Annotated in this window: 48 protein-coding genes, 2 tRNA genes, 3 rRNA genes, 2 pseudogenes and 1 riboswitch (2 of these 56 cut by a window edge); of the genes and pseudogenes, 29 read left to right on the forward strand and 26 right to left on the reverse strand. The window is 37.5% G+C overall.

Translation table 11 applies throughout. From position 1 onward, the window contains the following. The 4 genes in view from FG27_RS01575 to FG27_RS01590 are tightly spaced (at most 8 nt apart) and all read left to right on the forward strand, a layout consistent with a single transcriptional unit that may run on beyond the window. A protein-coding gene (locus FG27_RS01575; protein ID WP_037314602.1) for a serine hydrolase crosses the window boundary here: on the forward strand, positions 1 to 656 show its 3' portion. Its footprint begins 487 nt before the window's first position; only the last 656 of its 1143 coding nucleotides appear in the window; its start codon lies off the left edge, out of view; it ends in the stop codon at positions 654 to 656. Between the two features lie 4 nt (positions 657 to 660). Further along, positions 661 to 1029 carry a hypothetical protein gene (locus FG27_RS01580; protein ID WP_037314605.1) on the forward strand — a complete coding sequence of 123 codons (369 nt, stop codon included), beginning with the start codon at positions 661 to 663 and terminating at the stop codon, positions 1027 to 1029. A 3-nt stretch (positions 1030 to 1032) separates the two neighbouring features. Further along, positions 1033 to 1575, forward strand: a complete 543-nt coding sequence (locus FG27_RS01585; RefSeq protein ID WP_037314607.1) for an acyl-CoA thioesterase — start codon at positions 1033 to 1035, stop codon at positions 1573 to 1575. 8 nt (positions 1576 to 1583) lie between these two features. After that, positions 1584 to 2558 (forward strand): bile acid:sodium symporter family protein, encoded by a 975-nt coding sequence (locus FG27_RS01590; RefSeq protein WP_037314611.1) that lies wholly within the window; start codon positions 1584 to 1586, stop codon positions 2556 to 2558. Here FG27_RS01590 and FG27_RS01595 read toward each other — a convergent pair. From FG27_RS01595 to rpmH, 3 genes are all read right to left on the reverse strand, one after another. Beyond that, a complete protein-coding gene (locus FG27_RS01595) occupies positions 2553 to 2945 on the reverse strand; it encodes a DUF423 domain-containing protein (protein WP_037314614.1) in 393 nt (130 codons plus the stop codon). The genes FG27_RS01590 and FG27_RS01595 overlap by 6 nt on opposite strands. 182 nt (positions 2946 to 3127) lie before the next feature. Then, positions 3128 to 5980, reverse strand: a complete 2853-nt coding sequence (carB, locus tag FG27_RS01600; RefSeq protein ID WP_037314616.1) for a carbamoyl-phosphate synthase large subunit — start codon at positions 5978 to 5980, stop codon at positions 3128 to 3130. A gap of 110 nt (positions 5981 to 6090) precedes the next feature. Beyond that, positions 6091 to 6249 carry a 50S ribosomal protein L34 gene (gene rpmH, locus FG27_RS18860; protein WP_075327124.1) on the reverse strand — a complete coding sequence of 53 codons (159 nt, stop codon included), beginning with the start codon at positions 6247 to 6249 and terminating at the stop codon, positions 6091 to 6093. A gap of 153 nt (positions 6250 to 6402) precedes the next feature. Here rpmH and FG27_RS01605 point away from each other — a divergent pair, with 153 nt between their 5' ends. Then, positions 6403 to 6918, forward strand: coding sequence for a membrane protein (locus FG27_RS01605; RefSeq protein ID WP_037314619.1), 516 nt, complete (start codon positions 6403 to 6405; stop codon positions 6916 to 6918). Between the two features lie 141 nt (positions 6919 to 7059). After that, positions 7060 to 7776, forward strand: coding sequence for a TlpA disulfide reductase family protein (locus FG27_RS01610; RefSeq protein ID WP_037314622.1), 717 nt, complete (start codon positions 7060 to 7062; stop codon positions 7774 to 7776). 39 nt (positions 7777 to 7815) lie between these two features. On the opposite strand, the gene cls is transcribed toward FG27_RS01610, so the two are convergent. The 3 genes from cls to FG27_RS01625 all read right to left on the reverse strand — a co-directional run bounded on the left by cls (position 7816) and on the right by FG27_RS01625 (position 10997). After that, positions 7816 to 9279, reverse strand: coding sequence for a cardiolipin synthase (cls, locus tag FG27_RS01615; RefSeq protein ID WP_037314624.1), 1464 nt, complete (start codon positions 9277 to 9279; stop codon positions 7816 to 7818). Next, positions 9280 to 10230: a lytic transglycosylase domain-containing protein gene (locus tag FG27_RS01620; protein ID WP_037314626.1), complete on the reverse strand. Its 951-nt coding sequence runs from the start codon at positions 10228 to 10230 to the stop codon at positions 9280 to 9282. Positions 10231 to 10301: 71 nt separating this feature from the next. Continuing rightward, a complete protein-coding gene (locus FG27_RS01625; RefSeq protein ID WP_037314628.1) occupies positions 10302 to 10997 on the reverse strand; it encodes an alpha/beta fold hydrolase in 696 nt (231 codons plus the stop codon). Between the two features lie 376 nt (positions 10998 to 11373). On the opposite strand from FG27_RS01625, the gene FG27_RS01630 reads away from it, so the two are divergent. Continuing rightward, entirely contained in the window at positions 11374 to 11676 is a 303-nt protein-coding gene (locus tag FG27_RS01630) for an N-acetyltransferase (RefSeq protein WP_037314632.1), read from the forward strand. Here the strand turns inward: FG27_RS01630 and mtaB are convergent. The 3 genes from mtaB to FG27_RS01645 all read right to left on the reverse strand — a co-directional run bounded on the left by mtaB (position 11673) and on the right by FG27_RS01645 (position 15210). Then, positions 11673 to 13004 carry a tRNA (N(6)-L-threonylcarbamoyladenosine(37)-C(2))-methylthiotransferase MtaB gene (mtaB, locus tag FG27_RS01635; RefSeq protein ID WP_037314635.1) on the reverse strand — a complete coding sequence of 444 codons (1332 nt, stop codon included), beginning with the start codon at positions 13002 to 13004 and terminating at the stop codon, positions 11673 to 11675. The genes FG27_RS01630 and mtaB overlap by 4 nt on opposite strands. Before the next feature lie 510 nt (positions 13005 to 13514). Beyond that, positions 13515 to 13964 (reverse strand): OsmC family protein, encoded by a 450-nt coding sequence (locus FG27_RS01640; RefSeq protein ID WP_037314638.1) that lies wholly within the window; start codon positions 13962 to 13964, stop codon positions 13515 to 13517. A gap of 97 nt (positions 13965 to 14061) precedes the next feature. Beyond that, positions 14062 to 15210: a cysteine desulfurase family protein gene (locus tag FG27_RS01645; protein ID WP_037314641.1), complete on the reverse strand. Its 1149-nt coding sequence runs from the start codon at positions 15208 to 15210 to the stop codon at positions 14062 to 14064. A gap of 100 nt (positions 15211 to 15310) precedes the next feature. On the opposite strand from FG27_RS01645, the gene FG27_RS01650 reads away from it, so the two are divergent. Continuing rightward, on the forward strand, positions 15311 to 16357 hold the full coding sequence (locus FG27_RS01650; RefSeq protein ID WP_037314644.1) for a hypothetical protein: 1047 nt from the start codon (positions 15311 to 15313) through the stop codon (positions 16355 to 16357). Here the strand turns inward: FG27_RS01650 and FG27_RS01655 are convergent. Then, positions 16354 to 16899, reverse strand: coding sequence for a Smr/MutS family protein (locus tag FG27_RS01655; protein ID WP_037314646.1), 546 nt, complete (start codon positions 16897 to 16899; stop codon positions 16354 to 16356). The two genes, FG27_RS01650 and FG27_RS01655, sit on opposite strands and share 4 nt — an antisense overlap. Further along, a complete protein-coding gene (locus FG27_RS01660) occupies positions 16899 to 17096 on the reverse strand; it encodes a hypothetical protein (protein WP_037314648.1) in 198 nt (65 codons plus the stop codon). Before FG27_RS01660 ends, FG27_RS01655 begins: the two co-directional genes overlap by 1 nt. Before the next feature lie 76 nt (positions 17097 to 17172). Here FG27_RS01660 and FG27_RS18585 point away from each other — a divergent pair, with 76 nt between their 5' ends. From FG27_RS18585 to FG27_RS01675, 3 genes are read left to right on the forward strand one after another with little or no spacing between them, the layout of a single operon-like run. Then, positions 17173 to 18915 (forward strand): T9SS type A sorting domain-containing protein, encoded by a 1743-nt coding sequence (locus FG27_RS18585; protein WP_051935728.1) that lies wholly within the window; start codon positions 17173 to 17175, stop codon positions 18913 to 18915. A gap of 2 nt (positions 18916 to 18917) precedes the next feature. Then, on the forward strand, positions 18918 to 19211 hold the full coding sequence (locus FG27_RS01670; protein WP_037314651.1) for a DUF2752 domain-containing protein: 294 nt from the start codon (positions 18918 to 18920) through the stop codon (positions 19209 to 19211). A 10-nt stretch (positions 19212 to 19221) separates the two neighbouring features. After that, positions 19222 to 19554 (forward strand): CCC motif membrane protein, encoded by a 333-nt coding sequence (locus FG27_RS01675; protein ID WP_037314653.1) that lies wholly within the window; start codon positions 19222 to 19224, stop codon positions 19552 to 19554. 191 nt (positions 19555 to 19745) lie between these two features. Here FG27_RS01675 and rocD read toward each other — a convergent pair whose 3' ends face one another. Beyond that, the gene (gene rocD / locus FG27_RS01680) at positions 19746 to 21026 is read right to left on the reverse strand and encodes an ornithine--oxo-acid transaminase (RefSeq protein WP_037314657.1); all 1281 of its coding nucleotides are present in this window, start codon (positions 21024 to 21026) and stop codon (positions 19746 to 19748) included. Positions 21027 to 21209: 183 nt separating this feature from the next. Between rocD and rlmD the strand changes: the two genes are divergently transcribed. From rlmD to FG27_RS01695, 3 genes are read left to right on the forward strand one after another with little or no spacing between them, the layout of a single operon-like run. Next, entirely contained in the window at positions 21210 to 22619 is a 1410-nt protein-coding gene (gene rlmD / locus FG27_RS01685) for a 23S rRNA (uracil(1939)-C(5))-methyltransferase RlmD (RefSeq protein WP_037321898.1), read from the forward strand. 53 nt (positions 22620 to 22672) lie between these two features. Beyond that, positions 22673 to 23194: a DUF6452 family protein gene (locus FG27_RS01690; RefSeq protein WP_037314660.1), complete on the forward strand. Its 522-nt coding sequence runs from the start codon at positions 22673 to 22675 to the stop codon at positions 23192 to 23194. After that, positions 23160 to 23864, forward strand: a complete 705-nt coding sequence (locus FG27_RS01695) for a DUF6048 family protein (RefSeq protein ID WP_037314661.1) — start codon at positions 23160 to 23162, stop codon at positions 23862 to 23864. The genes FG27_RS01690 and FG27_RS01695 overlap by 35 nt, the downstream gene beginning before the upstream one ends. A gap of 66 nt (positions 23865 to 23930) precedes the next feature. On the opposite strand, the gene FG27_RS01700 is transcribed toward FG27_RS01695, so the two are convergent. Next, the gene (locus tag FG27_RS01700; protein WP_037314665.1) at positions 23931 to 25088 is read right to left on the reverse strand and encodes a class I SAM-dependent RNA methyltransferase; all 1158 of its coding nucleotides are present in this window, start codon (positions 25086 to 25088) and stop codon (positions 23931 to 23933) included. Positions 25089 to 25306: 218 nt separating this feature from the next. Here FG27_RS01700 and FG27_RS01710 point away from each other — a divergent pair, with 218 nt between their 5' ends. The 5 genes from FG27_RS01710 (at position 25307) to FG27_RS01730 (ending at position 28586) form a co-directional block, all read left to right on the forward strand. After that, entirely contained in the window at positions 25307 to 25975 is a 669-nt protein-coding gene (locus FG27_RS01710; protein ID WP_037314670.1) for a ZIP family metal transporter, read from the forward strand. A gap of 1 nt (position 25976) precedes the next feature. After that, positions 25977 to 26402 carry a DUF4268 domain-containing protein gene (locus FG27_RS01715; protein ID WP_037314672.1) on the forward strand — a complete coding sequence of 142 codons (426 nt, stop codon included), beginning with the start codon at positions 25977 to 25979 and terminating at the stop codon, positions 26400 to 26402. Between the two features lie 66 nt (positions 26403 to 26468). Beyond that, positions 26469 to 27647: a site-specific tyrosine recombinase/integron integrase gene (gene xerA, locus FG27_RS01720; protein ID WP_037314675.1), complete on the forward strand. Its 1179-nt coding sequence runs from the start codon at positions 26469 to 26471 to the stop codon at positions 27645 to 27647. Positions 27648 to 27705: 58 nt separating this feature from the next. Beyond that, positions 27706 to 28233, forward strand: coding sequence for a hypothetical protein (locus tag FG27_RS01725; RefSeq protein WP_037314679.1), 528 nt, complete (start codon positions 27706 to 27708; stop codon positions 28231 to 28233). Between the two features lie 20 nt (positions 28234 to 28253). Next, a complete protein-coding gene (locus tag FG27_RS01730; RefSeq protein WP_037314682.1) occupies positions 28254 to 28586 on the forward strand; it encodes a hypothetical protein in 333 nt (110 codons plus the stop codon). A gap of 108 nt (positions 28587 to 28694) precedes the next feature. Here the strand turns inward: FG27_RS01730 and ltrA are convergent. Continuing rightward, a pseudogene (gene ltrA, locus FG27_RS01735) lies at positions 28695 to 29957 on the reverse strand (group II intron reverse transcriptase/maturase). A gap of 1251 nt (positions 29958 to 31208) precedes the next feature. Here ltrA and FG27_RS01740 point away from each other — a divergent pair. Next, a pseudogene (locus FG27_RS01740) lies at positions 31209 to 32475 on the forward strand (IS256 family transposase). Positions 32476 to 32495: 20 nt separating this feature from the next. Here FG27_RS01740 and FG27_RS01745 read toward each other — a convergent pair. The 8 genes from FG27_RS01745 to FG27_RS01785 form a co-directional block, all read right to left on the reverse strand. Next, entirely contained in the window at positions 32496 to 33683 is a 1188-nt protein-coding gene (locus FG27_RS01745) for an acetate/propionate family kinase (protein WP_037321899.1), read from the reverse strand. Positions 33684 to 33689: 6 nt separating this feature from the next. Next, positions 33690 to 35783: a phosphate acetyltransferase gene (gene pta, locus FG27_RS01750; protein WP_037314685.1), complete on the reverse strand. Its 2094-nt coding sequence runs from the start codon at positions 35781 to 35783 to the stop codon at positions 33690 to 33692. Positions 35784 to 36020: 237 nt separating this feature from the next. Next, positions 36021 to 36129, reverse strand: a 5S ribosomal RNA gene (gene rrf, locus FG27_RS01755). 137 nt (positions 36130 to 36266) lie between these two features. Then, positions 36267 to 39100 (reverse strand): 23S ribosomal RNA (locus FG27_RS01760). A 239-nt stretch (positions 39101 to 39339) separates the two neighbouring features. Beyond that, positions 39340 to 39413 (reverse strand) — tRNA-Ala (locus FG27_RS01765). A 175-nt stretch (positions 39414 to 39588) separates the two neighbouring features. Beyond that, positions 39589 to 39662, reverse strand: a tRNA-Ile gene (locus FG27_RS01770). Between the two features lie 194 nt (positions 39663 to 39856). Beyond that, positions 39857 to 41386 (reverse strand): 16S ribosomal RNA (locus FG27_RS01775). Together the 16S, 23S and 5S rRNA genes with 2 tRNA genes alongside form the textbook arrangement of a ribosomal RNA operon. Positions 41387 to 42075: 689 nt before the next feature. Further along, positions 42076 to 42759 carry a DUF4294 domain-containing protein gene (locus FG27_RS01785; RefSeq protein WP_037314691.1) on the reverse strand — a complete coding sequence of 228 codons (684 nt, stop codon included), beginning with the start codon at positions 42757 to 42759 and terminating at the stop codon, positions 42076 to 42078. A gap of 105 nt (positions 42760 to 42864) precedes the next feature. On the opposite strand from FG27_RS01785, the gene FG27_RS01790 reads away from it, so the two are divergent. The 4 genes from FG27_RS01790 to FG27_RS01805 all read left to right on the forward strand — a co-directional run bounded on the left by FG27_RS01790 (position 42865) and on the right by FG27_RS01805 (position 47799). Next, positions 42865 to 43953: a M42 family metallopeptidase gene (locus tag FG27_RS01790; RefSeq protein WP_197051654.1), complete on the forward strand. Its 1089-nt coding sequence runs from the start codon at positions 42865 to 42867 to the stop codon at positions 43951 to 43953. 133 nt (positions 43954 to 44086) lie between these two features. Then, the gene (locus tag FG27_RS01795; RefSeq protein ID WP_037314694.1) at positions 44087 to 45163 is read left to right on the forward strand and encodes a DNA topoisomerase IB; all 1077 of its coding nucleotides are present in this window, start codon (positions 44087 to 44089) and stop codon (positions 45161 to 45163) included. Positions 45164 to 45208: 45 nt separating this feature from the next. Next, a complete protein-coding gene (locus FG27_RS01800; protein ID WP_037314697.1) occupies positions 45209 to 47137 on the forward strand; it encodes a DUF294 nucleotidyltransferase-like domain-containing protein in 1929 nt (642 codons plus the stop codon). After that, entirely contained in the window at positions 47137 to 47799 is a 663-nt protein-coding gene (locus tag FG27_RS01805; RefSeq protein WP_037314699.1) for a PolC-type DNA polymerase III, read from the forward strand. Before FG27_RS01800 ends, FG27_RS01805 begins: the two co-directional genes overlap by 1 nt. A gap of 82 nt (positions 47800 to 47881) precedes the next feature. Here FG27_RS01805 and acs read toward each other — a convergent pair whose 3' ends face one another. After that, the gene (acs, locus tag FG27_RS01810; RefSeq protein WP_037314701.1) at positions 47882 to 49789 is read right to left on the reverse strand and encodes an acetate--CoA ligase; all 1908 of its coding nucleotides are present in this window, start codon (positions 49787 to 49789) and stop codon (positions 47882 to 47884) included. Positions 49790 to 50017: 228 nt separating this feature from the next. After that, entirely contained in the window at positions 50018 to 50242 is a 225-nt protein-coding gene (locus FG27_RS01815) for a hypothetical protein (protein WP_037314703.1), read from the reverse strand. Between the two features lie 164 nt (positions 50243 to 50406). Then, a riboswitch (cobalamin riboswitch) is annotated at positions 50407 to 50540 on the forward strand. Positions 50541 to 50658: 118 nt separating this feature from the next. Between FG27_RS01815 and FG27_RS01820 the strand changes: the two genes are divergently transcribed. Together FG27_RS01820 and FG27_RS01825 are read left to right on the forward strand one after the other, a co-directional pair. Continuing rightward, the gene (locus FG27_RS01820) at positions 50659 to 51633 is read left to right on the forward strand and encodes a ribonucleotide-diphosphate reductase subunit beta (RefSeq protein ID WP_037314705.1); all 975 of its coding nucleotides are present in this window, start codon (positions 50659 to 50661) and stop codon (positions 51631 to 51633) included. 41 nt (positions 51634 to 51674) lie between these two features. Then, a complete protein-coding gene (locus FG27_RS01825; protein ID WP_037314708.1) occupies positions 51675 to 53351 on the forward strand; it encodes a ribonucleoside-diphosphate reductase subunit alpha in 1677 nt (558 codons plus the stop codon). 177 nt (positions 53352 to 53528) lie between these two features. On the opposite strand, the gene FG27_RS01830 is transcribed toward FG27_RS01825, so the two are convergent. Next, positions 53529 to 54374: a DUF2911 domain-containing protein gene (locus FG27_RS01830; RefSeq protein WP_037314711.1), complete on the reverse strand. Its 846-nt coding sequence runs from the start codon at positions 54372 to 54374 to the stop codon at positions 53529 to 53531. Positions 54375 to 54588: 214 nt separating this feature from the next. Between FG27_RS01830 and FG27_RS01835 the strand changes: the two genes are divergently transcribed. The 3 genes from FG27_RS01835 to FG27_RS01845 are packed head-to-tail and all read left to right on the forward strand — an operon-like array spanning position 54589 to position 57116. After that, positions 54589 to 55098, forward strand: coding sequence for an SRPBCC family protein (locus FG27_RS01835; RefSeq protein ID WP_037314715.1), 510 nt, complete (start codon positions 54589 to 54591; stop codon positions 55096 to 55098). A 17-nt stretch (positions 55099 to 55115) separates the two neighbouring features. After that, complete coding sequence (locus FG27_RS01840) at positions 55116 to 55811, forward strand: SDR family NAD(P)-dependent oxidoreductase (protein ID WP_037314717.1); 696 nt, start codon at positions 55116 to 55118, stop codon at positions 55809 to 55811. Further along, the gene (locus tag FG27_RS01845; RefSeq protein WP_037314720.1) at positions 55812 to 57116 is read left to right on the forward strand and encodes a deoxyribodipyrimidine photo-lyase; all 1305 of its coding nucleotides are present in this window, start codon (positions 55812 to 55814) and stop codon (positions 57114 to 57116) included. It begins immediately after the preceding gene. Here the strand turns inward: FG27_RS01845 and kdsB are convergent. After that, positions 57113 to 57671: the 3' portion of a 3-deoxy-manno-octulosonate cytidylyltransferase gene (kdsB, locus tag FG27_RS01850; RefSeq protein WP_037314723.1), read on the reverse strand. The gene runs 185 nt beyond the window's last position; only the last 559 of its 744 coding nucleotides appear in the window; the start codon falls outside the window, past its right edge; it ends in the stop codon at positions 57113 to 57115. The two genes, FG27_RS01845 and kdsB, sit on opposite strands and share 4 nt — an antisense overlap.

A 57671-nucleotide genomic window follows, 5' to 3' on the forward strand; every position in this document is an offset into this window, starting at 1 on the left:
TATTGGAGCAAAATTCAGATTGGAGCGGGGAACTTTGGGGTTCTTATGATTGGGCAGACAGGCCTTCTCAAGATACAGCAATAGACGATTGGAGAAACCGGAAACTCAACGAACCCGGAACGTATTTTAAGTACAACGATGTTCGGGTTAATGTGCTCGCCTATTCTTTACTCAATGTTTTTAGAAAACCACTTCCCACGGTTTTAAAAGAAGAAATTATGGATCCTATAAACGCTTCTTCGAGCTGGCGTTGGTTTGGGTATGAGAATTCCTGGACTACCATAGATGGTTTCAAAATGCAATCGGTTAGTGGTGGCGGGCATTCCGGCGGCGGAATGTTTATCAATACTGAGGATATGGCGCGTTTCGGTTTACTGTTTATGAATAATGGCAACTGGAATGGAGAACAATTAATTTCAGAAGATCTTATTGAAGAAGCTATTCAGCCATCAGCTACAAACTCAAACTACGGATATATGTGGTGGTTAAATGCCGATGGGCCGAGACAATGGAAAAATATTGATAAAGACGTTTTTTATGCGGCTGGTTTCGGCGGAAATTTTATTATTGTAGACCGTAAAGAAAACCTGGTAATTGTGACCCGTTGGCTGGAACCTTCAAAAATTGAAGAATTCGTACAGAAAATTTATAACTAGAATTATGAAAAAAACACTTTTTGGCATTTTAGGAGGTATTTTGCTTCTTTTTATAGCCTGGTTTGCATTTATCTACTTCGTGCCTTATAGCGAAGGTACAAGAAGCGGGGAACTTATAAAATTCAGTAAAAAAGGTGTGATTTCTAAAACCTGGGAAGGGGAAATTAGCCAGGGAATTAGTGGTGCGCAAATCTTTCAATTTTCAGTATTAGACAATAACCAGAAAGCTATAGAAGCGCTGCAGGAGAACGAAGGTAATTACGTTAGACTCAAATATGTTGAGCGTTACGCCACTTTTTTCTTTTGGGGCGATACCAAATATTTTATAACCGAAGTACAAAAAGGCGAATCCCCTCATTTTAGAGATAGATAATTTATGACTCAGTTTAAACACGTAAAAGACTCACAGGTAGATATTTCAGAATTAATGCTGCCTTCTCATTCAAATTTCAACGGAAAAATTCACGGAGGCTATGTGCTCTCACTTATGGATCGCATCGCTTTCGCCTGTGCCTCCAAACACTCTGGAGCTTATTGTGTAACCGCCAGTGTAGATACCGTAGATTTCCTTAAACCCATAGAAATTGGTGAACTGGTAACTATGAAAGCTTCTGTGAATTACGTGGGCAATAGTTCTATGGTAATAGGAATTCGCGTGGAAGCCGAAAATATTAGAACCGGAGATATAAAACACTGTAATTCCTCTTATTTCACAATGGTGGCAAAAGATGAGAACGGAAAATCACTTCAGGTTCCGGGACTTATTCTAATCAATGATCACGATATTAGGCGTTTTGCGAAAAGTATAAAACGTAATAAAATGAAGCTAAATCGTAAAAAGGAGTTTAGTGAAACCGATTTTTCTTCGGAAGAATATGTGCATTTACTGGAAAAATATAAGGCAAAAATCGAAAAATAAACTATCCTTTGAAGTTTAACGGATTTATAGCAGCGATTTTTTTAGCGATTATCATCGCTTATTTCTTGCCGCAGGGAAATGATATTCTACCACTAAAAACCATCACCGACGTTGGAATTGGTTTTATTTTCTTTTTCTACGGATTGAAATTATCGCCGGCAGAATTTAAATTAGGCTTTTTAAATTATAAAGCCCATATCATTATCCAGTTAACCACTTTTGTGGTTTTTCCGTTATTGGCCCTATTGTGCCTCCCGCTTTTTGATACGGGTACCACTTCAGATCTATGGATTGCACTATTTTTCTTTGCTACGCTTCCTTCTACTGTTTCCTCTTCAATTGTGATGGTTTCACTGGCAAATGGCAATTTACCAACCGCGATTTTTAATGCCAGTCTTTCGGGACTTATTGGGATTTTTGCTACGCCAATTTGGCTTAGTTTTTTTCTAAGTGGAAGTGCCGATTTCGAATTTCTTGATGTGCTTATAAAACTTTGCTGGCAAATAGTTATGCCGTTAATTCTCGGGTTAATTCTGCAAAAATTTCTGGGAGATTTTGCAAGAAAACATAGTAAAAAATTGAGTTTATTAGACAAAGCCACTATTATACTAATTGTTTACTCCAGCTTTAGTAACTCATTCACTTCCAATATATTTAGTAGCGTAAAAACAGACGATTTATTAAAACTAACCGGAATTGTGGTTTTGTTGTTTTTTATTGTGTATTTCGGGCTGGGATTAGCCTGTAATTTATTAGGCTTCAATTTAAAAGATAAGATTACCGCGCAATTCTGCGGAACTAAAAAATCCCTGGTTCACGGTTCTGTAATGGTGAAAGTAATCTTTGGAAATTCAGCCAATACCGGCCTTCTACTGCTCCCCATTATGATCTATCACTCCCTGCAATTAATACTAATCGCTTTTTATGCAGAAAAATATAGAAAAAAGGTATTATGCGCTAAGACTTCAGAAGAAACCCTATAAATAAAGCGCAATTTCGGCAATATTGATCGTAAAAAAGATCCAACCAAGAATAAGTAAAAGTCCGCCAAGAGGCGTAATAGGTCCCAGAATCTTGATCTTTTTTCCTGCAGAATCACTTAGCGTAAGCCCATAAATACTAAAAGAAAATAAGAATATTCCAATTATAAAAAACCAGGCAATGAGTTGCTGAGAAGTGCCAATAAAAGGAAATACGATTCCTGAAATAATCAGCATGATCGCGTGGTACATTTGATATTTTACACCGGTCTCAAAACTTTTTAGCTGATCTTCAGAAAAACGTTTCTTTAAAGCGTGCGCTCCAAAGGCTCCGAAAACCACGGCCAGTGTGCCGTAGAATCCCCCGATTATGAGAACTAATTCCTTCATATATTTTTATATAAATTCTGTAAGATTAAATGCCAAATTAAAAAGCCTACAAGTATTAAAACCTTGCAGGCCTTTTAGTTTATTAGGTTGACTAAAAAGAACTGGTTTCGTCAAGCTGAACTTGTTTCAGCTTGACGATTATTTCATCCTTTCAGACAGCCTCACTTTTCTAAATTCAATTCTTATTTACTCAAATACATCTTCCTCCTACTGTAAAGATCGTAAAAGGCATCATCCCTTAAGCTATCAATAAATAAGATGCTTTCTCCTGTACTTTTCATTTCAGGACCTAGTTGCTTGTTCACTTTGTGAAATTTGTTGAAAGAAAATACCGGTTGTTTTATCGCGTATCCTTCCAATTGAGGGTTAAAATTGAAATCTTTTACTTTTTTATGACCCAGCATTACTTTGGTCGCATAATTCACATAAGGTTCTTTATAAGCTTTCGCGATAAACGGAACCGTTCTGGATGCCCTTGGATTGGCTTCAATGATATAAACCATATCATCTTTAATAGCGAACTGGATATTTATTAACCCAACTGTATTAAGCGCTAAAGCGATCTTACGGGTGTGGTCTTTAATTTGCTCCATCACCAGGTCTCCAAGGTTAAAAGGAGGTAACAAGGCATTAGAATCCCCAGAGTGAATTCCGCAAGGTTCAATATGCTCCATAATTCCTATGATGTGCACATCTTCTCCATCACAAATTGCATCAGCTTCAGCTTCTATAGCGCCATCTAAATAATGATCCAGTAACAATTTATTGTTCGGAATTTTTCTTAAAAGATCTACCACTGTTTCTTCCAGCTCATCTTTGTTGATCACGATCTTCATTCCCTGGCCACCCAATACATAAGAAGGTCTCACCAGAATTGGGAAATCAAGTTCATCTGCTAAAGCCAGGGCTTCATCTGCAGTTTCTGCAGTTCCAAATTCAGGATATGGAATATTATTTTCCTGAAGTAGTTTGGAAAAGCTTCCGCGATCTTCGGCAAGATCTAAAGCTTCAAAGCTAGTACCCATAATTTTAATCCCGTAGCGATCTAATTTTTCGGCTAATTTTAAAGCGGTTTGCCCTCCTAACTGAACGATTACTCCTTCAGGTTTTTCGTGGCGAATTATATCATAAATATGTTCCCAGAAAACCGGTTCGAAATAAAGTTTATCAGCAATATCAAAATCGGTTGAAACTGTTTCAGGATTACAGTTAATCATAATGGTTTCATAACCGCATTCTGAAGCAGCCAATACACCGTGAACACAGCTATAGTCGAACTCAATTCCCTGCCCAATTCGGTTAGGCCCGGAACCAAGTACTACAATTTTCTTCTTCTCACTCACTTTGCTTTCGTTATCTACATAACGTTTTCCATCGGGAGTTTCAATTTCGGCTTCAAAAGTTGAATAATAATAAGGCGTTTCCGCTTTAAATTCTGCGGCACAGGTATCTACCAGTTTATATACTCGGTTTATTCCCTGTTCTACACGTTTATTGTAAACCTCGCTCTCTAAACAATCCAGCATATGCGCAATTTGCCTGTCGGCAAAACCTTTTTGTTTAGCTTCAAGTAGTAGATCTTTTGGAAGGCTTTCTTTATCAAATTTAGAGATCTCTGTATCTAAGGCATAAAGTTCTTCGTATTGACGTAAGAACCACATATCTATTTTGGTAATCTCGTGAATGCGGCTAAGCGGAATTCCCGCCTGAATTGCATCATAGATCACAAATACTCGATCCCAGCTTGGGTAAGTAAGTTTTTCTATAATTTCGTCATACTTGGTGTAGCTCTTTCCGTCGGCTCCAAGTCCGTTTCTTTTAATTTCAAGTGATTGTGTGGCTTTGTGAAGCGCCTCCTGGAATGAACGTCCAATTCCCATTACTTCCCCCACAGATTTCATTTGGAGACCTAAAGTGCGATCGGCGCCTTCAAATTTATCGAAATTCCATCGTGGTATTTTTACGATCACATAATCTAAAGTTGGCTCAAATAAAGCTGAAGTAGATTTAGTAATCTGGTTTTCAAGCTCATCTAAATTATAGCCAATAGCAAGTTTAGTAGCAATTTTCGCAATAGGATAACCCGTTGCCTTAGAAGCCAAAGCTGAAGATCTTGAAACCCTTGGGTTTATTTCAATAGCAATAATATCTTCTTTTTCGTCTGGACTCACGGCAAATTGTACATTACAACCCCCGGCGAAATCCCCAATGCTGCGCATCATCTTTATGGCCATATCGCGCATACGCTGGTAAGTTGTATCGCTTAAAGTCATAGCCGGTGCTACGGTAATCGAATCGCCGGTATGAATTCCCATAGGATCCATATTTTCTATGGAACAAATAATTACCACATTATCGTTCTTGTCTCTTAGCAGTTCTAATTCATATTCCTTCCAACCTAAAAGCGCTTTATCTATTAACACCTCGTGAATTGGAGAAGCTTCCAGGCCGTGGGTAAGTTTTTCGTCAAATTCATCGGGACCGTGTACAAACGAAGCTCCACTTCCACCTAAAGTAAAAGAAGCACGAATTACTAAAGGAAAACCAAATTCCTGGGCAACTTCTTTTCCCTGAAGGTAAGATGTCACCGTTTTAGCAGGAGCTACGGGAATCCCTATTCTTCCCATAAGTTGTTTAAACTTCTCGCGATCTTCAGTAATATTGATCGCGTCTATATCAACTCCAATCAATTTGATTCCAAAATCTTCCCAAATTCCCTTTTCATCGGCTTCAATACAGAGGTTTAGCGCTGTTTGTCCACCCATTGTTGGTAAAACGGCATCTATATTGGGATGTGCTTTAAGAATTTCTACAATAGACTTTGTGGTTAAAGGTTTCAGGTATACGTGATCTGCCATTGACGGATCTGTCATTATGGTCGCCGGATTTGAATTAAGCAGGATGGTTCCTATTCCATCTTCACGTAAAGATCGCAAAGACTGGGTTCCAGCATAATCAAATTCGCAGGCCTGGCCAATAATAATAGGGCCAGAACCAATAATAAGGATACTTTTAAGGTTGTTGTTTTTTGGCATTTTTATGAGGATTGTAGCATATTAAACATAAAAGTAAGGAAGCGATTGGATATAAAAAAAGGCGTTACTAAGAAAGTAACACCTTTAAATATTTTAAAACCTAATTCTCATTAGTGCTTATGTCTGTTTTCAGAAGATACCGATATTTTCTTTCTTCCTTTAGCCCTTCTTCTGGCGAGGACCTTTCTTCCGTTTGCACTAGCCATTCTTTCTCGAAAACCGTGCTTGTTCTTTCTTTTTCTCTTAGATGGTTGAAACGTTCTTTTCATTTTAAATATCTTTAAATCTTCTGAATAATCGTTTTTATAGCTCTCTGTAAAACTGCGTGCAAATATACAAAGCTTTTTAACTATTACAAGAGCTAATTTAAATTATTTTTAATTGTTTTTCATACCTTTGCCGCTTCCAAAATAGAAGCATTTATGTTTAATAAGAATATCAAATTAGTTTTAGCAGGAGCTGTTCTTGGTCTTGCCATCTGGCAGTTTATAGAAGGAAACATTGGTAATGGTATTATGTTCATTCTACTTTCCTTAATCTTTATATTCCTGTATTTTAAAAATGAAATGATATTGCTTGCCTTTTTAAGACTTAGAAAGCAGGATTTTCCAGGAGCAAAAAAATGGTTAGACCGAATTAAAAATCCGGAAGCAGCACTTACACAAAAACAGCAAGGCTATTACTGGTATCTACACGGGTTAATGGTTTCTCAAACCAATATTACACAGGCAGAAAAATTCTTTAAACGCGCTATTAAATTGGGGCTTGCAATGGATCAGGATCTGGCTATGGCTAAACTTAACCTGGCGGGAATTGCGATGACTAAGCGTCGAAAAAGAGAAGCGACCAACCTACTTGCCGAGGCTAAAAAGCTAGATAAACACGGGATGCTAAAAGACCAGATCAAGATGATGAAGCAGCAAATGAAGAAGATCTAAACTTTAAGATAATTTTCGTTAATTTCTGTTTTCGTTGGTAAATCAAAAGCTTTTAGCCGAAATATTGGTCCTTTACCGATAATGTTTTAACGATTGTTTTATCGGAAGTATCTTTGTTCTAACTCTATTTGAACAAAGTGCATGAAGAGAATTTTACTCCTCTTATTTTTCATAGTTTTCGGTTTGAATCTTCAAGCCCAAACAGAGAAAAGCGATAAGCTTTACTTCTCTGAGGCACTCAATATGCATCTTTCTAAATATAATTCTAAAGCCGAAGCTGCTTACAAATACCGGAAGTTCGAAAAAGCTGAAAAACTATTTGATACCCTCATAGACACAAAACTTAAAAGCACTTACATAGATAATTTTAAATTTCTTACTATTAAACGTAAAGAAATTGCCTTATACGATTTTAAAAAACCGGTTTATCTATTAACCTATGCCTCGTGGTGTATTCCTGGCAAGGGCGAAATACCAGCATTAAATGAGCTCGCCAAAAAATATCAGGATAAAATAGATTTTGTGATTTTATTTTGGGATAAGCGAGAGACAGTGAAAGAACTTTCCAAACAATTTGATTCACATATTAATGTATTATATGTAGATGAAACGAAGAACAATCATTCTTATGTGGTTAAAAATCTAAAACACTCCCTGGGATTGCCTACCTGTTATTTAATTTCTGGTAACAAACAGATTATGGATATTCAAAGAAGTGTATTTCATCCTTTCAATATTTCTAAAGAAGAATCTTTTAAACTTAATTATGAATCGATGAATTCTTCTATCACCAATAATCTTATTGGAAATCCATTGGAACCGGAATCTATAAAATTAAGTGCGGTTCCTCCAAAATAAATTAGTCGTGAAGCATATCTATTTTTCTAAATAAATAATTTAGAGTAAAGGTGCCCATAATCTTGCAAGCGCTTCTCTTAGTTTTTCTAAAGCTGGTCTTTGCACCCATTCATTAAGGTTTAATTCAGTAGTTTCTTTTAGGTCCTCCCGGTAAACGGCAGTCATTTCATTTGCAACTTCACTGTCATATAAAAAAGCATTGATTTCAAAGTTGATATCAAAACTACGATTATCGAGGTTACAGGAACCAATACTGGTTAATACACCATCTACTACCATAGTCTTGGCGTGAACCATTCCTTTATGATAATGAAAAACCTGTACTCCAGATTCCAGCAATTTCTCGATATATGAATTGGTAGCATAACGTGCAATTACCGAATCTCCTTTTTCGGGAATAATTATTTTCACCTCTACTCCTATCCTACTCGCCATACATAATGCGGTTAGAATTTGATTATTTGGAATAAAATATGGCGTGGTGATATAAATGTATTTATCAGCAGTATTTATGGCTGTTAGAATAGCTTCCATAATATTTTGCCAATCGGTATCGGGCCCGCTGGCAGCAATTTGCACCGCAGTTCTTTCAGGAATATCTATTTTAGGAAAGAAATTCTCCTCAATTTTAAGTTCTTTTCCACTAATAAAATTGAAATTCAATAGAAATTGGGCCTGTAAGGATTTTACAGCGTGGCCCATAATTCGTAAATGAGTATCCCTCCAGAACAGTTTTTCTTTAGGATTTTCTTCAAAATTCACATATTCATCGCAAATATTAATTCCGCCAATAAATCCAATATTCCCATCAATAATGGCCATTTTTCTATGGTTCCGGTAATTTAGTTTTCGAGTTAAGTTTGGGAACCAAACCGGCATAAATGGATAAACCTCAATACCACAGGATTTCATTTTTTTTACCGCTTTAGAGGAAAGTCTGCTAGCTACATAATCATAACTTACCCGCACTTTCACCCCTTCTTCAGCCTTTTCACAAAGCAATAAAATGAGTCGGTTTCCTATTCTGCCGCTATTAATGATGTAGTACTCAATATGGATATGGTGTTTAGCTCTTTTAATATCTTCAAATAAAGCCTCAAATTTATTTTCACCATTTATAAGGACTTTAACTTTGTTTTTAAAAGTGACCGGTTTCTTCTGGTTATTTTGAAGTAAACTAACCAGTTTAATCTTTTGCGCTATCTCATCCTTTTTTTTATCTATAAGGTCCTGCTCATTGAGCATAAGTTTATCTTCCCAATGCTGGATAATCTTTTGGTCGTATAATTTTTTTCGATTAAATAATTTGCTTTTCCTGAATTCCTGGGCAAAAAAATAATAGACCAAAAGACCGATAACCGGTAAAACGAAAAGTGCAAAAATTAGAGAAATACTTTTTACGGGTTCCCTATAATGCATCAATTCATAACCTGCCGTTATAAAAACGACAAGGAAATTGGCAGATAGTAATATCCACCAAATATTATCCAGGAAGAAGTTCATTTATTTAACAGCGGTATAAATATTCTCTTCAGGAATCTTAATTTCATATTCCCTTCTGGAAGCGTTAATTAGATGTGCTTCTCTAAGCCATGGGTTATGAATTTTCAAGATCTTATAATTGATATTAAACTGCTTCGCAAAATCGGCAAAATCCTTTACTACCGTATCTACTTTAACAACTTTGGTTGGAATTGGTTTGTAAAGATGTTTTTCTTCAAAATTAAACCCGTATTCTTCTGGATTATTCAAAATCTCTTTGATTGCCAGAATCCTAAACATATATCTCCCGGTTTCTTCTCCAAGTAATAATTCATAATAATCATTTACTTTTTGACGTTCCAGTTGTCTTTCTACACCTCTATTTCCTGCATTGTAAGCAGCGGCGGCCATCGTCCAGCTGCCAAATTTTGCTTTGGATTTTTTAAGATAATCGGCTGCTACTCGTGTTGATTTTTCAATATGATAACGTTCATCTACATTATCATTTATTTCCAAACCATAATCTTTTCCCGTGCCTTCCATAATTTGCCAAAAACCTTTTGCCCCTGCAGGAGAAACGGCCTGTGTTAATCCGCTTTCTATAACCGCTAGATATTTAAAATCGTTAGGTACGCCTTCTTGTTCTAAGATAGGTTCAATTATTGGGAAATATTTATGGGCGCGCTTTATTAAAAGCAAAGCATTAGACTGCCAATAGGTATTCACCAGTAATTCCCTATCCATTCTTTCATAAATATCCGGATCTTCAATTGGAACTTCTTCACCTGCAAAATTTATATTTTCAGGCATCGGTAACGCATAAATGTTATAGTCTTTAACCGGGCGATCTTTATTAGAAGATTCCGCAGATTGCTCAACACCTGCATCAGGTGATTGTTGTGTTGCCTGTATACTTATAAATACAATAGCAAAAAAACCAATTATTATAAGGGCCGATTTTAAGATTTTCATATTTTTTATTTCATTTTTTATTCTTCATCTGTAATTGGCATAAGAATCATGCACAATGAATCGATGTTAAATTATTCCTTTATTTTTTCCTGCATTTTCCCGGAAAGAATAATTTCAGGAAGATACTTATTAAACCAACGGTATCTATTTAAAATCATTATATGCGTACCGTTTTTTACCGTAATACATTCGGGAATATACTTTATAGGAAAAATTTCATCTTTATCACCGTGAATATGAATTATTCCTTGCTGGGCCTTCGCGCAATTCCACAAAACCATATTTTCTATAGCCCAATTTAAATAACGCTGATTTCTAACTGAAAGGTATTGCCTGTAAAGTTTTGCTCTTTTTTTAATAAAATCGCCTACTGCTATCTTCTCAAAGTGATCTACATAATCCAGCAGACTCGTGGGAATTAATTTAAACAAACCTGTACTTGCAGCGTAACGCATGCGCCTTGGCAATTCTCCTCTACACTTCACGCTAGAAATTATAATTAACCTTTTTAAATTAAGGTTCTTTGCCATTTCCTGCACAATAATCCCGCCAAATGAAACACCAATTAAAACTGCATTATCATGTTTTATGTACTTATTCATTCTAGCTGCGTAGCTTTTTAAGCTTTCATTCGCTTTTGGAATCATCCACTCTAAAAAATGCATTTTAAAACGTTCTTCCGGAAGTTTTATGAACTCAAAAATAGAAGAATTCGCAGCCATTCCCGGCATAAAATAAACATGAATTAGCTGATTTTCTTCATTCATTTTTAACAAGTATATAACACTCAAAATTGGCTTAAAGCCGTAATTTTAATAATTAAGTGAGTTTGAAATGTACAGACACAAGTGTCGATTTGTTGATGAAATTCCAGCTTTATTTTTTATAATTTAAACCTTAGACAGCTGGATTACTTATCAAAATTACTGCTATTTATTTGGCTTTCACAACCGAAAGATTAAAAATAATGGAGAATTTTTTAAAGCCTGTTTATTTTTTGATTACTGTTAATAATTCAGCTTTCCGGGCTTTAATTACTTACCTTTACAATAATCCACCAAAGAATAAATTATCACCTAATTACAATCGTATTGAACGATTTAATGTTTCGCCTTAAAGGCTTTTAACTGAAAAAGAGAAATGATGAATGCCGAAGAAATTTTAATTACCGATAACGAGTTCTTAAGACAATTTGAAACTACGATTAACGAGCAACTGGCCACAATAGAATATGCACAACAGGAACGAAAAATTTTTCTAACAAAAGTTTTTATGCCTGAAGCCTTAAAAGAAGAAGGCTATATGGATATTTTTATTGAAGCTGTTTTAGAAGAAATAAAAGAGCGAAATACCCGGGTAATGCCCACCAGTCCTGACGTCGTGAAATTCATGCGGAAAAATAGGAGGAAATATAAAGATCTCTTACCAGTAGGAATCAATATTTAAACCGCTATTTTTTCTGAAGCAAATTCAAACCTAAGCATACCGTCTTCATCTATGGAAGTTAATTCTATTTGATGAAGGGTGTTTACCAGTCCCGGATCCCAGGGTGCTTTTACTTTTACATAGTTTTCCGTAAACCCGTGGATATAACCTTCTTTATTTTCACCTTCAAAAAGCACGGTACAGGTATTGCCTAACTGACTTTCGTAAAACGCCCTTCTCTTTTTAGCTGAAAGACCACGTAGCATTTTGCTTCGTTTCTTTCTTACTTTAGTAGGTACCACACCGTCCATCTCTGCAGCAGGTGTATTATCCCGTTCAGAATAGGTGAAAACGTGCAGGTAAGAAATATCAAGCTCGTTCAGGTAATTATAGGTTTGCAGAAAATGCTCTTCGGTTTCACCGGGAAAACCAACAATTACATCAACCCCAATACAGGCATTTGGCATTACCTGTTTAATTTGCTCTACCCTATTGGTATAAAGTGAAGTCATATAGCGACGCTTCATCAATTTAAGTAAGTCGTCACTTCCACTTTGCAATGGGATATGAAAATGAGGTACAAACGTACTACTTTGAGCAACAAAATCTATGGTTTCGTTTTTTAGCAAATTTGGTTCAATAGAAGAAATCCTTAAACGTTCAATTCCGTCTACCTCATCTAATGCTTTCACTAAATCAAGAAAAGTATGTTCGTGTTTTTTATTCCCGAATTCTCCTTTTCCATAATCGCCAATGTTTACTCCGGTAAGCACGATTTCCTTAATCCCTTTTTCTGAAATTTCAGCGGCATTATTCAACACATTATCCAATTTATCGCTTCGGGAAATTCCACGCGCTAACGGAATAGTACAATAAGTACATTTATAATCACAGCCATCCTGGACTTTTAAAAATGCACGAGTCCTGTCTCCAATCGAATAAGCACCTACATAAAAGTCGGCTTCGTTGATTTCGCAGGAGTGAACTTCGCCCATTTCGTTTTTAGATAGGTCGTTAAGGTAATCGGTGATCTTAAATTTCTCAGTGGCACCTAAAACTAAATCCACACCATCTACATCGGCAAGTTCTTCTGGTTTTAGTTGAGCATAACAGCCTACCGCAATCACAAATGCATCTTCGTTCACTTTTTGCGCTTGTTTTACAATGGTTTTAAAGCGTTTGTCTGCATTTTCAGTAACCGAACAGGTGTTTATCACATAGATATCAGCTTCTTCAGAGAATTCCACACGTTTAAAACCTTCATCTTTAAAAGATCTTGCAATGGTAGAAGTTTCTGAAAAATTGAGTTTACAACCCAAGGTATAAAATGCGACCTTCTTAGTATTCATACACCTGCCTGTTTCTGTAGAAGTTAAACGATTTTTAGGGCTGCAAAGATACCAACAATTATTGTTTTAGGAAAACATTGTTTTGATTTCGGTTCTCGGTTCTCGGTTCTCAGTTCTCAGTTCTCAGTTCTCAGTTGTCAGTTGTCAGTTGTCAGTTATCGGTTATCGGTTTTTGGTTAAGTCGTTATTGCGAGGAGGCGATAGCCGACGTTGCATTCTGTACTTGAATAATTCTGTTTTTTTGATAGAATCGCTTCAAAACAAAAGATTGCTTCTTCAGATTATCATGGGATCGCAATAACGAAAAAAACACCACGTCATTGCGAGGAGGCGATAGCCGACGTGGCAAGCTGTGCTTGAATTTTCAGCTCAAGTTCAGGTTCAAACAGGCTAGATCCCCGATGAAAAATCGCGGCAAGCTCTGAAACCAGTTCAGAATGACGTTTAGAACAATAACATTAAACTAAAGATTGCCGCGCTCGTGCCTCGCTCGCAACGAAGGTAAAAACACTAAACTTCTACCGAAGTAATTACAACCTCAGCTTCCAGTATAATTTTACTTTTTATAGAGTTGGAAATCAAACAGGCTTTTTCGCTCTTTTCTATGATGCGTTTTGCTCTATCAATATTATTTTCGTCGGAAATTTCCAAAACTGGTTTCAGTATAATTTCCGTCATTTGCAATTTGCCTTCAACTTTATTCAGTTTTCCAATTGCTTTGGATTTAAAACTGATAAAGTCCAGTTTAGAATTTTCAGCAATAGCCAGAAAAGTCGTCATTAAACAGCTTTCTACCGCGGCAACCAGAAAATGTTCAGGAGACCAAATGTTGGGTATTCCTTTTGGAAAATCCGGCGGAGTTGCTGTTTCAATAGTATCGGTTAATTCTGGAGAACTTACTACTCCTTTTCGGTCTTCTTTCCAGGTTAGGTCTACCTGGTATTCGTGTTTATCTGCCATAACTCTGTATTTTTAAGCCCAATTGGGGATTTTTATTTACAAAGAAACAGCCATTTAGAACTAAAAAATATGACTCAGGTCAGCTTCGGGAAAAACTTCAGGATTCAATAAATTCCTTAAGTGTATTCACCACGTAATCCAGCTCTTCCTTCGTATTAAATCGGGAAAATGAGAAACGCACCGATGGTTTTTTAAGATCTTCCTCTTCTAAAAATGCATTTAAAACGTGAGAAGCTTTATCACTACCGCTTTGGCAGGCGCTACCTTTAGAACAGGCAATTCCTTTTAAATCTAACTGAAATAAAAGCATTAAAGCTTTATCTGCAGGCACCGGCAAACATACATTTACGAGGGTGTAGGTGCTTTTTTCCAAATCGGAACAATCTCCGTTAAATTTCACTCCGGGAATTTCAGCTTTTAATTTTGAAATAAAATGCGCCTTCAAATCGGCGATATACGCTTTTTCTTCGGCTAAATTATCTAAAGATAGTTTTAAAGCCTCTTCCAATCCTACAATATTATGAACTCCTTCGGTACCGGCACGATGGCCACGCTCCTGCTCTCCTCCAAAAATAAGTGGCTTTAATCCGCTATTTTTTCTAATAAACGCAAATCCTACTCCTTTTGGGCCGTGGAATTTATGTGCGCTAACTGCAGTAAAATCTACCGGAATTTCACTAAAATCAAGATCATAATGTCCCACCGATTGCACACAGTCTGAATGAAAAAGAGCATTATATTCTTTACAAAGTTTCCCTACCTTTTTAATATCCAGTTTATTCCCAATTTCGTTATTCACGTGCATCAGGCTAACGAGTGTTTTTTTAGCAGAAGTTTTCAGTAATTCTTCTAAATGATCCTCTTTTACATTTCCGCAGGAATCAAGATCAACATATACCACCTCAACATCAAAACAATCCTCAAGCTGCTCTACGGTATATAAAACCGCGTGGTGCTCTATTTTGGAAGTAATAATTCTTTTTACACCAAGATCACGAACGGCAGAATTTAAAGCTAGATTATCGGCTTCGGTTCCACCAGAGGTGAAAACAATTTCTGAAGCTTTTACATTTAAATAACCGGCAACAGTCTTACGTGCCTGCTCTATTAAAGACTTAGCAGATCTCCCAAAAGAATGGGTTGAAGAAGGATTTCCATAAACCTCCTTCATTACAGAGGTCATTCGGGTTATAACTTCGTCACGCATTTGCGTGGTTGCGGCAGAATCGAGGTATACATTTTTCATCGCTGCAAAATTAAACGAAATAAAATTATTTAAAAGAACCTACCCTAAAAATCCTGAATTCCGCTATTTTTGTTTCAGTTTTGAATATATTCTCACACCTATGAAAAAGATCCTTGCTGCACTATTAATTTCTTTTGGCCTTTATTCCTGTGACGATGGCGATATTACTGTGACCAGTTTTGATTTTGAAGATAGCACCCTTCAGCTTTGCGAAATTGGCAACAGAAAAGTGCTGTGGGCTGTAAATAATGGTGATGTTTTTGAATCTATGTCTTTAGAATTAGAGGATAGTAGATTAAATGACACATTAACTCAAAGAATTTTAACCCGTGGCATTACAGATGAAGATCTAGAGATTGAGCTTTCAGAAACAGGAAATAAATTGATTTATAGAATCTATGATGATGAAATAACCGGAAGGGAATATTTTTGCCAGGGTGTGCCACCGGGTTCCCCCAGGGTTTTAGAAGAATATGTATCTCAAGGAGGCATTGTAATAATAAGCACGACCTATAATGACCTTGCTTTTGAAAATGACGCCGATGGTGATGGTTTAGAAAATGGTGAAGAAGGTTTTGATCCCAACGGTGGTAATCATTTAGACACTGATGGCGATGGAATTCCTGATTATTTAGATAAGGATGATGATAATGATAATATACCTACAAGAGCTGAAACAGGTGCCAATCCTGGCGAACCTACAACAGAAGAAGGTTTTCTTGATACAGATGAAGATGGAATCCCTGATTATTTAGATCCAGATGATGATGGTGATGGTGTTTTAACCCGGCATGAGGTAAGACAGTCTGATGTAGAAGAAGGAAATATTGATCCAAATTCATTGTCCACTTCTGAAGATGGAACACCAAATTATTTAGTAGAAGAACTTCAAACCCCTTCCTTTGAACACAACCTTCAATTAGATCACGGTATTAATAGAGCATACCGTTCTTCTATTCAATTCCGGGATTTAGATTTAGCGCCTAGTGACGGGAGGGAATTAAACATTCGCTATGATTCCTATAATTGGGGAAGATATGTGTCTGACCCGGTTCCATTCCCCCAGTTAACCAACCAACAACAAGAAATTGAGGATGAAGAAAACGAAAATGAAGAAGATGAGGATGAAACTAATACAGAAGATTAGGTACTCTGAAAGATATAGACTTCAGTAGCACCAAGACCATATTTTTGGTAATCGGCGTCATAAAATTTTAGATTGTCATAGCGGCCCAGGAAAAAGTCGAGTTCAGCTTTAAGTACACCTTCGCCTACTCCGTGAATAAAAACAACTTTTTGAATACGTTTGCTCATTGCAAATTCCAGTTGCCTTTTTGCGGTCTCCATTTGTAAATTAAGCATATCATAATTGCTTAATCCGCGGGAAGATCTCGTTAATTTTTCTATATGAAGATCTACTTCCATGGGAGGAAGATTTCTTTCTTTCGGTTTTATTCGCTGCGATTTTGGTTTTGGAGGTAACTTCTTTTCTTTTAAAACCTCATCAAAATCAAAATCTTCCGGTAAAACATCAATAGGAGTTTCAATTTTAACCAGCTCATCTTCGGTAAACTGCATTTCAAAACCATCGGTAGTTTCAATATATACAATACCGCCTTCAGCTTTTGTTACCGTACCCTCCAGTACATCATCCAGGACAGCAACTTTATCTCCTTTTTTCAGCTCCATTATTCTATATTTTCGTCATCCTTGTGATCATCTTTAGTAGCCACCCAAAAATTGGTAGCGCGGTAAAGGCCAAGCATTATGGTTATTAAGCCAATTATTTTGAAATAAGCATGAGCATTTTCAGCGGCAATCGCATAAATTAAAAGCCCGCCGCCAACAACAATTAAAATCGTATTTATTATCTGAGAATTATTCATTTTATTACCTGTTATCCCTTATTTGGAATGTTTTAAAAATAGCGGTTCTTGTATTTTCAGCAAAGTTACAGGAATTATGAGGCAAATTTACTTCTTAGCTTTTATTTTCTCTTTTTACTACGGAAATGCCCAATTGCATATTTCACCTTCTTTAAACGCAGATTCCTATATTTATCTTAGTGATCGTTTTTTATATGTTGAAGATGACATCAATCTAAAAAAGAATAATTTTCCTGAAACTGAAGCAAGCATTTACTTACGTAAAGAATCGCAATTAATACAGGGCGATAAAAATACCAATAGAAATTCTGGAAATGGTTGGATCTCGGTTTTCCAGGAAGGTACTTCCAATGCTTTCGATTATAATTACTGGGCCCTTCCCATTAAGGATAATATTAGTCAAAATAAGTTTGGAGCGGTTATATTCGAACCTCAAAACAAGACCAAAAGTCAACCTGCACAAATCACTGCAAGTTTAGAAGGAAGTGCTAATCCTCTGGAAATTTCAAAACGCTGGATCTATAAATATTCGGGAAACGAATATAATGACTGGCATTTTGTAGGTGAAAATTTTGATGTAAAGCCAGGAGAAGGTTTTTCCATGAAAGGTGTTAATGGTACCAATAACACGCTTATAAACGGAGTTGCAAATAATCCCGGAAGCAACCAGCGTTACGATTTTAGAGGTTTGCCAAATGACGGAGAGATAAAAGTACTTATTAAAAAAGAAAAAAGTGTTTTGGTTGGCAATCCTTACCCTTCTGCACTACATTTAAGAAGTTTTCTACTAGAAAATACGACTGGCACAGGAATAGCCTATTTCTGGGATTCTAGCGATAATGGAAATTCCCACTATCTAAAAGATTACGAAGGCGGTTATGGTTCATATTCCCCGGGTGCCAATGCTTATGCTCCAGCTGTTTTTAAAACCTATAATGGCGCGGGCGAAGAAACCGGAAATTCAGGGGAGAATGGAAAGGAAATAGCCCGGGAATACAGTCCCATAGCACAGGCTTTTATGGTAACGGGAAGCAGTGATGGCTATATTCATTTTAAAAATTCACAACGCAGGTTTCAAAAAGAGAATTCCCTAACTTCAGAATTTAAAAATCAGCAAAAGAGTGAAATTCCATTACTAAAACTCAACGTGGCTTTCAACGAGCTTTATACCCGCCCGCTGTTATTAGCGTTTAGAGAAGATTCGTCTAAAGATGTTGATTGGGCAATGGACGCAAAAATATACGGATTGCTTGAAAATGATGCAGGCTGGAATATTGAAGAAGCTTTTTACAATATTCAGGTTAGGCCTTTTAGAAAAAATGATAAAATCCCGCTACTTATTGAAGTTACCGAAACTTCAAAATTAAATTTCAAATTAGAGGATATCAGAGATTTTGAAATAGAGAACGTTTTTCTTTTTGATGCCGAATTAGAAACCTACAATACATTAAAACTAAATGATTTTTCTATGGACTTAGAAAAAGGAATTTATAGTAATCGATTTTTTATTAGTTTTATGCAGGAAAAAGAAGACAATCTTGATTCGGAGTTACCCGAAGAAGAGGAACCTTTACTTGATGATGCGCTAATTGTTCAAAACAATTCAAAATCTCAATTGGAAATACAAATGTTGAAAAACGATATTAAACAAATTTTATTATATGATCTCAAGGGACAAATGATTTATAATAAAACAATGCCAATAGGGAGTAAAACTCATAGCCTACCTACCTCCGGTTTACGAGATGCAATCTATATCGTGAAATTACTTTCTTCTGAAAACCTGGAATTCACCAGGAAGATTAGCATTAAAAATTAGTTATGGAAGAATTTATGTTGCCCTGTCTTAACAAAAGCCTTTTTGGGGTAGACTGTTTTGGCTGTGGTGGGCAACGAGCACTATTACTGGTTTTGAAAGCCGAATTTACCCAGGCATTTTTTATGTTTCCTGCTATTTATCCAATTTTATTCCTTCTGGTATTTCTTATTTTGAATCTTTTTATCAAATTTCGATATGATTTTCAAATTAAAATTGCACTCATAATCTTTAGTGGTGCAGTAATGCTTATTAGCTATTTAATAAAAATGAATCATTTTATACAACTAACCCAATAAACCAATCTTTATGGAAAGACAACAACTACCCAATTCAACCTTAATTTTAGTTTTCGGAATTCTATCTATTATAGGATGCTGCTGCTATGGAGTCCTCGGAATCATCTTCGGAATTATAGCATTAGTTATGGCCAAACGCGCTACAGAAATCTATAATACCGAACCTGAATTATACACCGGATATCAAAATGTAAAAACCGGAAAAATCCTTGCTATTATTGGTCTGGTATTAAGCGCTATTAGTTTAATAAGCTCCATTGTAATGTTTATTGTATATGGAGGCGTAGAAGGAATCTACGAGATGCAGGAAGAAATTTTAAGGGAAATTGAACAAAATCAATAAATGTTGATTTTGAAAAAATAGAAAAAGGCTATGCGAAAAGTTCTTTCAAACATCATCCTGTCTCGAAGCTCGGGATAAAGTCTGAAATAAGTTCAGCTTGACGAAATTAGAAGTTTCAAGTAGCCTGTTTTTTCACAACAAAAAAGCCAGCTAGAAATAGCTGGCTTTTTCTTTAAAATTTTGAAGAAAAATTACTTCTCAAATTCCTTAAGAGTAGAAGTAATAATATCTACACAGTCTCTAAGTTGCTCTTCATTAATTACCAAAGGTGGAGCAAAACGAATAATATTACCGTGGGTTGGTTTTGCTAAAAGTCCGTTTTCTTTTAATGCCATGCAAATATCCCAGGCAGTAGAGCTTTCTTCTGAATCGTTAATCACAATCGCATTTAATAATCCGCGACCTCTTACCAACTCTACAATATTAGAATCCTTGATATAATCGTTCATAAGCCTTCTAAACAAATTCCCCATCTTTCTTGCATTCTGGGCAAGATTCTCATCTTTTACCACATCTAATGCAGCTACCGCAGTTGCGGCTGCTACGGGATTTCCTCCAAAAGTTGAACCGTGTTGTCCAGGCTGAATTACATTCATTACTTCATCATCAGCAAGCACAGCAGATACAGGATAATTTCCTCCTGAAAGCGCTTTTCCTAAGATTAAAATATCTGGTCTTGTATAAGTTTCCTGGCGCTCACAGTGACCTTCGCAAGTACAATTTCCACAAACGGCTAATAAAGCTCCGGTTCTGGCGATACCTGTCTGGATCTCGTCAGCCATAAAAAGTACGTTATGCTTATTGCAAATCTCTTTAGCTTTCTTCATATAATCGTTAGCGGGAGTGTAAACTCCTGCTTCACCCTGGATAGGCTCAACTAAAAATCCAGCTATATTATCGTTATCTGTAATTGCTTTTTCTAAAGCATCAGGATCGTCATAAGCCACTTTTATAAATCCTGGCGTATAAGGACCAAAATTTTTGCGAGCTCCTTCATCATTAGAGAAGGAGATTATTGTGGTAGTTCTTCCGTGGAAATTATTTTCACATACGATAATTTGTGCATCGGTTTCTCTAACTCCCTTTTTTTCGTAAGCCCATTTTCTAGCGATCTTTATGGCAGTTTCCACAGCTTCTGCCCCGGTATTCATTGGGAGAAGTTTATCGAATTTAAAATAATCGGTGGCATATTTTTCATAAGCACCAAGTACATCATTATGGAAGGCTCTGGAAGTAAGTGCTAGTTTTGAGGCTTGCTCATACATAGCATTTACAATTTTAGGATGACAATGTCCCTGATTTACCGCGGAATAAGCAGAAAGGAAGTCGTAATATTTCTTTCCTTCTACGTCCCAAACATGAACTCCTTCCCCTTTGCTTAATACAGCGGGAAGTGGATGGTAATTATGAGCTCCATGCTTATCTTCCAGGTTAATAGCTTCTTCTGAGGATTTAATTTCTGCTAATGGCATTGATTTAATTTTTTAACTGTTAACTTTCAAAATTCCTTCTTTTACGCCCTTTCTATATTGAAAAGTCTTGGCCGCAAGGGAGAGAAATCATCCAATATTTTAGTTTTCGCAAATTACTAAATGTTTGCCGAAATTTTAAGCAACACAGGGAATAAATCTTCACAATTATCCTATTTTTGCGCTATGGGAAGAAGGAATAAAAACAAGGTATTCGAAGCCGTAGAAGTTACTGATGCCGGCGGAAAAGGAAAAGGTATTGGTAAATCTCCAGACGGTCGTGTAATATTTATAGACAATGTAGTGCCCGGTGATATTGCCGATATTAAGACCACAAAACAAAGAAAATCTTATTACCAGGGAACGGCGGTAAATTTTCATCAACTTTCAGAGAAACGTGTAGAGCCTGTTTGCCAGCATTTTGGAACCTGTGGCGGTTGCAAATGGCAAAATATGGGTTACGAATATCAGTTGGAATACAAACAAAACGAGGTTTTAAATAATCTTATTCGCGTAGGAAAAGTTGAGCTCCCAGAAGTGACTCCAATTTTAGGTAGTAAAGAAATATATTTCTACCGCAATAAAATGGAATTTTCATTTAGCGATAGCCGCTGGCTTACTCCTGAAGAAATAAACAGCGGGAAAGATTTTGACGACAAAAATGCCCTTGGATTTCATATTCCCGGAATGTGGGATAAAATCCTCGATATTAAAAAATGTCACCTGCAGGAAGATCCCAGTAACGCTATAAGAAATTTTGTAAAAGAATACGCTACAGATAATGACCTTAGCTTCTTCAACGCCCGTAAACAGGAAGGTTTATTAAGAACACTCATGCTTCGAACCTCTTCTACCGGTGAGATCATGGTTTTAATCCAGTTTTTTCACGAAAACAAGGAAAAACGGGAGTTACTCTTAGACGCAGTTGCAGAAACGTTTCCCGAGATCACTTCACTTCAGTATGTGATTAATGAGAAAGGAAACGATACTATTTATGACCAGGATGTAATTTGCTATAAAGGCCGTGACCATATCTTTGAAGAAATGGAAGGACTTCAGTTTAAAATAAATGCAAAGTCTTTTTATCAAACAAATTCTGCACAGGCTTACGAATTATATAAAATTACCCGTGATTTCGCAGATCTAAAAGGTGACGAGATTGTTTACGATCTTTATACAGGAACAGGAACAATTGCTCAATTTGTTGCTAAAAAAGCGAAAAAAGTAATTGGAGTTGAAGTTGTTCCTGAAGCCATTATAGACGCCAAAGAGAACGCTGAACGCAACCAGATTGAAAATGCTGAATTCTTTGTGGGTGATATGAAGAAAGTTTTTTCTGAAAGTTTCATAATTACTCACGGCACTCCAGATATCATTATTACCGATCCTCCCCGCGACGGAATGCACAAAGATGTGATTGCTCAAATAATTGGTATATTGCCGCAGCGTATTGTTTACGTGAGTTGCAACTCGGCCACACAAGCCCGCGATTTATCATTGCTGGATGAACATTACAAAGTTACCAAAGTACAACCGGTAGATATGTTCCCGCAAACGCATCACGTAGAAAACGTTGTTTGTTTAGAAAAAAGATAGGTAAACCAGAATTATGCTGAACTCAAAATGGGAACTAACAGGTTTTTAATGATATGAAGAGGAATTTTAGAAAACTGGTACCGGTTTTTGCGATCTTAATGTTGATTTTAGGTTGCCAACGTGACGATATCTGCCCTGAATCAACCCAAACCACTCCTATGTTGGTTTTGCGATTTTTTGATGCCGATGAGCGTGAAAATCCCAGAACACCTACCAATTTAAGTATTAGATCTACGGTGGCTGGTTCGACTAAAACATTATTCCAAAGAATAAATTTAGATAGTATTGCCATTCCTTTAAGGACCAACCAAAATACTACAACATATACTTTTACCATTTTTGATTCACAAAGTGATGCTGAAGACCAGGAATTCACACCAGATACAGATACCTTAACATTTACCTACGGAACTGAAGAAATTTACGTTAACCGTGCCTGCGCCTATAAAGTGATTTACAACAGTCTAAAATTAACCATAGAAGGTGGGGAAGACGGCGAATGGATAGACTCGTATATTATTGAAGAACCCGATATTGAAGATGAAAGACAAGCACATATTAGCATATATTTTTAGTACGCTCTTCATATTTTTAACCAGCACTGCATTAGGCCAGGAATCTGCTGTTCAGGATAGTTTAGCAAAACGCGAGAAATTTGGACTTCGGGTAGGTACAGATCTTAGTAAACTGGCAAGAACAGTTTTTCAGGATGATTATTCGGGTTTTGAAGTTTTGGGAGACTATAGGGTTTATAAAAATTACTACGCTGCTGCAGAATTAGGAAATGAAAGCATTGGCTATGCCGAAGATAATATTCGCATTACCGCCCGCGGGAGCTATGTGAAAATTGGTCTGGATTATAATGCCTATGAAAACTGGTCTGGAATGCAAAACCTCATTTTTGTAGGTGCGCGTTATGGCTTTTCAACGTTTACCCAGGATCTTGAAGAATATCAAATCTATACCACCAATCCTTTTTTTGAACCCGATATTTCAACTGAAACAATAGAATACTCAGGCCTAACGGCAAATTGGTTAGAATTGGTTGCAGGATTAAAAGTTGAATTAGTAAATAATTTATACCTATCGGTCAACATTCAACTTAAACGAAGATTATTCCAAACTACCCCCGATAATTTCGATAACCTGGCCACTCCCGGATTTAACCGTACCTACGACGATAATGCTATTGGTGTGGGATATGGATACACCATTAGTTACCTAATCCCTTTTTATAAGAAATAGGAAAGTAGTTTTCCCGCAATTTGAAATTTTTTCGGATCTAAAACTGCGGGAATAAAAATCAAAATTTTAATCCTGGAACTTCGCCTTTTTAGATCCCTGGTAGATCTGGTATTTTAATAATTTAGATTCCAGGGCACCGTTGTAAAGTTTTATTTTTCGGGAAGGTCTTAAGCCTACGTGTTTTATTGCTTCAAGGTTAGAAGTTATAAACCAGGCATCAGTCCCCGGGTAAGATTGTTTCAGTGTATCTCCTATCTCTTTATAGAATTTCGGCATATCTATTTCTAATCGCTCGCCATAAGGCGGATTAAATAACATATGTAAATGACGTTCTTCTTCTTTTTCCGAAGCGAAGAAATCCTGTCTTTCCACTTTAATAAATTCAGAAAGATTAGCATTTTCAATATTATCTATGGCTTTATGCACTGCAGATGGTGAGGTGTCGTAACCTTTGATCTTAAAATGAAATTCCCGCATTTTTTTCAGTACAGAGGATTCTATCTTTTCAAATAAATCTTCATCCCAATCTTTCCAACGTTCAAATGCGAATTCCTTTCTATTTAAATTCGGCGGAATATTACAGGCAATCATTGCGGCTTCAATTAAAATAGTACCACTACCGCACATAGGATCCATAAAGTCACACTGCCCGTCCCAGCCGGAAAGCAATAACATTCCCGCTGCCAAAACTTCGTTTATAGGCGCAATATTAGTAGCGCTTTTGTAGCCTCGTTTATGTAATGACTGTCCCGAAGAATCAAAAGATACATTACAGAAATTCTTTTCTATATGAATATTAATTCTCAATGTAGGAAAATCGAGATCTACGTTCGGTCTCTTATCAAATTTATCCCGAAAACGGTCCACAATCGCGTCCTTGGTTTTAAGGGAAATATATTGGGAATGCGTGAATGTTTCAGAATGCACCGTGGCATCAATAGCCAGGGTATCGTCCACACTCATAAAATTCTCCCAGGGCAAATTGTAGATTTGTTTGTAAAGATCTTCTTCAGAAAATATTTTAAAACTTTGGTACGGTTTCAGGATCTTAATGGCAGTTCTCAAGCAAAGATTGGCTTTATACATAAAACCGGTATCGCCCACAAAACTTACATTTCTGGTTCCTTCTTTTACATCCATAGCGCCAAGTGCCATTAATTCTTTAGCCAAAATTGGCTCAAAACCATACATGGTCTTGGCAATCATTTTAAAATTATTTTCCATATCGGTTTTTTACAGTCCACAAAAATAGGGTAATTTTGCTGAATAACGATATTGCCGGCCGTGGATGCTGAAATTATCCTGATGCTTTTACGACTTAGTTTTTTTATAACTAATGAATTTAAAATTTCTATAAAAAATACTTTTAATTTAATACCAAAATACATCGGAAAAAGCCCTGAGGTTTTAACCGGGAAGTACTAATTATTCGACCTTAATTAATGATCTATATTTTACCCCTCCTTTCTGTATTTGCCGGATATCTTATCGCTATTTTCTTAAAACCCTCCTCCTCTACCGGTTTTAAATTATTATTAAGTTTTAGTGGCGCCTACCTGCTGGCAGTAACAATATTTGAATTATTACCTGAAGTTTATCTAAACGGCACCAACGAGGTAGGTATTTTTATTATGCTGGGATTATTGCTACAAATTATGCTTGAATTTGTTTCAAAAGGAGTTGAGCATGGACACTTGCACCAGCAGGAGGGAATGAAAAAGTTTCCTATGTTATTACTAATTAGTTTGAGTATTCACGCATTCCTGGAAGGTTTCCCTATGGATGAAGGCGATCATATTCTACACGGAGTTGTAATTCATAAAATTCCGGTAGCCACTATTCTCTCAGTTTTTCTGCTTCATTCTAATTTAAGTAAACTAAAGGTTGGGGTGTTTCTCACCATTTTCGCTTTAATGACGCCCTTAGGAAGTTTTTTTAAATCACAATTTAATCTACTTCAGGAGATTTCAATATATATTAATGCATTGGTGATTGGTATTTTTCTCCATGTTTCTACTACTATTCTATTCGAAGCTTCTAAAAACCATAAATTCAACATTTCTAAACTTGCAGTAATTGTAGGCGGAATTTTACTGGCTTATTTTATTTAATATGTTTAGCAAAGCTGAAAGCAAAAAATTAAGGCAGCAATTCTGGACGAGTTTTGGTATTGTTTTCCGCAGAAAATGGATGCTTTACGATACGGGAATAAAAGAAATTCAACTAAAATTCACTTTTAACCAAAAGATTGCGCAGGTTTCTATAGATGTTTTAGATGAAGCCCCGCTGATTCGGGCCTATTATTTTGAAAAACTACTTTCCCTAAAAAATATCCTCATTTCAGAATATCTATCTGAAGCTATTTTTGAGGAAGAATATGAACTTCCGGAAGAAAAAATAATTTCACGCGTCCATGTTCAACTGGATAACGTGAGCATTCATAATAGAAACCAATGGCCAGAAGCAATGAAATTCCTCAATGACGCTATGGAAAAAATGGAAGCTTTCTTTGTAGAATATAAAGATCTTTTTAGATAAATTTTACGGTATTTTTTAGGGTTTTCACCTAAGCAGTCTTTTATCTTATTTGTTTAAAATAGGATTATGAGAACTGTTAGACTTTTTCCGTTTCAGCATCGTGACGAATTACAAATTGGCATTACTTATAAATTCGATTTTGAACTAAATGAATTCATTAAAAGTATGGAAGGGATGCGCTGGTCACGCACCTATTCGTGTTTTTATTTGCCATATTCAGTCAGCAACAAAAAGCGCATTTATACTGTGTTGAAAAAGATTGGCTGTATTATAGATTATTCGGCTTTAAAAGATCTAAAAACAGAGAATGTAGAAACTTCTAAGGAAGAGCATTCCAAATTAAAAACGCAGCAGCTGGAAATCCTGAAAGAATTTCAGAATTATTTAATTGGGCAACGCTTTAGTAAAAGCACCTTAAAAACCTATACAACTTTTGTTCAGCGATTTATTGAATTTCAAAAAGACAGGTTAGATAGTATTAACAACCGCAGCATTGAGATTTTTATTGAACAGGAAATCGCCGGAAAGAATTACGCCATTAGCACACATCGCCAATGTGTAAGCGCTTTAAAGAATTTTGCTGCTTTGCATCGCTTTCCAGAATTAGAAGCTAACAAAATTGCGAGTCCCAAAAAATATAAATATTTACCGGTGGTATTATCTAAAGAAGAAGTGATAGATCTTCTAAGAGCTACTAGAAATTTGAAACACCGGGCAATTTTTGCTTTGTTGTATTCCTCTGGTCTTAGGGTTGGAGAAGCCATTAGTTTGAACCAAAAAGATATGGATATAGATCGCAAACAAATTACCATACGCGCAGGAAAAGGCCGAAAAGACCGCGTAGTGATTATGGCAGAAAGTTTTATACCGCTACTTCTAAATTACCTAAGCACCTACCAGCCAACAACTTATTTTATAGAAAGTCCACAGGGCGGACCTTACAATTCTTCCAGCATTAGGGCCGCTTTACGTCACGCCTGCAAGCTGGCAAATATCAAAAAGAAAGTAACACCGCATACCTTGCGACATTCTTATGCTACGCATATGTTAGAAAACGGAATAGATTTAAGGCATATACAAAGTTTGCTGGGGCATTCAAAACCAGAAACAACCATGATCTATACCCATGTAACTCAAAAAGAATTAATGAAGATTAAGAGTCCGTTAGATGTTAGCTTAAAAGCCTTATCAAATTCTGATAAAAAGGTTGAAAACGTGCGTTTATCCCGAAATATTTCTGATTAAAAAAGTATATTGTGCCGGATATAACACGTTGTATTGCATTTTTTAAACGAGAGCTTTGATGTTTAAGAAGAAAAAAGAAAGAATCAAGGATATATTAATTGATCACGTTTACGACTTCTGTAATAATGAGATGGTGCAGAAAATGGAAGGAGGTGGAAATTCACTAACTTTTGATGATCCGGTTCATTTAAAAGATCCAGCTACAAAAGCATTAGCAGATTCAATTTCCAATTCAAAAGATTTAAAGTTGCATTATACAACTCGAAATAAAGAGTTTTGTGAAATAATTACAAAACCTGATTACTTACATTCCACTTTAATAAAGAAGCTTTTAGATTCAGGATTTTCAAAAGGTAAAAATCTTCAAAAGAAGGTAGTTCAAGCACAAGAATTTTTAATTTCCAGAAGTTACTTTTCCGAAGGAAATCCAATTAAGTCCAAAGTCAAATTAACGGAGAAAGGAATTAGGCACTATTTAGATGGGAAATCATTTGAAGTAGATTATATAAACAGAAGGAACTCTAATATAGCCATCGTAATTAGTCTTGCTTCAATCCTAATTGCTCTAATTGCCATATTTAAATGATAACACCAATTAATATCCTTATGTCTGGGAAAATAATAGAATTACAACCAGGTATTTATAGCGTTAAAGTTTTGGGTGGATGGAAAGTAAAAACAGGTGACTTTTCATTAGAACTTAGACATATTGATTCGGATTTAAAAATCAAATTAAAAAAGACATTCTGGAGAATTCAATCTTTCGCATTTAAAAGCAGGGCTAAAAAAATTGGTTCTGTTGACATTCCTAAATGGGGAAGTTATTCTGTGCAATTTAAAAATGCTAATCATTTAAAAATCAAAAAATCGAATTTATTCCTAATAAGTAGTTTCCAAAAATTCAAACCAATTGAAGAAATTCAAATCATAATAGGATAATAAAAAACGCAACACAATCGAGTGGATGGCTCCGTCATCAAATGACGGAGTGCACCCCTCACACCACCGTACGTGCGGGTCTCGCATACGGCGGTTCAACAATGAAACTCATCTATTGTAGTATTCGATTAGACTAACATAACCTTTCATTTTTAAGCGTTTTACGGTGATGGTGGTACGCAGAATGGGACTTTGAGCCACTGCCCAGCCGCCCATTCGGGTACGACTCCAGGCATAAGCCTGGTCTGGATTAATTCCCAACCGAATAAGGTTTTTCCGTTTTCGTTCGGGCTTTTTCCAGTGATGCCAAATGCAATATCGTAAACGATTCCTTAACCATTCTTCCAGCTTTTTAAGCTTTCCTAGAATGGATGCCGGTTTGAAGTAGTTTATCCAGCCCCTTAGCAATAAATTGATTCTGTGGATACGTTCTTCAAAGCTTGCAGGAGTGGTCTTTTTGGTAATATATTTAAGTTTAGCCTTAAATGTATCCCATTTTGACGCTTCTGCCACAAGTTGATACTTTGCCTTTTCTCCTTTCTTGTAGGTTGGCACAAAACCAAATCCCAGTACCTGAAAGGTTAAAGGCTTACGTATTCCGCTTTTCTTCCTATTGATTGGAAGCTGGAGTTTATCCCGCAGAAATTTGTAGATACTATTACCTACGCGTTTCGCAGCGGGTTTACTTCAAACGTAAATACTAAAATCATCGGCATATCTCACGTAGCGATGTCCACGCCTTTCCAGTTCTTTATCCAGCTCATTGAGCAGAATATTGGAGAGCAAAGGACTTAAGGGAGAACCTTGTGGGACTCCTTTCCTGCGTTTATGCAACTTGCCGTTAATTTGTATCGGAGCTCTCAAAAATGACCGCAATAACTTTAAAGTAGCCCGGCATTTTACCTTTTTGAATATCAAGTCTAACAGGACATCGTGGGCCACTTCATCAAAGAAGCTCTTTAAATCAATATCGACGATGTTTTGGTAGCCAGAATTGATATTTTCAAGGCTCTGTGCAACGGCCTGATGGGCATTGCGGTTTGGTCTGAACCCATAACTGTACTTTTGGAAGTCTGGCTCAAATACTGGTTGCAAAACCTGATGTAATGCTTGCTGAAATACCCTGTCGACAACCGTGGGAATACCGAGTAAACGTTTCTTCCCGTTGCTTTTTGGTATTTCAACCCCCAGTATTGAAGACACCTGATATTCCCCTCGTTCTATCTGCCGGGCGTATTGTTTACCGTGAGCTTTTAGAATAGATTGGAGTCCTGTTATTTGAACGTTATCTATACCTGCTGCCCCTTTGTTTCGGTACACCTGACGGAAGGCTTGGTTTAGGTTCTTTTTACTTGTTAATTCTTTAATCATTAATACTAAAACAAATTTGTTGTCTCGCTTGATCGAAGGCTATTATTTTACCGGAAGGCTATCCCGTAACATAAAATAACTCCAAGGTTCATTAAAGACCATTATCGTTCAGTCCTTCACCGGCTTATCAGGTGGCCGGCTACTATGACTTCGGCTGACTTCTCCATCAAGCCATTCCGTGGCTATGGAGATCTCCCCAGGTAAGAACATCTTCTTTCCCCTGATTCCTGCCGGATCTACTATTTCGGTATTCATTTCGAAAGAAATGTTTAGGACATCACAATGATGTGCTTGCTCATCCAACCTTGTAGCCTCATATCCGGTTCCTGTTCGTCAGTACCAGGGTTTGTAGTCCCGCTTCCTTCAGTCCCAACTTCGCAGTTGGCAACCTTGCGGCTTACTAATGGTTCAAGGCGTCACCCCCGCCCATAAGGGACTTGCACCCTTTAGATTAATCTTTTACCTTTCGGTGAAAGAAAAGATGCCCATGCTGGGCACACACAGCGGTTCATCTCAAATTCCGGGTCTGTTCGAAAAAGTGTGATTTTAGAAACCAAGAAACAAAATGGTTAATCCGACAAGTCCGCGTCCCCACTCCCGCAACTTGCGATAACCGCAAACCGTTGTAAACAAGGCCAAAAAAACAGCCAGAACTAAGAACAAAAACCAATCTTTGCGCATTTAAAAGAACCAAAATTGAACTTTAGAAGAAAAAATAAAAGATCCCGAAGTTTAAAGTAAAGGTGAACAAGGAAATAAAAATCACTTCGCGGACTTAAAATCGCTGCGCAAAAAAAAGTCCACAAGAGAAATTTCGGAAAGAAGATAGGTTAAAGGAAATAGCTTAGGTTTAGCTTAAATTCTATATTTTAAAAGTCTAAATTAAACCTGTTGAAACCGACAAGCTAGCTCTTCCCTACACGCTAATTCCCTTAAATGTGACCGTAAACTTCTCCGAATCCCAAACACAAATATGCATAATAAATTAAATAAGAAACGCCTACAGGTATGTATGGAAGGATAAAAAAGCATTTACATTGGGCTACAAGAGAAGCCACTAAGAAGTGGTCAATGTCTATCAGGAATTGGGGCATTATTTTAAATTAGTTCCTTACGAACTATGAAAAAAGGGTCAGACTATAAAAAGTCCAACCCCTGTTATTTAAACTTTACAAACTTTTAGTGATAGTGAGGGTGTAAAATAAACTCTGTCTGAATTGAATTATTTATTAATTTCATTCATACAGAATTATGACAACAAAAGAACATCAAGAATTCGAGAAGAAAGTACTTGACCAGTTTATGTCTGGCAAGAGCCTTTTTGGTGCAGATGGTGCTTTTGCACCGATGCTAAAGAACGTTATCGAAAAAGCCCTTGAGGCAGAGATGGACTCCCATCTAAATAGCGATGAACGCTCCAAAGGGAATAAGCGTAATGGCAAGGGAAATAAAAAACTCAAAAGTGGCTTTGGCTCCTTTGATATTGAAACCCCTGAAGACCGTCAAAGCAGCTTCCAGCCGGAACTGGTTAAAAAGAGACAGACGATCCTGGCCGATAATCTTTCAGAAAAAATCATCGGTCTTTATGGACTTGGGATGAGTTACCGTGACATCTCCGGGCATATCAAGGAAATGTACGATACCGATATTTCCCATACGGTTTTAAGCCAGATCACTGATCAGATCATTCCTGATATCAAAGCCTGGCAAAGTCGTCCTTTAGAGCCTCTCTACTGTATTGTCTGGCTTGATGCCATGCATTATAAAGTTAAAGTAGATGGGAAGATCACCCATAAAGCACTCTATAATATCCTGGGGGATTACAAAAGAAGGAAAAAAGGAAATCCTGGGGATGTACATTTCTGAGAGTGAAGGTGCTAATTTCTGGCTACAGGTTTTAACCGATCTTCATAACCGGGGATTACAGGATATCCTGATTGCCTGTACGGATAACCTCAAAGGCTTTACCCAGGCCATCTTAAGCGTTTATCCAAAGGCCCAGGTGCAGCTTTGTATTGTACATCAAATCCGTAACTCACTTAAATACGTGGCTTCAAAGGATCAAAAGGAATTTATGAAAGATCTGAAGAAAGTATATAGAGCCGTCACTAAAGATGTAGCCGAAGATGAACTATTGAACCTGGAAGAGAAATGGGGTAGTAAATATCCTGTAGTCATTGAGAGCTGGCAGCGTAACTGGGAACAGCTCTCCCAGTATTTTGAATATACAGAACCCATTAGAAAGATTATTTATACCACCAATGCCGTAGAGGGCTTACATCGCCAAATCAGGAAAGTTACCAAGACCAAGGGTGCTTTCACTAATGATATGTCACTACTCAAACTGGTCTACCTGGCTACCAGAAACATTGAGAAGAAATGGACCGCTCCTTTGCATAATTGGAGCCTAACGATCCAGCAATTTTATATTAAATTTGGATACCGGATACCACTGGACATAAACGCCAATTCCTCTGAGGCTAGCCTCAGAGGAATTGAAATATCAGACAGAGTTTAATTTACAGACCCGTGATAGTGTCAAGAAATCAACTGCATAGTTTGCTTGGCGATCTCTAATTCTTCATTCGTGGGAATTACTAAAATTCCTACTTTAGAATCTTCACTATGAATAGTTCTCAATTCCTTTGAACGTTGTTTGTTTTTATCTTCATTCAGCTTAATACCTAAGAAATCCATATCCTTACAAACCAAACTTCGAATAACATCACTGTTTTCCCCAATTCCCGCAGTAAAAACTATAGCATCTACGCCATTCATAGCTGCCGTATAAGCGCCAATATATTTTTTAATTCGGTATGCATTCATTTCTAGTGCTAACTGGCACTGTTTGTTCCCATTTGCTGCCTGCTCTTCAATATCTCGAAGATCACTATAACCGGTAAGTCCATACATTCCACTATTCTTATGTAAAATATCACTTACTTCCTGGGACGAATAACCTAGTTCATCTATAAGATAAAAAATAACCGATTGGTCTATGTCACCACTCCTTGTTCCCATAATAAGTCCGTTAACCGGAGCAAAACCTAAAGAATGATCTACACTTTTTCCATCTTTTACAGCAGTAATACTACAGCCATTTCCCAAATGAATACTTATTATTTTAGATTTTTCTTTCTTTAAATAATCAATGGCCTTTTCGGATACGTATTTATGGCTGGTACCGTGAAATCCATATAGCTGAATATGTTCTTTTTCGAAAAAATCATTAGGAATAGCGTATTGCGCAGCTTTTCTGGGAATAGTTCTATGAAAAGCTGTATCAAAAACAGCAACCTGTTTTGCCTTCGGAAAAAGTTCTTCAGCAACCTCAATTCCCTCTAAATTAGCAGGATTATGCAAAGGCGCAAGGGAGAAAAAATCTTTTATCACAGCTTTTACATCGGGATTTACTTTTATTGTTTTAGAAAAATTATCACCTCCATGAACTACTCTGTGACCTATAGCGGCTATTTCTTCAGTATTTTTAATCACACCTTTTTCAGGGCTCATTAAAAGATCGGTAATAGCTTTTAGCGCAACAGCGTGATCTTTCGCCGAAAGTTCTTCAGAAATTGAATCTTTCTCTGTTTTAAAATGAAGTTTAGCTCCTTCAAGTCCAATTCGTTCTACCATTCCTGAAGCTAATACAACTTCTGCAGGCATTTGTATCAATTGAAATTTTAAAGATGAACTTCCTGAATTTATAATTAAGATATTTTCCATTTCCAATTAAATTCCTTGTGCCTGTATGGCGGTTAAAATTACGGTATTATAAACATCGGCCACGGTACATCCCCGGCTTAGGTCATTTACCGGTTTATTTAAACCCTGAAGCATTGGACCTATTGCAAGAGCCCCGGTTTCCCTTTGCACGGCTTTATAAGTATTGTTTCCGGTATTTAGATCGGGGAAAATTAGAACATTGGCCTGCCCGGCTACTTCAGATTCGGGTAATTTACTTTTTCCAACACTAATATCTACTGCTGCATCATACTGAATAGGACCTTCTATTTTAAGATCTGGCTTGCGTTTTTTCACAATTTCAGTAGCCTCTCGCACTCTATCCACATCCTCTCCTTTTCCTGAAGTTCCAGATGAATAAGACAGCATCGCAATTTTTGGCTCGATACCAAAAGCAGAAGCACTTTCGGCAGAAGAAATTGTGATTTCGGCTAATTCTTCCGCACTGGGATTCGGATTAATCGCGCAATCCCCAAAGACAGAAACTCTATCTTCCAGACACATAAAAAATATAGAAGAAACTACCGAAACATTAGGTTTGGTCTTAATAAATTGTAATGCCGGTAAAATAGTATGCTGAGTAGTATGAGCTGCTCCTGAAACCATTCCGTCTGCATGTCCTTTATAAATCATCATTGTTCCATAGTAAGAAACATCACTCATTCTGTCTTTCGCCATATCCATATTCACTCCTTTATGCTTTCTCAACTCATAAAAAGTTTCAGCATAATCCTGGAAATTGGGTGAGCTTATGGGGTCTATAATATTTACTTTTGAAAAGTCAAGATCCAGGGCAATCTTAGCCACTGTTTTCTGAATGGTGTCCAGGTTTCCAAGTAGAGTTAGTTCAACCAGATCCATATCTATAAGTCGTTTAGCTGCGGTAAGAATACGCTCATCAGTTCCTTCTGGCAATACAATATGTTTTTTGCTTTGCCTTGCACGCTTAACCAAACTATACTGAAACATTCTTGGAGTTATTCCGTGTGGTTTATAGTTCGTCAATTTTTCTACCAGGGGATCAAAAGATACATAGCGCTCAAAAATGCTAATCGTTGTTTGTATCTTCTGAATACTATCTGCGTAAATATTAGATTTTATGGCACCTACTTTATTGGTGACGGCAAAAGTTCCTTCCTGAACAGAGATCATAGGAACGATATCAGATAAACCTTCAATTAACTTTAAAATTGATTCTTCTGGCCTTAGGCCACCGGTTAGAATAATTCCTGAAATTCTAGGATAATTGCTCGAAATATTAGCTTGAAGGGCCCCTAGAATTATATCTGCTCTATCGCCTGGTGTAATCACAAGGCTTTCATTTTTTAAAGTGGTTAGATAATTGCGTAACTGCATTGCTCCTACTCCAAAGTTTCCGGTTTGATTATCTAAAAAATCATGACCAAACAAAACTTCGCCATCAAGAGCTTTTACAATTTCCTTTAATGTAGGGTTATTTAAGGTATCAATTAATGGTATCGCAAAAACTGCAACTTCTTCAGGCAAAAATTCACGCATATTTTTTTTGGCAGGTTCCAGGTTCTCTTCCTGAATTTTATTGCTAACCATAGCAAGAACCTGAACTTCCTTATCTTTAAAGGCACGATAAGCCATTTGCTGGTTACCCAATAATTCTTCCCAGCTTTTATATTGACCACTAACCACAATTATAACCGGAATACCAAGGTTTTTGGCGATTACCACATTCACGTCAAATTCAAAAACACTGCCCTCACCAGAAAAATCACTGCCTTCGACTAATATAAAATCGAATTCTTCCTCCAGCTTTTTATATTTGGTAATTATTGTGTCTATAATTTCTCCCGATTTCCCTTCGTTTCTCTTCTGAATTACTTCACTTCGAGTAAAAGCAAAAGTTTCTTCGTAAGGAATTTTAAGATCGAAATAACTTAAAACAGTATCTATATGATTATCTCTCTCCCCTGACGGAACATCATTAATAATTGGCCTGAAATATCCTACTTTTACCATTTTACCAAGTAGGGTTCTCATTAGGCCCAATGAGATCATAGACTTACCACTGTGGGACTCCAGCGTGGCGATATAAATTCCTTTATTCATAGTGTATAAATTGTTGGGCAAAAATAAAGTTAATAAAAGAAAACCCTATTTAAGTTTTTCCTAAAAGATAGTAAACCTGATATCAATCATCTTTTAACTAAAGACCAGAAAGCCTTATCTATCGATATATTATATTGAAATTTACAATGAAAACCAAAATTGAAGATAAGTAGAACAGAGTATCCTTGATTTTCGGGCAAAAAAAGACCCTTACAAGTTAATGTAAGGGTCTTAAAAAAAAGGCGGTGACATACTCTCCCACAAATAGCAGTACCATCTGCGCTAACGGGCTTAACTTCTCTGTTCGGAATGGGAAGAGGTGAGCCCCGTTGCCATAACCACCTTAAGTCTTTGAGTTTGGCATAACACGTCTTTAAACGTCCTATCCAACTCCTAATAAGTTGACATATTTAAGAAACAAAGAATATAGAAGAACTTCAAGATAAAGCATTCAAGTCCCCACACCTTTGCAGGCGTGGGAATCGCATCAAGCTTTACGGATTATTAGTACCACTCGGCTATGACATTGCTGCCTTTACACCTGTGGCCTATCAACGTGGTCGTCTCCCACGGTCCTTTAAAGAAATCTCATCTTGTGGTGGGTTTCGCGCTTATATGCTTTCAGCGCTTATCCCTTCCCAACGTAGCTACCCAGCAATGCTCCTGGCGGAACAACTGGTGCACCAGAGGTTGGTCCAATCCGGTCCTCTCGTACTAGGATCAGGTCCACTCAAATTTCTAACGCCCACTACAGATAGAGACCGAACTGTCTCACGACGTTCTGAACCCAGCTCGCGTGCCACTTTAATGGGCGAACAGCCCAACCCTTGGGACCTTCTCCAGCCCCAGGATGTGACGAGCCGACATCGAGGTGCCAAACCCCCCCGTCGATGTGAGCTCTTGGGGGAGATCAGCCTGTTATCCCCGGCGTACCTTTTATCCTTTGAGCGATGACCCTTCCATGCGGTGTCACCGGATCACTATGCTCTACTTTCGTACCTGATCGACCTGTATGTCTCTCAGTCAAGCTCCCTTTTGCCATTGCACTCTACGCACGGTTACCAAGCGTGCTGAGGGAACCTTTAGAAGCCTCCGTTACTCTTTTGGAGGCGACCACCCCAGTCAAACTACCCACCAAGCACTGTCCCTCAATAATGAGGTTAGGCTTCGAACAAGTAAAGGGTGGTATTTCAACAATGACTCCACACCGCCTGGCGACGGCGCTTCAAAGTCTCCCACCTATCCTACACATCACTTGTCCAAAGTCAATACTAAGCTATAGTAAAGGTGCACGGGGTCTTTTCGTCCCGTAGCGGGTAATCGGCATCTTCACCGATACTACAATTTCACCGAGCTCATGGCTGAGACAGTGTCCAGATCGTTGCACCATTCGTGCAGGTCGGAACTTACCCGACAAGGAATTTCGCTACCTTAGGACCGTTATAGTTACGGCCGCCGTTTACTGGGGCTTCAATTCAATGCTTCGCCGAAGCTAACATCTCCTCTTAACCTTCCAGCACCGGGCAGGTGTCAGGCCCTATACATCATCTTTCGATTTAGCAGAGCCCTGTGTTTTTGATAAACAGTCGCCTGGACCTCTTCACTGCGGCCCCGCCGAAGCGGGGCGACCCTTCTCCCGAAGTTACGGGCCCATTTTGCCTAGTTCCTTAGCCATGAATCTCTCGAGCACCTTAGAATTCTCATCCCAACTACCTGTGTCGGTTTACGGTACGGGTTGCCACCACTCGCTTTTCTTGGAAGTCGATTCGCTAGATTATCACGCCGGCCGAAGCTTTTGTGTACTATCGGGGTGTTACCACTCCCTTCAACGTGCTATTCCGTCAGCACGCACTAACTTTTCGCCTCCGTCCGCTTTAACGTGGGGCAAGTACAGAAATATTAATCTGTTGTCCATCGACTACCCCTTTCGGGTTCGCCTTAGGTCCCGACTAACCCTCAGCTGATTAGCATAGCTGAGGAATCCTTAGTCTTTCGGTGTGCGGGTTTCTCGCCCGCATTATCGTTACTTATGCCTACATTTTCTTTTGTAACCAATCCAGCATACCTCGCAGTACACCTTCATCTCTGTTACAATGCTCCCCTACCACTCTATATCTAAATATAAAGTCCATAGCTTCGGTAATATGTTTATGCCCGATTATTATCCATGCCGGACCGCTCGACTAGTGAGCTGTTACGCACTCTTTAAATGAATGGCTGCTTCCAAGCCAACATCCTAGCTGTCTGGGCAGTCCAACCGCGTTTCTTCAACTTAACATATATTTTGGGACCTTAGCTGATGGTCTGGGTTCTTTCCCTCTCGGACACGGACCTTAGCACCCATGCCCTCACTGATATAAAACATTTTATAGCATTCGGAGTTTGTCAGGAATTGGTAGGCGGTGAAGCCCCCGCATCCAATCAGTAGCTCTACCTCTATAAAACTATCATATCGCTGCACCTAAATGCATTTCGGGGAGTACGAGCTATTTCCGAGTTTGATTGGCCTTTCACCCCTACCCTCAGGTCATCCCAAGACTTTTCAACGTCAACGGGTTCGGTCCTCCACTATGTGTTACCACAGCTTCAACCTGCCCAAGGGTAGATCACACGGTTTCGCGTCTACCATTACCAACTTAAAACGCCCTATTAAGACTCGCTTTCGCTACGGCTCCACAGCTGAACTGCTTAACCTTGCTGGAAACGGTAACTCGTAGGCTCATTATGCAAAAGGCACGCCGTCACCCCGAAGGGCTCCGACCGCTTGTAAGCGTATGGTTTCAGGATCTATTTCACTCCCTTGTTCAGGGTTCTTTTCACCTTTCCCTCACGGTACTGGTTCACTATCGGTCTCTCAGGAGTATTTAGCCTTGGCGGATGGTCCCGCCGGATTCATACAGGGTTTCTCGTGCCCCGCACTACTCAGGATACCACTATCACTGCATTCTTTACCTATACCGGGCTGTCACCGTCTATGGCCAGGCTTTCCAACCTGTTCTAATTCTGTTTGCAACAAATGTTGTGGTCCTACAACCCCATAAGGTCCGTAAACCTTATGGTTTGGGCTAATGCGCGTTCGCTCGCCGCTACTAGCGCAATCACTATTGTTTTCTCTTCCTCCGGGTACTTAGATGTTTCAGTTCTCCGGGTTTGCCTCCTTAAAGGATACTATACCTTCAGTATAGTGGGTTGCCCCATTCGGATATCTGCGGATCAACTTGTATGTGCCAATCCCCGCAGCTTTTCGCAGCTTATCACGTCCTTCTTCGCCTCTGAGAGCCTAGGCATTCCCCATACGCCCTTATCTAGCTTGTATGCTTCTTGCTTATGCTCGAATTTCTCGTGACCTTAATCACAATGTATTCTATTAATTTAATTTACCTCGTTATAAAATTTAACTTCTATAACTGTAGTTTTCTCGTATTCTTTGTTTCTCAATATGTCAATGAACTTTTTTCCTCTCTAACAATCTAATTTCAATGATAACCAAACGAATATGCTTTACGCATTTCCTGATTGTTTAAATTACCTATCTCCCTTAGATCTTAAGGAATCGTGGAGAATATCGGAGTCGAACCGATGACCTCCTGCGTGCAAGGCAGGCGCTCTAGCCAGCTGAGCTAATCCCCCATTTTTCAGTTGTCAGGTATCAGTTAACAGTTATCAGTTAATTGATGACCTATATGTCAACCTGGGATTCCCAACTTCTAAAATTTCCTTTCAATTTGTAATGAACGTTGTTGTCTCAAATTCAAATTACTTTGAACTATGAACCTTTAACTTTGAACTGCGCCTTAGCGCGTCGTAGTCTCAGGCAGACTCGAACTGCCGACCTCTACATTATCAGTGTAGCGCTCTAACCAGCTGAGCTATGAGACTGTCCTTTGTTTAATGTATAATGTAGCTTGTATATTGTATAATGTCCTTTCGAACACTTTTCAATCTACATTATACAGTATACACTATACAATTTTTTAAATATTAAATCGACAGCTATAGAATCAAGACCAAAAAAGGTCTTTAAGAACTTCCCTTTTGATTATTGCGCTTTGCCTTAAAAGGCATTGCTCTAGAAAGGAGGTGTTCCAGCCGCACCTTCCGGTACGGCTACCTTGTTACGACTTAGCCCCAGTTACCAGTTTTACCCTAGGCGGCTCCTTGCGGTGACCGACTTCAGGTACCCCCGGCTTCCATGGCTTGACGGGCGGTGTGTACAAGGCCCGGGAACGTATTCACCGCATCATGGCTGATATGCGATTACTAGCGATTCCAGCTTCACGCAGTCGAGTTGCAGACTGCGATCCGAACTGTGATAGGGTTTGTAGATTCGCTCCTTCTCGCGAAGTGGCTGCTCTCTGTCCCTACCATTGTAGCACGTGTGTGGCCCAGGACGTAAGGGCCGTGATGATTTGACGTCATCCCCACCTTCCTCGCGGTTTGCACCGGCAGTCTGGCTAGAGTTCCCGACATTACTCGCTGGCAACTAACCACAGGGGTTGCGCTCGTTATAGGACTTAACCTGACACCTCACGGCACGAGCTGACGACAACCATGCAGCACCTTGTAATCTGTCCGAAGAAAAGGGTGTTTCCACCCCTGTCAGACTACATTTAAGCCCTGGTAAGGTTCCTCGCGTATCATCGAATTAAACCACATGCTCCACCGCTTGTGCGGGCCCCCGTCAATTCCTTTGAGTTTCATTCTTGCGAACGTACTCCCCAGGTGGGTTACTTATCACTTTCGCTTAACCACTCAGATCTCAATCGATCCGAACAGCTAGTAACCATCGTTTACGGCGTAGACTACCAGGGTATCTAATCCTGTTCGCTACCTACGCTTTCGTCCATCAGCGTCAGTATATTATTAGTGATCTGCCTTCGCAATCGGTATTCTGAGTAATATCTATGCATTTCACCGCTACACTACTCATTCTAACCACTTCATAATAACTCAAGACAATCAGTATCAATGGCAGTTCTCCCGTTGAGCGGAAGACTTTCACCACTGACTTAACTGCCCGCCTACGGACCCTTTAAACCCAATGATTCCGGATAACGCTTGGATCCTCCGTATTACCGCGGCTGCTGGCACGGAGTTAGCCGATCCTTATTCGCAGAGTACCGTCAAACCCCCTCACGAGGGGGTGGTTCTTCCTCTGTAAAAGCAGTTTACAACCCATAGGGCAGTCTTCCTGCACGCGGCATGGCTGGATCAGGCTCTCGCCCATTGTCCAATATTCCTCACTGCTGCCTCCCGTAGGAGTCTGGTCCGTGTCTCAGTACCAGTGTGGGGGATCTCCCTCTCAGGACCCCTACCTATCGCTGCCTTGGTAAGCCGTTACCTTACCAACTAACTAATAGGACGCATACCCATCTAATAGCCATAAATGTTTAATGAAAATATCAGGAGATATTTTCATACTATGGGGCATTAATCCAAGTTTCCCTGGGCTATTCCCCGCTAAAAGGTAGGTTGTATACGCGTTACGCACCCGTGCGCCGGTCGTCAGCGAAAGAGCAAGCTCTTCCCTGTTACCCCTCGACTTGCATGTGTTAGGCCTGCCGCTAGCGTTCATCCTGAGCCAGGATCAAACTCTTCATCGTTGTTTCTTAAATATAATTACAACAATCAAATCGTCTGTACTCAAAGATGACTTCTCTAGTCTTAATTCTAAATTATTTGTATGTCTTTCCGAAGAAAAACTTACGCGCTGTCAATTCAATAAATCAATGAACTTCCCCGATATTACTCGGGATATTCTTGTCGAAATTAAAGGACTCGAACCTTAACTCTATATTAACCCACCCGGGATTTCTTTTCAGTATTTTTGGGAACTCGTTTGCGCCGAAAGCGGCTGCAAATATACACTACTTTTTCTTTATCAGCCAAATCTTTTTTAGAAAAATTTTTGACTTTTTTTTTAAAGCTTTCCATTCTCAAAAGAACTTTAAAAACAACTGCCGTTTTAATCAAAAACCTTCGCTGTTTTTGCGGCTGCAAATATACACCCTCTTTTGATTCTGGCAAGTAAAAAAATAAGTTTTTTTACTTTTATTTTTTTAAAGCTTTTTTCAACCTTAAAAAACACCGTATCCCAATATGTAATGAACTTCTCCGCTTCATCCCCAACCCTTGTTGTGTCTCAAAGCGGGTGCAAATATACTGCTGTTTTATTCCCCCGCAAGCTTCAAATAACAATTTTTTAAAGAAAACTTAAAATAAAAACCTAAGCTTCTCAATAAAAGGAACTTGTAAGATAAAAAATTTTAAAGAAATATTGGGAAGACAAAAGTTAATTTAAACGGCCCTGTCTTTTACTCCATTTATTGGTAAGTTCTACATATTCAAAATCAAGTGCTGTAGCTTGTGGCTCTAGTATTTCGTTTACGAAAGAGCGTTGTAGGATATCTTCAATTAAAAAGTCTTCGTGATTATTTTTAGGATCAAATTCTTCTTTAAGAGAAATTTCGAATAAACTGGCTGTGGTATTATACCAAAATGCCCGCCAACCACTTTTTAAATTTTTTATTAGGTTAAAAGCAGTAGTCCCTGTTTGGCGATGCACCAGTTTCACCAAAATTTGTCCTTCAGTATGAGTAAGCTTTTTTAATTCTGCAGAAAACTCTTCTTCTATATAATCCTGAACGATTTTGGTATATTTTCTTTGAGCTGACCTGGAATCTATTTCTTCCAGCCTCGCATTAAGCGCTATTAGTCTTTCTGAGGCTAATTTAGCATACGGATAAACTTTCCTTGTTTTTCTCCTTAATATAAGGTATTGCTTTCTTTCGGCTAAACTATTGAAATGAAGCTTCTTTAAAATCACTACTTCGTTGAGATCTATACTTTCCCTGGGGACGGTATCACCAGCGATAATCATATACTTTTTTTGCAAGGTATCTTCAGCATGAATACTATCCTGGGCGAAAAGTCCTGAAAAACTAAAGAGTCCTATTATAAAAAGTGTTCTAAGCATTAACCTAATATTTAGCTTGGCTATTGTACTAAAATCATTCCAAAATTAATCAATAATGAGTTGTCATACATTTTATTCTTATTAAATTCGTGAAAAATCAAAACTATGAGCAAAGACAGTATACTGGATAAGGAATCTATAGATTTTCTGGAAAAATATCTTAATAATGCCGCTCCAACAGGTTATGAAGCTGAAGGGCAAAAATTATGGATGGAATATCTAAAACCTTATGTAGATGAATTCTTTACCGATAGCTATGGAACTGCTGTTGGCGTTATAAATCCCGAAGCCGAATATAAAGTAGTAATTGAAGGTCACGCCGATGAGATTTCCTGGTATGTGAACTATATTACCGATGACGGTTTTATTTATGTAGTAAGAAATGGCGGAAGTGATCATCAAATTGCAGCTTCAAAAAGAGTTAATATTCATACCAAAAAAGGCATTGTAAAAGGTGTTTTTGGATGGCCTGCAATTCATACTCGTGAAAAGGATAGTGAACAATCTCCTAAAATCGATAATATCTGTATAGATGTTGGCTGTACCACTAAAGACGAAGTAGAAGAACTAGGTGTGCACGTAGGTTGTGTGATCACTTACCCAGATGAATTTTTTATTCTGAATGAAAACAAATTTGTTTGCCGTGCGCTAGATAACCGTATGGGGGGATTTATGATAGCCCAGGTTGCAAAGCTTCTAAAAGAGAATAAAAAGAAACTTCCATTTGGGTTATACATCACCAACTCGGTGCAGGAAGAAATTGGCCTAAGAGGCGCTGAAATGATCACTCATCGTATCAAACCAAATGTTGCTATTGTGACCGATGTTACGCACGATACCAATACTCCAATGATTGAAAAGAAGAAAACAGGCGATACCAAAATTGGTTACGGACCTGTTATTGCCCACGCTCCTGCTGTTCAAAATAAATTGAGAGAATTGCTTATTGATACAGCTCAGGAAAAAGAAATTCCTTTTCAAAGAATGGCGAATTCCAGATTTACAGGAACAGATACCGATGCTTTTGCATACAGTAATGGTGGCGTACCTTCGGCTTTAATATCACTTCCTCTTAGATATATGCATACTACAGTAGAAATGGTTCATAGAACTGATGTAGAAAACGTAATAAGACTTATCTACGAAAGCGTACTTAAAATTAAAGACGGCGAAAGTTTCAGTTATTTCGACTAGAAACTTCGTTTCCTATTTATATAGCCCTTTTCAGAAATTCCTGAAAAGGGTTTTTTATTTTCTTTAAATATACTTTCACAATTCTTTATTAGATACCAGTATTTATTCCCTTTATATTTATTAAAAAAAGAAAATGACAATTTCTCCTGAAGAAATAAACACATTAATGTCAAATCCGTACGAAGCTGTGAATTTAGCAAACCTCAGCTATGTCTCTGAAGAAAAACTTTCCATAAGCCGGAAGAAAGTTGGAAGAGGATTTTCCTATATATATAAAGGAGTACGTTTAAAAGATGAGAAAGCAATTGAGAGAATTAAAAGTTTAGTGATACCACCGGCCTGGCAGGAAGTAAAGATCACTCATTTAAAAAATGGGCATTTACAGGTTGTTGGTCGTGACGAAAAAAATCGCAAACAATATATTTATCATCCTACCTGGAGTAAATTAAGAAATGAAACGAAATTTTTTAAGATGGCTGCTTTTGGCGAAAATTTGCCGAAAATTAGAAAACAGGTTGACAGCGATTTGGATCTCCCGGACATGACTCAAAGAAAAGTTTTAGCTTTAATCCTAAGACTTATGGAGGAAACCCACATTAGAATTGGAAATCAATACTACGCCAACAAAAATAAAACTTACGGGCTTTCAACTTTTAGATCAAGACATTTGAAAACCTATAAAAATCAGATTAAGTTCGAATTTATAGGTAAGAAGGGAAAAGAACATTCCGTTACTGTTAAAAACAAACAACTTATTAAGCTTGTGAATCAATGTGAGGAAATTCCGGGTTGGGAACTTTTTAAATTCTATGATGAAAATGGTGAAAAGCACGCTATAGATAGTGGTATGATCAACGATTATATTCACGAAATTAGTGGTGATCTATTTTCGGCAAAAGATTTTAGAACCTGGAGCGCAACCAAAATATTTTTTGAAACGCTTAGGGAACTTGGATATACCGAGGAAGAAAAGCAAAATAAAAAGAATATGCTTGAGGCTTTTGATGCTTCTGCCGCAGGTTTAGGAAATACCCGCGCTGTTTGTCGCAGTTATTATGTGCATCCTAAAGTGGTAAATTCTTATGAAAGCGGAGAAATTGAACCATACTTCAACGAAATCAAATCTGAAGATAAGCCCGATTATATTTCCCTATCTGAAACCGAAAAAATTATCCTGAAAATGATTAAAGATTACGAGGTGAATATTTAAAATATCGCCTATTCTGCTCTGCTCAATTTTAGTTAAATTAGCGCTATGAAGAACACCATTGCTTCCCGAATAGCCGATTTTCTAAAAAATTATCCCCCTTTTAACCTGTTAGAAAAAGAAGATTTAATATATATATCTAAACAGGTTAAAGTAAAATATCTTGAAAAAGGAAAACTTTTATTTAAAGAAGGTGATATTGGCCATAAACGCTTTTATGTAGTAAATAAAGGAGCGATTTCCTTAGAGCGCAATAATAATGAAAAGCGGGAAACTATTGATAAATGCGACGAAGGTGATATTTTTGGACTTAGACCACTTTTCGCAAAGGAGAATTATCTCATCAATGCTATTGCCGATGAAGAGACTATTCTATACGCAATCCCGATTAAAAAATTCAAGCCCCTTTCTGAAGAAAATCGGGAAGTAGGTAACTTCTTGATACAAAGTTTTGCTTCAAACACCAGAAATCCATATTCACAGGCACATAAAGGGAAATTAATTTCTGATAAAGAACCCGAAGAAAACCAATTTAAACCTAATAACAATTTATTTGAGCTTCAGCCAGCGCCGGTTACCAGGAAAGTGGTTATGATTTCCCCTGAGACCACTATAAAAGTTGCTGCGCAATTAATGAGCAAAAAGAAAGTAGGTTCGGTTTTAATTGTAGAAAACAATATTCCAAAAGGTATTGTGACCGATGAGGATTTTAGAGATATGGTAGCTACTGGCGTTTATGGAATTGAAACTCCTATTTCCAAAATTATGGCTTTCCCGGTAATCTGCTATCCACAGGGTTTAAGCATTGCCCAGGCGCAACTTACTATGATGAAACATCATATAAATCATATTTGCATTACCGAAGACGGCACTCCCAACACCAAGGTTGTAGGCATACTTTCTGAACACGACATTATGGTTTCTGAAGGGCATAATCCTTCTGTGCTTATGAAAGCGATTCAACGTAGCAGTAGTACGAACGAATTGAAGAAAATTCGGCATAAAATCACTTTATTACTTCGCGGATTTATTGATTCTAATATTCCGCTGAATCATATTTCCAGAATTATTTTTGAATTAAATGATGCAACTATAAAAAGAATCATTGAACGTTGCATTAAAAAACTGCCTACTCCCCCACCCTGTGATTTCACGTGGATTTCCCTTGGAAGCCAGGGACGAAAAGAGCAACTTTTACAAACAGACCAGGACAACGCGCTTATTTTTGAAGATTGTGCTGAAGAAAAACTGGAAGAAACCCGGGCCTATTTTTTGGAATTGGCCAGAAAGGTAAACAAACGACTCAATATTATAGGTTACGAATATTGCCCTGCTGAAATGATGGCGAAAAATCCAAAATACTGTTTGAGTCTAAGCGAATGGAAAACGCAGTTTACAAACTGGATCATAGACCCCGGCAATGATGAAATTCTACTATGTTCCATTTTTTTCGATTTTGATATTTCTTACGGTAATGTGAAGTTATCTAACGAACTGGCTGATCATATTTTTAGTCTTACAAACGATAATAGAAAATTCTATGCGGTGATGGGTGCGACTGCTTTAAGAAATCCTTCCCCGCTTGGTTTTTTTAGGCAATTTCTGGTAGAAGAAGATGGAGAGAATAAGGATTATTTCGACATAAAAAAACGAGGAATTACTCCTATTACCGATGCCGCAAGGTTGCTTATTTTATATCACCAGGTAAAGAATATTAGCAACACGGCAGAGCGCTTTGAAAAACTGGCGCAATTGGAGCCAAATAACAAAGAACTATTTTTAGCTTGTGCCTACGCTTCTAAGGTTTTAATTAAATTTAGGACACAACATGGTTTGGAAAATCGAAATAGCGGTAGGTTTATAGATCTTGAAAATCTTGGAAAAGAAGAAAAAATAAAACTTAAGCGCTGCTTTAAAAGTATTAGGCAGGTGCAGGAATTAATAAAATATCGTTTTGAAGTAACTCCTTATATTTAATGCTAAAATTATTCAAAAGGAAATCAGAGAATTTTCCGAAATTCTGGCTGAATTATGAAGCTAAATTCCAGGAAAAGCTTCCCGTAGAAATAGCCGAAACAAGATTTGTAGTTTTAGATACCGAAACCACTGGATTTGATCTAAAAAAAGACCGAATGCTCTGCATTGGTGCCGTAGCGGTAAATAATAGATCTATTGATATTGCCGATGGATTTGAAGAGTATATTTCCCAGGAAACTTTTAATCCTAAAACCGTGAAAATTCACGGAATTATCCAGAATGAGCGAATAGAAACCTTATCGGAAGAAGAAGCGGTAAAAGCTTTTTTAAAATATATAGGGAATTCGGTTTTAGTGGCGCATCATGCTGGTTTTGATATTGGGATGATCAATGAGGCTTTATTTAGAATGGGATTACCAAAACTAAAAAACAAAGTTTTAGACACTGTAAATTTATACCGTGGTACCAGAATAATCTCAAATTTAATCAATCGGGAAAAAAGTTATTCTCTTGATGAAATTGCAGAAACTTACACGATTGATATCCGGGATAGGCACACTGCAGCCGGAGATGCTTTTATTACCGCTATTGCTTTCCTCAAAATTATTGGCAAACCAAATACCGACAGAAAATTAAATTTAAAAAGCTTGTTTAAGTATTAAACTACCTTTTGAAAATAAAAAACCTCACAGTTTTTGAAACGCTGTGAGGTTTAGGTTTTGTTAGAGAATTATACTTAAAATTTTATAAAGCATCATTCATAATTTCTTGCACAACTTCAGGATTTAGTAAAGTTGAAGTATCACCTAGATCTTCGGTTTGTTTTGAAGCAATCTTACGTAAAATCCTTCTCATAATTTTTCCACTTCGCGTTTTTGGAAGTCCGCTAACAAACTGAATTTTCTCTGGTTTTGCTATCGGTCCAACCTTATCCTTTATCTGTTGATTAATCTCTTTCCTAAGATTATCGTGATTCCTGGACTCCCCGGCTTCTTTTAAAATTACAAATGCATATAGCGCATTTCCTTTAACTTCATGTGGGAATCCCACTACTGCAGATTCTGCTACTGCTGGGTGTTCATCTATAGCATCTTCGATTGGGGCGGTTCCTAAATTGTGACCAGATACGATGATTACATCGTCTACCCTACCGGTAATTCGGTAATAACCAACTTCATCTCTTAACGCACCGTCGCCGGTAAAATACATATTTTTAAAAGTAGAGAAATAAGTGTTTTTATAACGTTCATGATCTCGCCAAACCGTTCTGGCAATAGCGGGCCACGGATATTTAATACATAATCTCCCGTCTACCTGGTTCCCTTTTAGTTCATTACCATCAGCATCCATTAATGCAGGTTGAATCCCGGGGAATGGTAATGTTGCATATGTAGGTTTCACCGGAGTTACATACGGAATTGGTGAGATCATAATTCCGCCAGTTTCGGTTTGCCACCAGGTATCTACAATCGGACTTTTATTTTTTCCTACATTATCGTTATACCAGTGCCAGGCTTCCTCGTTAATAGGTTCTCCAACAGTTCCAAGCACTTTCAAAGAAGAAAGATCATGACTTTCTACAAACTCTATATTTCTTTTAGCTAAAGATCTAATTGCCGTTGGCGCAGTATAAAACTGATTAACCTTATGTTTCTCTACTACATCCCAGAATCTTCCGGCATCAGGATAGGAAGGAACACCCTCAAACATCACAGTAGTTGCCCCGTTTGCTAATGGCCCGTATAAAATATAAGAGTGACCGGTAATCCAGCCAATATCAGCTGTACACCAATAAACATCTCCCTCTTTATACTGAAAAATATTCTTAAAAGTATAAGCTGTATACACCATATAACCCGCCGTGGTGTGTAACATCCCTTTTGGTTTGCCGGTAGAACCCGAAGTATATAATATAAATAAAGGATCTTCAGCATCCATGGTTTCGGCTTCACATTCATCTGAAGCTTCATCCAGTAGAGGTTGTAACCATTCGTCACGCCCTTCTTTCATTTGAATATCAGAGTCAAGACGTTTTGCCACTAGAACGTTCTCCACACCAGGGCATTCTTCCAGCGCTTTATCTACAATACTTTTTAGATCTATGGTTTTATTTCCGCGGTAAGATCCGTCAGAAGTGATTAGCATTTTACAATCTGCATCATTAGTTCTGGTAGCAAGAGCTTTCGAAGAAAATCCTGCAAAGACTACAGAGTGTATAGCACCAATCCTGGCACAAGCAAGCATTGCCACAGCAAGCTCAGGAATCATAGGCAGGTAAATACAAACTCTATCACCTTTCTCAATTCCTTTAGATTTTAAAACATTCGCAAATTTATTTACTTTCTTATGAAGTTCACCATAGGATATATGTTGCGCCTCTTCTTCATGATCGTTTGGCTCCCAAATAATTGCAGTTTTATCAGATCGATTAAATAGAAATCTATCTATGCAATTTTCGGTGATATTTAATTTAGCATTTTCAAACCATTTTACTTCAGGCTTATTAAAATCCCAACTCAACACATTGTCCCATTTTTTGCGCCAGGTAAAATGTTCTTCGGCTACTTCTTCCCAGAAATTTTCTGGTTCTCTTACCGATTTTCTATAAACTTGAAAATACTCCTCTAAATTCTTAATATGATAATTACTCATAACTTAAATAAATATATTGATGGTTGCGTGGGTTAATATTGAAAAATATAAAATATCTCTCCCGCAATTTATAAAAACCTAAGGAAACCAAATACCAAAAATTCCGTAATTATCGGGCATTTTGAAGTTTTATGAGAAGTTTAATAGATTGGATAAATCCTACGGAATAGCAGTAAAATTTTCAATAATTAGTTTTCCTGAAAGTATTATTATTAAAGAATAGTATTATTAATGCTCTATGAACTTTTGATGGTCTTTTAACCATTTATTTAAAAAAGCGGTTTCCCTTTTTGAAGCAATTTTATTCGATTTTTCTTCCCTCCAGATATTTTCTGAAGTTTTTCGAGTAAAAATTTTAGTTTTCCTCCTCACAGAAAGCCCAAAGGCCTTTACAGAAATTTCGGCTTTCGCCACATAAGCATCATCGATGTTTTGTAGGTAGACCAGTCTCATTTTTATATAATTATTTATTAGCTCCTATAACCAGACAAAGACTATGCCCACGGCCAAACATTTACAAAAAACTTCTTTAAACTAATTTTTACTTTGTGAAAAACTATGTTTATAACTCAGTGCTGCTTTTATAAAATCGCGACTTATTCCCTTTAACTTTACTCTTGTAAAATCATACCGGCGGTATTGCTTTTTTGTAATAAACAAGGGGAATCATGTGAGAATCATGAGCTGTTGCGCAACTGTAAAGTAGAGTTATCTACAAGCCAGATCACCTTCCCAACCGGGCTGACTTTTGCTTTCGCATAAAAAGTAAATGTCCAGGATAATATTTTTGCGGTCTTCCCGCTCTTCTCTTTTCCAAAGACACCTATTTGCTTTTATGCTTTTGATTTTAAAACTAAAACAAAAGTGATATGAGTATTTTTCAAAAACGGGTAAATTACAAACCTTTCGAATATCCCGAGATCCTTCAGTTTACCGAAGCTATTAACAGATCATTCTGGGTGCATTCTGAAGTAGACTTTACTGCAGATGTACAGGATTTTCATTCTCATCTTAGTGAAAATGAAAAACAGGTAATTAAAAAGAGTTTGCTTGCCATCGCACAAATTGAAGTAGCCGTTAAATCCTTCTGGGGCGATTTATATGAGCACCTTCCTAAGCCGGAATTTAACGGCCTCGGAAGCACTTTTGCTGAATGTGAATTCAGGCATTCGGAAGCTTATTCCCGCCTGCTTGAAGTTTTAGGTTATAACAACGAGTTCGAGCAATTAATAGAAACTCCTGTTATCAAAAAAAGGGTGGCTTATCTTTCTGAAGCTTTAGCAAATACAAAATCTTCAGATGAAAAAAAATACGTGTTTTCCCTTATTTTATTTTCAATTTTAATTGAAAACGTATCCCTCTTTAGTCAGTTTGCTATTATTCTTTCGTTTAGCCGATTTAAAGGTGTGATGAAAAATGTGAGCAATATAATTGCATGGACATCGGTAGACGAACAAATTCATGCCAATGCCGGGATTTATATTGTAAACCAGATTAAGAAAGAATTTCCAGAATTCTTCAACGAGGAAACCAAAACTCAAATTAGAGAGATCATTGCCCATTCTATGAAAGTAGAATCTGAAATCCTTGATTGGATCTTTGTTGATGGCGCTCTGGAACAATGCAAAAAAGAAGACCTGCTGAATTTTATGAAGTATCGGGTAGACGATAGCCTTGAAAAAATTGGTTTGGAAAAGATCTACTTTGTTTCAGAGTATGATTACAAAGCCATGTTATGGTTTGAAGAAGAAGTTTTCGCCAATAGTTTAGACGACTTTTTTGCCAAGCGTCCGGTAGATTACACCAAACACGATAAAAGCATCACGGCCGATGATCTTTTTTAAACAATTTTCCGCAGCAATAATTCAATCTAAAATCCAGCAAAATGCCCGAAACAATAATTAAAGAAATGCAACAGGAACGCCTTTGGTGGCTCAATGAAGAAAGCCAGCAAATACTTAACCGTGGTTATCTATTAAAAGGAGAAACTACAAAATCTGCCATAGAACGAGTTGCAAATGCAGCTGCAAAAAGACTCTACAAACCAGAACTGGCTGAAGCTTTTATAGAAATGATAGAACGCGGCTGGATGAGTTTAAGTTCGCCAATTTGGGCCAATATGGGTACCGAACGCGGATTACCAATTTCCTGTTTCAATGTCTACGTACCCGATAATATTGAAGGAATTACTCACAAACTGGGCGAGGTAATCATGCAAACCAAGATTGGTGGCGGTACTTCAGGTTATTTTGGAGAATTACGAGGTCGTGGCAGTGCTGTTACCGATAACGGCAAAAGTAGCGGAGCAACCAGTTTTATGAAGCTTTTTGACACTGCGATGGATACCATTTCTCAGGGCGGCGTTCGCCGCGGAGCTTTTGCTGCTTATCTGGATATTGACCACCCCGATATTAAAGAATTTCTCGAGATAAAAAATATTGGAAATCCTATTCAGAATTTATTTTATGGCGTTAGTGTGCCCGATTACTGGATGCAGGAAATGATAGATGGAGATCGGGAAAAACGAGAAATATGGGCTAAAGTTTTAGAAAGCAGACAGCAAAAAGGTTTGCCCTATATTTTCTTTAAAGACAATATCAACCGGTTCAAGCCGCAGGTTTATAAGGACAAAAACTACGTTGTAAATTCCAGCAATTTATGTTCAGAAATCGCACTGCCTTCAACCGAGGAAGAGTCTTTTATTTGCTGTCTCTCTTCAATGAATTTAGAGCTTTATGACGAATGGAAAGATACCGAGGCAGTAAAACTGGCTATCTATTTTCTTGATGCTGTTTTACAGGAATTTATCGCGAAAACCGAGGATAATTATTACCTCACTCCTGCCAATAAATTTGCAAAAAGACACAGGGCTCTGGGATTGGGCGTTATGGGTTGGCATTCTTATCTTCAGAAGAACAGGATTCCTTTTGAAGGTTTAAAAGCAAAAGGCTTAACGAATTCCATATTTAAAGAAATTAATGAGAAAGCTACCAAAGCAAGTAAGGAATTAGCGAATATTTATGGCGAACCCGAGGTTTTAAAAGGCTACGGATTAAGAAATACTACTTTAATGGCCGTAGCGCCTACTACCTCCTCTTCTGCCATTTTAGGACAGGCATCACCTGGGATTGAACCTTTTAGCAGTAATTATTACAAAGCGGGATTGGCAAAAGGGAATTTTATGCGGAAGAATAAATATTTAAAGGAATTACTTCAGGAAAAAGGATTGGATACCGAAGAAACCTGGCGAAGCATTATGCTAAACCACGGAAGCGTACAGCATTTAAAAGAATTAAGTGATGAAGAGCGAATGGTTTTTAAAACCTTTAAGGAGATAAGTCAGTTAGAGATTATTCAACAGGCCTCGGTGAGACAAAAATATATAGACCAGTCCCAAAGTTTGAATTTGAATATTCCTTCAGATCTTCCGGTTCGGGAAGTAAATAAGCTAATGATAGAAGCCTGGCAACTGGGAGTTAAAACGCTATACTACCAAAGAAGTCAAAGTGTTTCTAAAGAATTTATAGCCAATATGGTGAATTGTGCGAGTTGTGAGGCTTAAGCCTTAAAATGATTTAAAATGAAAAGGCTGTCTGAAAAGTCTGAAGAACGTCACCCTGAATTTATTTCAGGGTCTAAAATGTTGAATTTTAAAAACATGCTAGAAGCTGAAACAAGTTCAGCTTGACGAAAACAGGACGTTTACAAGACAGCCTTTTTCTTATTCTGAAAACTCAACTTACATAGCTCCCCATTCTTTAAGGGAATCTTTGTTCATTTTAACGTAATCCTGGTTTCCGGCTTTTTCAGCTTCAGCTAAAGATTTTTTGGCAGCTGCAATTGCTTCTTCTTTTTTACCAAGATCGGCTGCGATAAGCGATTTTCTTCTTAAGATCCAGAATGCATTCGGGTTCCCCATTTCAAGGGATTTTTTTACCCATTCGTAAGCCTGTTCTAAATCTTTATTGGCATCGTGATAATAAGTTGCTGCAGCAAAATAATCACCTGCCCCTGGGCCATTCATAGTTTTTTCAATACTGGCCATTGCTTTTTCTTCGGTAGGTACTTCGAATTCAAGACTCGCAACTGTATTTGCCCAAACAAAATTAAGCACAGCAGAATCATTCTTAAGTTCGTCTATCATAATGGTGAAAGTTTCCATTTCAAACGGAAGCTCCAATACTTCTGCAGTTGCTTTTAGGGCTACTTTCTCTTCGTCCCATTCAGCAGGATTTCCCCAATTAGAAGCATCGTTATAGAACATTACTTCCCACTCGTCTTCCTTCGGAATGGTATAAATTGCGTAGGTTCCGGCCTTTAATTCTTCTCCTTGAATAGTAACATCGTCACTAAAAGTAATTTTGGTATTCTCGTTGGCACCGGTACGCCATACTTCTCCATAGGGCACTAGATTGCCAAAAATCTCACGATCTCTCATTCCGGGACGGGAATATTCAAGAGTGAAATCGGTAAGCCCAACTTTTTGTTCAATCTTAGTTAAAGGACTCGGTTGTGGAGCCTTTACCTGGGCTTGAGTTGCACTCATAATCCCTGCGGTACATAAAAATAGAAGTAATTTTTTCATTTTGTAGTTTGTTTTTAGTTTTTCAAATATACCTAGAAATTGATTATAAATTTAAAATTCAAGCTTCTTCATTTATATTTTGTTTAACTATAATTATTTTACTCTAAACAAAACTTCCTTTAATTTTACACTTAGTTAGCGAAAGCTCGAGAGATAAAAAATTCGGCTAAGCTTAGAAAACAATTAATCTCACCTTGTGAGTAAATAACTCAGAATGAAAATCTATACTAAAAAGACGGTGCAAAAACTTCCTATAAGCCTGGAAAAGGCCTGGGAATTTCTATCCAGCCCTGGAAATCTAAAGACTATTACACCAGATTATATGGGGTTTAATATTATCTCTGGAGCCGATCGCCCAATGTTTGCAGGACAAATTATTCAATATATAGTAACTCCTATTGCAGGAATTAAAACCAAATGGGTTACGGAAATAACCCACGTAAAAGATAGAGAATACTTTGTTGACGAGCAACGTTTTGGGCCTTATGCACTTTGGCACCACAAGCATTTTTTGAAAGAAATTCCAGGCGGCGTGGAGATGGAGGATATTATAGATTATAAATTGCCCTTCGGGATTTTAGGACAAATGGTGCATCCCTTTCTCGTAGCTCCTAAACTGAAAGAAATTTTTGATTACAGGCAGGAGAAACTTATAGAACTTTTTGGTGAATATGATGAAACCAAAACTAAAGATGCAACACTGAAACAAGATATTTTAGCTTAAACCATAAAAAATAAATTATGAAAAAGAATATTGTACTTATTGGCGGTTCTACCGGAATCGGACTTGAAATTGCCAATCAATTAATAAAAGAAAATAATGTGATTGTCGCTTCAAGAAACAAAGGCGAACTAAACGACGATATAAAACATTTAGAATTTGATGTTTTAAAAGATAATATAGAAGACCTTGAGTTGCCGGAAGAAATACACGGCCTGGTATATTGCCCTGGAAGCATCAACCTCAAACCTTTTAAGATGCTAAAGCATAAAGATTTTGAGGAAGAAATGAACTTAAATTTTTTAAGTTTGGTAAAAGTAGTTAAGTCTCTAATGTCAAAATTAAAGAAAGCTGAAAATGCAAGTTTGGTATTTTTTAGCACCGTGGCGGTTAAAGTCGGAATGCCCTTCCATACCAGCGTTGCTGCGGCAAAGGGTGCGATTGAAGGTTTTGCTAAATCGCTGGCAGCAGAATATGCTCCAACATTGCGGGTAAACGTGATCGCACCATCATTAACCGATACTCCATTGGCTGAAAAATTATTGTCTAACGATTCTAAGAAAGAGAAGATGAGTGAAAGACATCCTCTTAAAAGGGTTGGAAACGCAAAGGATATCGCCAACGCAGCTACCTTTTTATTAAGCGATGAAAATAGTTGGATAACTGGACAAATTATTGGGGTAGATGGTGGACTTTCAACTTTAAATATTTCGTAAATGAGTAAAGAAGTGAATATTTTCTGGTTTAGGCGTGATTTGAGATTAGATGATAATGTAGGTTTTCTCGAAGCTTTAAAATCTGATAAACCGGTTTTACCAATTTTTATTTTTGATACAGAAATACTTGATAAATTACCTAAAAATGATGCTCGTGTAACTTTTATACACGAGCAACTTCAGGAAATGCGAAAAGAACTGCAAGATGATTATAGCAGCACTATCGCGATGTATCACGGCCAACCAGAAGAAATTTTTCAGCAATTAATTAAAGATTATCAAATGGCTGAAGTATTCACCAATCATGATTATGAACCTTACGCAACCCAAAGAGATAAAGAAATAGCCGAGTTACTTTCTAAAAATAATATTGAATTTCACACTTTTAAGGATCAGGTTATCTTTGAAAAAAATGAAGTGGTAAAGAAAGATGGCGATCCTTATGTGGTTTACACCCCATATATGAGGGTTTGGAAAGAGCATTTCAAATCCCTGGACCTCAAAATTCATTATACCAGTCAATACCTGGATAATCTTATTCAAAATACCCGCTTACCAAATTTAAGTTTAAGTGATATTGGTTTTAAAAATTCAGAAATTAAAGTACCCGATTATGATGTGACCCCAACGTTAATTCAGCAATACGAAAACACGAGGAATATACCAGCCAGGGATAGCACCTCAAGATTAGGAGCTCACTTACGGTTTGGAACTGTTGGTATTAGAAAAATGGTAAAAAAAGCTAATTCCGAAAACAACAAGACTTTTCTTGATGAATTAATCTGGCGAGAATTTTTTATGCAGGTGTTATATCACAACCCCGATACTGTCACTGAATCTTTTAAAAAGAAATATGACCGTATTGAATGGCGCAATAATGAAGAGGAATTTGAGAAATGGAAAACCGGAAAAACAGGTTATCCACTGGTAGATGCCGGAATGCGACAATTAAATGAATCTGGATTTATGCATAATCGCGTGAGGATGCTGGTAGGGAGTTTTCTTTGCAAACATTTACTTATAGATTGGCGCTGGGGTGAAGCTTATTTTGCTGAAAAACTACTGGACTACGAGATGTCATCTAATGTGGGCAACTGGCAATGGGTTGCCGGAAGTGGCGTTGATGCTGCCCCTTATTTTAGAATTTTTAACCCAACTACGCAGATTGATAAATTTGATAAGGATAAAAAATACATCAAAAAATGGGTGGAAGAATTTGAAACCGATGATTATCCTGAAAAGATGGTAGATCATAAAGAAGCCCGCGAACGGGCTCTTAAAGTTTACAAAGAAGCAGTAAGCTAATCTTTAAATATTTTTCTGGCTTTTTCAAGATCTTCCTCGGTGTCAATCCCAATGGTCTGCATTTGTGTTTCTACCATTTTAATATTTTTTCCATATTCCAGGAATCTAATAGCTTCAATCTTTTCGGCAGATTCTAAAGATAACATGGGTAAATTATAGAAATCTATAATCGCTTGTTTTCTAAAGGCATAGATCCCTATATGTTTAAAATAAGTCACGGCAGCATCAGTATTTCTTGGGTAAGGGATTGGAAATCTTGAAAAATACATTGCGAAATCATTCTTATTGGTAATTACCTTTACATTGTTTGCATTAGTAATATCATCACTTTCAGAAAGTGCAGTTTTTAAAGAAGCAAGGTCTATAGCAGAAGCATCATCTTCCCGAAAAACAAGTAGCAATTTAGCCAAACTGTCCTTATCTATAAATGGTTCATCTCCCTGTACATTTACAACGATATCTACATCCATATCCTGCACCGCTTCAGCAATACGGTCGCTTCCGCATTCATGTTCTTTCTTGCTTTTTATTGCATTGCCGCCGTTTTTATTTATT

Origin of the sequence: Salegentibacter sp. Hel_I_6 (genome assembly GCF_000745315.1) — a bacterium.
Lineage (GTDB): Bacteria > Bacteroidota > Bacteroidia > Flavobacteriales > Flavobacteriaceae > Salegentibacter.

What these genes read in the sequence shown, in the direction of transcription:
- FG27_RS01580 (WP_037314605.1), top strand. Translation starts at nt 661, where the DNA reads ATGAAAAAAACACTTTTTGGCATTTTAGGAGGTATTTTGCTTCTTTTT.
- FG27_RS01585 (WP_037314607.1), top strand. Translation starts at nt 1,033, where the DNA reads ATGACTCAGTTTAAACACGTAAAAGACTCACAGGTAGATATTTCAGAA.
- FG27_RS01595 (WP_037314614.1), bottom strand. Translation starts at nt 2,945, where the DNA reads ATGAAGGAATTAGTTCTCATAATCGGGGGATTCTACGGCACACTGGCC.
- carB (WP_037314616.1), bottom strand. Translation starts at nt 5,980, where the DNA reads ATGCCAAAAAACAACAACCTTAAAAGTATCCTTATTATTGGTTCTGGC.
- rpmH (WP_075327124.1), bottom strand. Translation starts at nt 6,249, where the DNA reads ATGAAAAGAACGTTTCAACCATCTAAGAGAAAAAGAAAGAACAAGCAC.
- FG27_RS01605 (WP_037314619.1), top strand. Translation starts at nt 6,403, where the DNA reads ATGTTTAATAAGAATATCAAATTAGTTTTAGCAGGAGCTGTTCTTGGT.
- FG27_RS01610 (WP_037314622.1), top strand. Translation starts at nt 7,060, where the DNA reads ATGAAGAGAATTTTACTCCTCTTATTTTTCATAGTTTTCGGTTTGAAT.
- cls (WP_037314624.1), bottom strand. Translation starts at nt 9,279, where the DNA reads ATGAACTTCTTCCTGGATAATATTTGGTGGATATTACTATCTGCCAAT.
- FG27_RS01620 (WP_037314626.1), bottom strand. Translation starts at nt 10,230, where the DNA reads ATGAAAATCTTAAAATCGGCCCTTATAATAATTGGTTTTTTTGCTATT.
- FG27_RS01625 (WP_037314628.1), bottom strand. Translation starts at nt 10,997, where the DNA reads ATGAATGAAGAAAATCAGCTAATTCATGTTTATTTTATGCCGGGAATG.
- FG27_RS01630 (WP_037314632.1), top strand. Translation starts at nt 11,374, where the DNA reads ATGAATGCCGAAGAAATTTTAATTACCGATAACGAGTTCTTAAGACAA.
- mtaB (WP_037314635.1), bottom strand. Translation starts at nt 13,004, where the DNA reads ATGAATACTAAGAAGGTCGCATTTTATACCTTGGGTTGTAAACTCAAT.
- FG27_RS01640 (WP_037314638.1), bottom strand. Translation starts at nt 13,964, where the DNA reads ATGGCAGATAAACACGAATACCAGGTAGACCTAACCTGGAAAGAAGAC.
- FG27_RS01645 (WP_037314641.1), bottom strand. Translation starts at nt 15,210, where the DNA reads ATGAAAAATGTATACCTCGATTCTGCCGCAACCACGCAAATGCGTGAC.
- FG27_RS01650 (WP_037314644.1), top strand. Translation starts at nt 15,311, where the DNA reads ATGAAAAAGATCCTTGCTGCACTATTAATTTCTTTTGGCCTTTATTCC.
- FG27_RS01655 (WP_037314646.1), bottom strand. Translation starts at nt 16,899, where the DNA reads ATGGAGCTGAAAAAAGGAGATAAAGTTGCTGTCCTGGATGATGTACTG.
- FG27_RS01660 (WP_037314648.1), bottom strand. Translation starts at nt 17,096, where the DNA reads ATGAATAATTCTCAGATAATAAATACGATTTTAATTGTTGTTGGCGGC.
- FG27_RS18585 (WP_051935728.1), top strand. Translation starts at nt 17,173, where the DNA reads ATGAGGCAAATTTACTTCTTAGCTTTTATTTTCTCTTTTTACTACGGA.
- FG27_RS01670 (WP_037314651.1), top strand. Translation starts at nt 18,918, where the DNA reads ATGGAAGAATTTATGTTGCCCTGTCTTAACAAAAGCCTTTTTGGGGTA.
- FG27_RS01675 (WP_037314653.1), top strand. Translation starts at nt 19,222, where the DNA reads ATGGAAAGACAACAACTACCCAATTCAACCTTAATTTTAGTTTTCGGA.
- rocD (WP_037314657.1), bottom strand. Translation starts at nt 21,026, where the DNA reads ATGCCATTAGCAGAAATTAAATCCTCAGAAGAAGCTATTAACCTGGAA.
- rlmD (WP_037321898.1), top strand. Translation starts at nt 21,210, where the DNA reads ATGGGAAGAAGGAATAAAAACAAGGTATTCGAAGCCGTAGAAGTTACT.
- FG27_RS01690 (WP_037314660.1), top strand. Translation starts at nt 22,673, where the DNA reads ATGAAGAGGAATTTTAGAAAACTGGTACCGGTTTTTGCGATCTTAATG.
- FG27_RS01695 (WP_037314661.1), top strand. Translation starts at nt 23,160, where the DNA reads ATGAAAGACAAGCACATATTAGCATATATTTTTAGTACGCTCTTCATA.
- FG27_RS01700 (WP_037314665.1), bottom strand. Translation starts at nt 25,088, where the DNA reads ATGGAAAATAATTTTAAAATGATTGCCAAGACCATGTATGGTTTTGAG.
- FG27_RS01710 (WP_037314670.1), top strand. Translation starts at nt 25,307, where the DNA reads ATGATCTATATTTTACCCCTCCTTTCTGTATTTGCCGGATATCTTATC.
- FG27_RS01715 (WP_037314672.1), top strand. Translation starts at nt 25,977, where the DNA reads ATGTTTAGCAAAGCTGAAAGCAAAAAATTAAGGCAGCAATTCTGGACG.
- xerA (WP_037314675.1), top strand. Translation starts at nt 26,469, where the DNA reads ATGAGAACTGTTAGACTTTTTCCGTTTCAGCATCGTGACGAATTACAA.
- FG27_RS01725 (WP_037314679.1), top strand. Translation starts at nt 27,706, where the DNA reads ATGTTTAAGAAGAAAAAAGAAAGAATCAAGGATATATTAATTGATCAC.
- FG27_RS01730 (WP_037314682.1), top strand. Translation starts at nt 28,254, where the DNA reads ATGTCTGGGAAAATAATAGAATTACAACCAGGTATTTATAGCGTTAAA.
- FG27_RS01745 (WP_037321899.1), bottom strand. Translation starts at nt 33,683, where the DNA reads ATGGAAAATATCTTAATTATAAATTCAGGAAGTTCATCTTTAAAATTT.
- pta (WP_037314685.1), bottom strand. Translation starts at nt 35,783, where the DNA reads ATGAATAAAGGAATTTATATCGCCACGCTGGAGTCCCACAGTGGTAAG.
- FG27_RS01785 (WP_037314691.1), bottom strand. Translation starts at nt 42,759, where the DNA reads ATGCTTAGAACACTTTTTATAATAGGACTCTTTAGTTTTTCAGGACTT.
- FG27_RS01790 (WP_197051654.1), top strand. Translation starts at nt 42,865, where the DNA reads ATGAGCAAAGACAGTATACTGGATAAGGAATCTATAGATTTTCTGGAA.
- FG27_RS01795 (WP_037314694.1), top strand. Translation starts at nt 44,087, where the DNA reads ATGACAATTTCTCCTGAAGAAATAAACACATTAATGTCAAATCCGTAC.
- FG27_RS01800 (WP_037314697.1), top strand. Translation starts at nt 45,209, where the DNA reads ATGAAGAACACCATTGCTTCCCGAATAGCCGATTTTCTAAAAAATTAT.
- FG27_RS01805 (WP_037314699.1), top strand. Translation starts at nt 47,137, where the DNA reads ATGCTAAAATTATTCAAAAGGAAATCAGAGAATTTTCCGAAATTCTGG.
- acs (WP_037314701.1), bottom strand. Translation starts at nt 49,789, where the DNA reads ATGAGTAATTATCATATTAAGAATTTAGAGGAGTATTTTCAAGTTTAT.
- FG27_RS01815 (WP_037314703.1), bottom strand. Translation starts at nt 50,242, where the DNA reads ATGAGACTGGTCTACCTACAAAACATCGATGATGCTTATGTGGCGAAA.
- FG27_RS01820 (WP_037314705.1), top strand. Translation starts at nt 50,659, where the DNA reads ATGAGTATTTTTCAAAAACGGGTAAATTACAAACCTTTCGAATATCCC.
- FG27_RS01825 (WP_037314708.1), top strand. Translation starts at nt 51,675, where the DNA reads ATGCCCGAAACAATAATTAAAGAAATGCAACAGGAACGCCTTTGGTGG.
- FG27_RS01830 (WP_037314711.1), bottom strand. Translation starts at nt 54,374, where the DNA reads ATGAAAAAATTACTTCTATTTTTATGTACCGCAGGGATTATGAGTGCA.
- FG27_RS01835 (WP_037314715.1), top strand. Translation starts at nt 54,589, where the DNA reads ATGAAAATCTATACTAAAAAGACGGTGCAAAAACTTCCTATAAGCCTG.
- FG27_RS01840 (WP_037314717.1), top strand. Translation starts at nt 55,116, where the DNA reads ATGAAAAAGAATATTGTACTTATTGGCGGTTCTACCGGAATCGGACTT.
- FG27_RS01845 (WP_037314720.1), top strand. Translation starts at nt 55,812, where the DNA reads ATGAGTAAAGAAGTGAATATTTTCTGGTTTAGGCGTGATTTGAGATTA.